The organism is Rhizocola hellebori (genome assembly GCF_016862955.1).
GTDB lineage: Bacteria > Actinomycetota > Actinomycetes > Mycobacteriales > Micromonosporaceae > Rhizocola > Rhizocola hellebori.
In genome coordinates this window covers 1-55033 of sequence record NZ_BONY01000016.1, presented here as the reverse complement: position 1 = coordinate 55033, position 55033 = coordinate 1, and the positions used below count along the sequence as shown (strand labels likewise).

The 55033-nt window shown below is 67.7% G+C and carries 56 protein-coding genes and 1 riboswitch (1 of these 57 cut by a window edge); of the genes, 23 read left to right on the top strand and 33 right to left on the bottom strand.

What is annotated here, in order from left to right; genetic code table 11:
• Together Rhe02_RS15315 and Rhe02_RS15310 are read left to right on the top strand one after the other, a co-directional pair.
• A protein-coding gene (locus Rhe02_RS15315) for a M14 family metallopeptidase (RefSeq protein ID WP_203908888.1) crosses the window boundary here: on the top strand, positions 1 to 2949 show its 3' portion. It extends 147 nt beyond the left edge of the window; the window shows 2949 of its 3096 coding nt (coding positions 148-3096); the start codon falls outside the window, past its left edge; it ends in the stop codon at positions 2947 to 2949.
• A gap of 86 nt (positions 2950 to 3035) precedes the next feature.
• The gene (locus Rhe02_RS15310; RefSeq protein ID WP_203908887.1) at positions 3036 to 4010 is read left to right on the top strand and encodes a helix-turn-helix transcriptional regulator; all 975 of its coding nucleotides are present in this window, start codon (positions 3036 to 3038) and stop codon (positions 4008 to 4010) included.
• Here Rhe02_RS15310 and Rhe02_RS15305 read toward each other — a convergent pair.
• The 15 genes from Rhe02_RS15305 to trpC all read right to left on the bottom strand — a co-directional run bounded on the left by Rhe02_RS15305 (position 3987) and on the right by trpC (position 21657).
• Complete coding sequence (locus Rhe02_RS15305) at positions 3987 to 4400, bottom strand: RrF2 family transcriptional regulator (RefSeq protein ID WP_203908886.1); 414 nt, start codon at positions 4398 to 4400, stop codon at positions 3987 to 3989. The two genes, Rhe02_RS15310 and Rhe02_RS15305, sit on opposite strands and share 24 nt — an antisense overlap.
• 102 nt (positions 4401 to 4502) lie before the next feature.
• Positions 4503 to 5432, bottom strand: coding sequence for a threonine ammonia-lyase (locus Rhe02_RS15300; RefSeq protein WP_203908885.1), 930 nt, complete (start codon positions 5430 to 5432; stop codon positions 4503 to 4505).
• Between the two features lie 5 nt (positions 5433 to 5437).
• On the bottom strand, positions 5438 to 6241 hold the full coding sequence (locus Rhe02_RS15295) for an acyl-CoA thioesterase (protein WP_239123850.1): 804 nt from the start codon (positions 6239 to 6241) through the stop codon (positions 5438 to 5440).
• 109 nt (positions 6242 to 6350) lie between these two features.
• Positions 6351 to 7775, bottom strand: a complete 1425-nt coding sequence (pyk, locus tag Rhe02_RS15290) for a pyruvate kinase (protein ID WP_203908884.1) — start codon at positions 7773 to 7775, stop codon at positions 6351 to 6353.
• A 63-nt stretch (positions 7776 to 7838) separates the two neighbouring features.
• On the bottom strand, positions 7839 to 8621 hold the full coding sequence (locus tag Rhe02_RS15285; protein WP_203908883.1) for a mechanosensitive ion channel family protein: 783 nt from the start codon (positions 8619 to 8621) through the stop codon (positions 7839 to 7841).
• Positions 8622 to 8666: 45 nt separating this feature from the next.
• Complete coding sequence (locus tag Rhe02_RS15280; protein ID WP_203908882.1) at positions 8667 to 10073, bottom strand: glutamate synthase subunit beta; 1407 nt, start codon at positions 10071 to 10073, stop codon at positions 8667 to 8669.
• Positions 10066 to 14583 (bottom strand): glutamate synthase large subunit, encoded by a 4518-nt coding sequence (gene gltB / locus Rhe02_RS15275; protein ID WP_203908881.1) that lies wholly within the window; start codon positions 14581 to 14583, stop codon positions 10066 to 10068. Before gltB ends, Rhe02_RS15280 begins: the two co-directional genes overlap by 8 nt.
• Before the next feature lie 140 nt (positions 14584 to 14723).
• Positions 14724 to 14897, bottom strand: coding sequence for a DUF4236 domain-containing protein (locus Rhe02_RS15270; RefSeq protein ID WP_203908880.1), 174 nt, complete (start codon positions 14895 to 14897; stop codon positions 14724 to 14726).
• Positions 14898 to 14950: 53 nt separating this feature from the next.
• On the bottom strand, positions 14951 to 16138 hold the full coding sequence (locus Rhe02_RS15265) for an FAD-dependent oxidoreductase (RefSeq protein ID WP_203908879.1): 1188 nt from the start codon (positions 16136 to 16138) through the stop codon (positions 14951 to 14953).
• Between the two features lie 5 nt (positions 16139 to 16143).
• On the bottom strand, positions 16144 to 17328 hold the full coding sequence (lgt, locus tag Rhe02_RS15260; RefSeq protein ID WP_203908878.1) for a prolipoprotein diacylglyceryl transferase: 1185 nt from the start codon (positions 17326 to 17328) through the stop codon (positions 16144 to 16146).
• A gap of 42 nt (positions 17329 to 17370) precedes the next feature.
• Positions 17371 to 18144 carry an APH(3') family aminoglycoside O-phosphotransferase gene (locus tag Rhe02_RS15255; protein WP_203908877.1) on the bottom strand — a complete coding sequence of 258 codons (774 nt, stop codon included), beginning with the start codon at positions 18142 to 18144 and terminating at the stop codon, positions 17371 to 17373.
• Positions 18141 to 18848, bottom strand: coding sequence for a tyrosine-protein phosphatase (locus tag Rhe02_RS15250; protein ID WP_203908876.1), 708 nt, complete (start codon positions 18846 to 18848; stop codon positions 18141 to 18143). The genes Rhe02_RS15255 and Rhe02_RS15250 overlap by 4 nt, the downstream gene beginning before the upstream one ends.
• Positions 18848 to 19615, bottom strand: coding sequence for a tryptophan synthase subunit alpha (gene trpA, locus Rhe02_RS15245; RefSeq protein WP_203908875.1), 768 nt, complete (start codon positions 19613 to 19615; stop codon positions 18848 to 18850). Before trpA ends, Rhe02_RS15250 begins: the two co-directional genes overlap by 1 nt.
• Positions 19612 to 20808 carry a tryptophan synthase subunit beta gene (gene trpB / locus Rhe02_RS15240; RefSeq protein WP_203908874.1) on the bottom strand — a complete coding sequence of 399 codons (1197 nt, stop codon included), beginning with the start codon at positions 20806 to 20808 and terminating at the stop codon, positions 19612 to 19614. Before trpB ends, trpA begins: the two co-directional genes overlap by 4 nt.
• A gap of 9 nt (positions 20809 to 20817) precedes the next feature.
• Positions 20818 to 21657 carry an indole-3-glycerol phosphate synthase TrpC gene (gene trpC / locus Rhe02_RS15235; protein ID WP_203908873.1) on the bottom strand — a complete coding sequence of 280 codons (840 nt, stop codon included), beginning with the start codon at positions 21655 to 21657 and terminating at the stop codon, positions 20818 to 20820.
• 192 nt (positions 21658 to 21849) lie between these two features.
• Here trpC and Rhe02_RS15230 point away from each other — a divergent pair, with 192 nt between their 5' ends.
• On the top strand, positions 21850 to 22197 hold the full coding sequence (locus Rhe02_RS15230; RefSeq protein ID WP_203908872.1) for a hypothetical protein: 348 nt from the start codon (positions 21850 to 21852) through the stop codon (positions 22195 to 22197).
• 1 nt (position 22198) lies between these two features.
• Here Rhe02_RS15230 and Rhe02_RS15225 read toward each other — a convergent pair whose 3' ends face one another.
• Genes Rhe02_RS15225 through hisI form a run of 4 tightly spaced genes read right to left on the bottom strand, consistent with a single transcriptional unit; the run spans position 22199 to position 25273 of the window.
• Positions 22199 to 23011 (bottom strand): spermidine synthase, encoded by an 813-nt coding sequence (locus Rhe02_RS15225; RefSeq protein ID WP_203908871.1) that lies wholly within the window; start codon positions 23009 to 23011, stop codon positions 22199 to 22201.
• Positions 23008 to 23391 (bottom strand): Trp biosynthesis-associated membrane protein, encoded by a 384-nt coding sequence (locus Rhe02_RS15220; RefSeq protein ID WP_203908870.1) that lies wholly within the window; start codon positions 23389 to 23391, stop codon positions 23008 to 23010. The genes Rhe02_RS15225 and Rhe02_RS15220 overlap by 4 nt, the downstream gene beginning before the upstream one ends.
• Positions 23388 to 24929 (bottom strand): anthranilate synthase component I, encoded by a 1542-nt coding sequence (locus tag Rhe02_RS15215; protein WP_203908869.1) that lies wholly within the window; start codon positions 24927 to 24929, stop codon positions 23388 to 23390. Before Rhe02_RS15215 ends, Rhe02_RS15220 begins: the two co-directional genes overlap by 4 nt.
• Entirely contained in the window at positions 24926 to 25273 is a 348-nt protein-coding gene (gene hisI, locus Rhe02_RS15210) for a phosphoribosyl-AMP cyclohydrolase (protein WP_203908868.1), read from the bottom strand. Before hisI ends, Rhe02_RS15215 begins: the two co-directional genes overlap by 4 nt.
• 70 nt (positions 25274 to 25343) lie before the next feature.
• Here hisI and Rhe02_RS15205 point away from each other — a divergent pair, with 70 nt between their 5' ends.
• A complete protein-coding gene (locus Rhe02_RS15205; protein ID WP_203908867.1) occupies positions 25344 to 25964 on the top strand; it encodes a hypothetical protein in 621 nt (206 codons plus the stop codon).
• A 496-nt stretch (positions 25965 to 26460) separates the two neighbouring features.
• Here Rhe02_RS15205 and Rhe02_RS15200 read toward each other — a convergent pair whose 3' ends face one another.
• A complete protein-coding gene (locus Rhe02_RS15200) occupies positions 26461 to 27183 on the bottom strand; it encodes an SDR family NAD(P)-dependent oxidoreductase (RefSeq protein WP_203908866.1) in 723 nt (240 codons plus the stop codon).
• A 60-nt stretch (positions 27184 to 27243) separates the two neighbouring features.
• Here Rhe02_RS15200 and Rhe02_RS15195 point away from each other — a divergent pair, with 60 nt between their 5' ends.
• The 3 genes from Rhe02_RS15195 to Rhe02_RS15185 are packed head-to-tail and all read left to right on the top strand — an operon-like array spanning position 27244 to position 29301.
• The gene (locus Rhe02_RS15195; RefSeq protein WP_203908865.1) at positions 27244 to 27963 is read left to right on the top strand and encodes an ABC transporter ATP-binding protein; all 720 of its coding nucleotides are present in this window, start codon (positions 27244 to 27246) and stop codon (positions 27961 to 27963) included.
• The gene (locus Rhe02_RS15190) at positions 27960 to 28691 is read left to right on the top strand and encodes an ABC transporter permease (RefSeq protein WP_203908864.1); all 732 of its coding nucleotides are present in this window, start codon (positions 27960 to 27962) and stop codon (positions 28689 to 28691) included. Before Rhe02_RS15195 ends, Rhe02_RS15190 begins: the two co-directional genes overlap by 4 nt.
• Before the next feature lie 7 nt (positions 28692 to 28698).
• On the top strand, positions 28699 to 29301 hold the full coding sequence (locus tag Rhe02_RS15185; RefSeq protein ID WP_203908863.1) for a TetR/AcrR family transcriptional regulator: 603 nt from the start codon (positions 28699 to 28701) through the stop codon (positions 29299 to 29301).
• Here Rhe02_RS15185 and Rhe02_RS15180 read toward each other — a convergent pair.
• Complete coding sequence (locus Rhe02_RS15180) at positions 29268 to 29702, bottom strand: hypothetical protein (RefSeq protein WP_203908862.1); 435 nt, start codon at positions 29700 to 29702, stop codon at positions 29268 to 29270. The genes Rhe02_RS15185 and Rhe02_RS15180 overlap by 34 nt on opposite strands.
• Positions 29703 to 29763: 61 nt before the next feature.
• Here Rhe02_RS15180 and rpsD point away from each other — a divergent pair, with 61 nt between their 5' ends.
• Positions 29764 to 30372: a 30S ribosomal protein S4 gene (gene rpsD / locus Rhe02_RS15175; RefSeq protein ID WP_203908861.1), complete on the top strand. Its 609-nt coding sequence runs from the start codon at positions 29764 to 29766 to the stop codon at positions 30370 to 30372.
• Here the strand turns inward: rpsD and Rhe02_RS15170 are convergent.
• A complete protein-coding gene (locus Rhe02_RS15170) occupies positions 30369 to 32153 on the bottom strand; it encodes an ABC transporter ATP-binding protein (RefSeq protein WP_203908860.1) in 1785 nt (594 codons plus the stop codon). The genes rpsD and Rhe02_RS15170 overlap by 4 nt on opposite strands.
• The gene (locus Rhe02_RS15165; RefSeq protein ID WP_203908981.1) at positions 32150 to 33928 is read right to left on the bottom strand and encodes an ABC transporter ATP-binding protein; all 1779 of its coding nucleotides are present in this window, start codon (positions 33926 to 33928) and stop codon (positions 32150 to 32152) included. Before Rhe02_RS15165 ends, Rhe02_RS15170 begins: the two co-directional genes overlap by 4 nt.
• Positions 33929 to 34116: 188 nt before the next feature.
• On the opposite strand from Rhe02_RS15165, the gene Rhe02_RS15160 reads away from it, so the two are divergent.
• Together Rhe02_RS15160 and Rhe02_RS15155 are read left to right on the top strand one after the other, a co-directional pair.
• The gene (locus tag Rhe02_RS15160) at positions 34117 to 34749 is read left to right on the top strand and encodes a TIGR03085 family metal-binding protein (protein ID WP_203908859.1); all 633 of its coding nucleotides are present in this window, start codon (positions 34117 to 34119) and stop codon (positions 34747 to 34749) included.
• Positions 34750 to 34848: 99 nt separating this feature from the next.
• Positions 34849 to 36672 carry an AMP-dependent synthetase/ligase gene (locus tag Rhe02_RS15155; protein WP_203908858.1) on the top strand — a complete coding sequence of 608 codons (1824 nt, stop codon included), beginning with the start codon at positions 34849 to 34851 and terminating at the stop codon, positions 36670 to 36672.
• Positions 36673 to 36904: 232 nt separating this feature from the next.
• On the opposite strand, the gene Rhe02_RS15150 is transcribed toward Rhe02_RS15155, so the two are convergent.
• Positions 36905 to 37294 carry a VOC family protein gene (locus tag Rhe02_RS15150; RefSeq protein WP_203908857.1) on the bottom strand — a complete coding sequence of 130 codons (390 nt, stop codon included), beginning with the start codon at positions 37292 to 37294 and terminating at the stop codon, positions 36905 to 36907.
• Between the two features lie 17 nt (positions 37295 to 37311).
• Positions 37312 to 38766 carry a MocR-like transcription factor YczR gene (gene yczR, locus Rhe02_RS15145; RefSeq protein WP_203908856.1) on the bottom strand — a complete coding sequence of 485 codons (1455 nt, stop codon included), beginning with the start codon at positions 38764 to 38766 and terminating at the stop codon, positions 37312 to 37314.
• Positions 38767 to 38863: 97 nt separating this feature from the next.
• Between yczR and yczE the strand changes: the two genes are divergently transcribed.
• Positions 38864 to 39544, top strand: a complete 681-nt coding sequence (gene yczE / locus Rhe02_RS15140) for a membrane protein YczE (RefSeq protein ID WP_239123849.1) — start codon at positions 38864 to 38866, stop codon at positions 39542 to 39544.
• A 19-nt stretch (positions 39545 to 39563) separates the two neighbouring features.
• On the opposite strand, the gene Rhe02_RS15135 is transcribed toward yczE, so the two are convergent.
• On the bottom strand, positions 39564 to 39968 hold the full coding sequence (locus Rhe02_RS15135) for an SAV_6107 family HEPN domain-containing protein (RefSeq protein WP_203908855.1): 405 nt from the start codon (positions 39966 to 39968) through the stop codon (positions 39564 to 39566).
• Positions 39969 to 40295: 327 nt separating this feature from the next.
• A riboswitch (guanidine-III (ykkC-III) riboswitch) is annotated at positions 40296 to 40358 on the top strand.
• A gap of 14 nt (positions 40359 to 40372) precedes the next feature.
• Between Rhe02_RS15135 and Rhe02_RS15130 the strand changes: the two genes are divergently transcribed.
• The 4 genes from Rhe02_RS15130 to Rhe02_RS15115 are packed head-to-tail and all read left to right on the top strand — an operon-like array spanning position 40373 to position 42618.
• Positions 40373 to 40630: a CBU_0592 family membrane protein gene (locus tag Rhe02_RS15130; RefSeq protein WP_203908854.1), complete on the top strand. Its 258-nt coding sequence runs from the start codon at positions 40373 to 40375 to the stop codon at positions 40628 to 40630.
• Between the two features lie 20 nt (positions 40631 to 40650).
• Entirely contained in the window at positions 40651 to 41643 is a 993-nt protein-coding gene (locus Rhe02_RS15125) for an EamA family transporter (RefSeq protein WP_203908853.1), read from the top strand.
• Complete coding sequence (locus Rhe02_RS15120) at positions 41582 to 42070, top strand: YbaK/EbsC family protein (RefSeq protein ID WP_203908852.1); 489 nt, start codon at positions 41582 to 41584, stop codon at positions 42068 to 42070. The genes Rhe02_RS15125 and Rhe02_RS15120 overlap by 62 nt, the downstream gene beginning before the upstream one ends.
• The gene (locus tag Rhe02_RS15115; protein ID WP_203908851.1) at positions 42067 to 42618 is read left to right on the top strand and encodes a GNAT family N-acetyltransferase; all 552 of its coding nucleotides are present in this window, start codon (positions 42067 to 42069) and stop codon (positions 42616 to 42618) included. Before Rhe02_RS15120 ends, Rhe02_RS15115 begins: the two co-directional genes overlap by 4 nt.
• On the opposite strand, the gene Rhe02_RS15110 is transcribed toward Rhe02_RS15115, so the two are convergent.
• Complete coding sequence (locus tag Rhe02_RS15110) at positions 42599 to 43264, bottom strand: hypothetical protein (protein ID WP_203908850.1); 666 nt, start codon at positions 43262 to 43264, stop codon at positions 42599 to 42601. The two genes, Rhe02_RS15115 and Rhe02_RS15110, sit on opposite strands and share 20 nt — an antisense overlap.
• A gap of 16 nt (positions 43265 to 43280) precedes the next feature.
• Complete coding sequence (gene metF / locus Rhe02_RS15105) at positions 43281 to 44174, bottom strand: methylenetetrahydrofolate reductase [NAD(P)H] (protein WP_203908980.1); 894 nt, start codon at positions 44172 to 44174, stop codon at positions 43281 to 43283.
• A 141-nt stretch (positions 44175 to 44315) separates the two neighbouring features.
• Between metF and Rhe02_RS15100 the strand changes: the two genes are divergently transcribed.
• Both Rhe02_RS15100 and Rhe02_RS15095 read left to right on the top strand, forming a co-directional pair.
• Positions 44316 to 44648, top strand: coding sequence for a helix-turn-helix domain-containing protein (locus Rhe02_RS15100; RefSeq protein ID WP_203908849.1), 333 nt, complete (start codon positions 44316 to 44318; stop codon positions 44646 to 44648).
• A gap of 42 nt (positions 44649 to 44690) precedes the next feature.
• Complete coding sequence (locus tag Rhe02_RS15095) at positions 44691 to 45758, top strand: polyprenyl synthetase family protein (RefSeq protein WP_203908848.1); 1068 nt, start codon at positions 44691 to 44693, stop codon at positions 45756 to 45758.
• Here the strand turns inward: Rhe02_RS15095 and Rhe02_RS15090 are convergent.
• A complete protein-coding gene (locus tag Rhe02_RS15090; protein WP_239123836.1) occupies positions 45743 to 46189 on the bottom strand; it encodes a guanyl-specific ribonuclease in 447 nt (148 codons plus the stop codon). The genes Rhe02_RS15095 and Rhe02_RS15090 overlap by 16 nt on opposite strands.
• A 6-nt stretch (positions 46190 to 46195) precedes the next feature.
• Here Rhe02_RS15090 and mptB point away from each other — a divergent pair, with 6 nt between their 5' ends.
• On the top strand, positions 46196 to 47689 hold the full coding sequence (gene mptB, locus Rhe02_RS15085; RefSeq protein WP_203908847.1) for a polyprenol phosphomannose-dependent alpha 1,6 mannosyltransferase MptB: 1494 nt from the start codon (positions 46196 to 46198) through the stop codon (positions 47687 to 47689).
• On the opposite strand, the gene Rhe02_RS15080 is transcribed toward mptB, so the two are convergent.
• Together Rhe02_RS15080 and Rhe02_RS15075 are read right to left on the bottom strand one after the other, a co-directional pair.
• A complete protein-coding gene (locus Rhe02_RS15080) occupies positions 47658 to 47972 on the bottom strand; it encodes an Rv2175c family DNA-binding protein (protein ID WP_203908978.1) in 315 nt (104 codons plus the stop codon). The genes mptB and Rhe02_RS15080 overlap by 32 nt on opposite strands.
• A gap of 257 nt (positions 47973 to 48229) precedes the next feature.
• The gene (locus Rhe02_RS15075; protein WP_203908846.1) at positions 48230 to 48520 is read right to left on the bottom strand and encodes a hypothetical protein; all 291 of its coding nucleotides are present in this window, start codon (positions 48518 to 48520) and stop codon (positions 48230 to 48232) included.
• Positions 48521 to 48640: 120 nt separating this feature from the next.
• On the opposite strand from Rhe02_RS15075, the gene Rhe02_RS15070 reads away from it, so the two are divergent.
• The 4 genes from Rhe02_RS15070 to bfr all read left to right on the top strand — a co-directional run bounded on the left by Rhe02_RS15070 (position 48641) and on the right by bfr (position 52178).
• The gene (locus tag Rhe02_RS15070; RefSeq protein ID WP_203908845.1) at positions 48641 to 50614 is read left to right on the top strand and encodes a Stk1 family PASTA domain-containing Ser/Thr kinase; all 1974 of its coding nucleotides are present in this window, start codon (positions 48641 to 48643) and stop codon (positions 50612 to 50614) included.
• Positions 50599 to 51429, top strand: coding sequence for a deoxyribonuclease IV (locus tag Rhe02_RS15065; RefSeq protein WP_203908844.1), 831 nt, complete (start codon positions 50599 to 50601; stop codon positions 51427 to 51429). The genes Rhe02_RS15070 and Rhe02_RS15065 overlap by 16 nt, the downstream gene beginning before the upstream one ends.
• A gap of 61 nt (positions 51430 to 51490) precedes the next feature.
• Positions 51491 to 51673, top strand: coding sequence for a (2Fe-2S)-binding protein (locus Rhe02_RS15060; protein ID WP_239123848.1), 183 nt, complete (start codon positions 51491 to 51493; stop codon positions 51671 to 51673).
• Between the two features lie 25 nt (positions 51674 to 51698).
• Entirely contained in the window at positions 51699 to 52178 is a 480-nt protein-coding gene (gene bfr, locus Rhe02_RS15055; RefSeq protein WP_203908842.1) for a bacterioferritin, read from the top strand.
• Here bfr and Rhe02_RS15050 read toward each other — a convergent pair.
• Together Rhe02_RS15050 and Rhe02_RS15045 are read right to left on the bottom strand one after the other, a co-directional pair.
• The gene (locus Rhe02_RS15050) at positions 52156 to 53139 is read right to left on the bottom strand and encodes a threonine aldolase family protein (protein WP_203908841.1); all 984 of its coding nucleotides are present in this window, start codon (positions 53137 to 53139) and stop codon (positions 52156 to 52158) included. The genes bfr and Rhe02_RS15050 overlap by 23 nt on opposite strands.
• Positions 53136 to 54524, bottom strand: a complete 1389-nt coding sequence (locus Rhe02_RS15045) for a class II 3-deoxy-7-phosphoheptulonate synthase (RefSeq protein ID WP_203908840.1) — start codon at positions 54522 to 54524, stop codon at positions 53136 to 53138. The genes Rhe02_RS15050 and Rhe02_RS15045 overlap by 4 nt, the downstream gene beginning before the upstream one ends.
• Positions 54525 to 54627: 103 nt before the next feature.
• Here Rhe02_RS15045 and Rhe02_RS15040 point away from each other — a divergent pair, with 103 nt between their 5' ends.
• The gene (locus Rhe02_RS15040) at positions 54628 to 54993 is read left to right on the top strand and encodes a hypothetical protein (RefSeq protein ID WP_203908839.1); all 366 of its coding nucleotides are present in this window, start codon (positions 54628 to 54630) and stop codon (positions 54991 to 54993) included.
• Positions 54994 to 55033 lie beyond the last annotated feature (40 nt).

Below are 55033 nucleotides of genomic sequence, written 5' to 3'. Positions count from 1 at the left end.
GAGCAGATGGCCGCGTTCAGGCGGCTCGGTCTGGACTTCGAGGACGTGCTGAGCAGCCCGGCCAAGGACGGCAAGGTCGAGGTGGAGGCCATCCTCAGCGCGCGTCAGGCGAAGGCGCTGGCGAAGGCCGGCATCACCCTGACGGTCAAGCAGGTGCGGGGCGCTCCGGCGAGCCAGGCGCTCAACCGCCAGGTCGCCGCGGGTCCGACTGTCTTCCGTTCCTATAGCGAGCCGGGCGGGATTCGCGACGAGCTGGTGAAGGCGGCGGCTGATCATCCGAGCATCGCCAAGCTGGTGACGGTGGGGCGTTCGGTTCAGGGTCAGCCGATCTACGCGGTCAAGGTGTCGCATCTGGCGCGCTGGCTGCCCGACGGGCTCAAGCCTGCGGTGCTCTACATGGGAACCCAGCACGCCCGGGAGTGGATCACTCCGGAGATGGTGCGGCGCTTGATGCACGAGGTTCTCAACGGGTACCGGACGGATCCAGAGATCACCCGGCTGCTGCAGACGAGGGAGCTGTGGTTCCTGCCGGTGGCCAACCCGGACGGCTACGACTTCACGTTCACGGCGGACAACCGCTTGTGGCGTAAGAACTTGCGCGACAACGACGGCGACGGTCAGATCGGCAGCGGCGATGGGGTCGACCCGAACCGCAACTACCCGACCTTCTGGGGCTACGACGATGAGGGTTCTTCGCCGGATCCGGCGAACGACACCTATCGGGGCACCGCTCCGGCTTCCGAGCCGGAGACCCGGGCGGTCGACGCGCTGGCGCGGCGGGTCCGGTTCGAGTTCGCGATCAACTATCACTCCGCGGCCGAATTGCTGCTCTATGGTGTCGGGTACCAGGTGAGCACCGACTCGCCCGACGATGTGCTGTTCGAGGCGCTGCTCGGTGACGACGCGCACCCGGCGGTGCCGGGCTATGACCCGGATGTGTCGGCGGAGCTGTACACCACCAACGGTGAGACGACCGAGCACCTGTCGGAGCGCTACGGGATCAAAGCGCTGACCCCGGAGATGTCGACGTGCCAGACGGCTTCGGCCATCGACCCCAATGATCAGTGGCTTCCGGAAGACTGCGCCAGCGGTTTCAACTTCCCCGACGACGAGAAGCTCATCGAGCAGGAGTTCCGCAAGAACCTGCCGTTGGCTCTGGCCACGGCCAAGTCGGCCGGCGACCCGGCCAACCCGGTGTCGGTGGTGGGCAAGTCCACCCCCGACTTCAAGGTGGACGCGTTCGAGGTTTCGCACGGCTCGACGCAGGTGGTCGCGGCGACGGCGCGGCGTTCTCTGATCAATGTGCGCGCGCATTACCGCATCAACGGCGGCCCGGAGCGCACTTCGGCCACGTCGCCGTGGGCGGGCGGGGAACGGTACGGCAAGGACAACAACCGTTACTTCGCCGAGGTGCGGGGCAAGGTGACCGGGGCGCGGCCGGGTGACCGGGTCGAGGTCTGGTTCGAGGGTCTGCGCCCGTTCGCCGGGCGCGCGGCCAGCTCGCACTTCACCTATACGGTGGCTTCTGATATCGGCGGGCAGGTGCTGATCCTGGCGGCCGAGGACGTGACCGGAATCAGCCCGGCGCAAGGGGTACTAAACGCTAAATATGCCGATGAGGTGGCTGCTTCGCTGACGGCGGCCGGCTATTCCAGCGACGTCTATGACTTCGACGCGCAGGGGCGTAAGGCGCCGCACCATCTTGGGGTGCTGTCGCACTACAAGGCGGTGGTGTGGGAGACCGGCGATGACATCATCCTGCGCTCGCCGGGTCAGGTCCCCGGGACAGCGGCCAAAGCGGCGCTCGATATAGAGGTGTCGGTTCGCGATTACCTCAACGAGGGCGGCAAGCTCCTCGTGGGCGGCCAATATGCGCTGTTTGCTCAGTCCGCCAACGGTTACACCTTCAACCCGTTCGCTCCGCCGGAGTGCACGACGCCCAACGCGTATCCGTGTATTCCGCTGCTCGACGATTTCCTGCAGTACTGGCTGGGCGCCTACACCTATGTCAGTGACGGCGGCACCACCCCGGAAGGCGAGATCTATCCGCTGACCGGCAACGCGGGGCCGTTCACCGGTTTCGCGGGTCAGCCCAACGCGGCCGGCTCGGCGGAGAACCAGGGCCACAGCGCGGCTTTCCTGTCCACGTCGAGCTTCCTGCCACCGGCGAAGTTCCCGCAGTTCGGTGGTTCGGCGACGGTGGACTGGCTGCGGCCGGGCGGCGCGCCGTTCGATCCGAACACCGGCGACTGGTATGTCTACAGCGGACGCAATGACGTGTCCTACAAGCGGCTCACCAGGACGGTCGACCTCACGTCGGCGACCACGGCCCAGCTGAAGTTCTTCACCTCCTACGACACCGAGCCGGACTGGGACTACCTGTTCGTCGAGGCGCACGAGGTGGGCACTGACACCTGGACGACGTTGCCGGATGCCAACGGCCACACCGCTTCCGGGACGGGTGACAGTTGTGCCGGCGGGTGGCGCGATCTGCATCCGCAGCTCAACCACTACCAGGGCGCCGACTGCTCCCCCACCGGGACGACGGGTGTCTGGAATGCGGCCAGCGGGCCTTCCGGCGGCTGGCAGGAGTGGGCGGTGGATCTGTCCGGGTTCGCCGGCAAGCAGGTCGAGCTCGCCATCACCTACGCCTCCGACTGGAGCACCCAGGGGCTGGGCGTGTTCATCGACGACACGACGGTGACCGTCAATGGGGCCACCGTGGCGCAGACGTCCTTCGAGGACGGCCTGGGCGGCTGGACGGTGGCCGGTCCACCGGCTGGTTCCGGCGCCAGCCCGTCGTTCACCCGCAGCGAGACCGCCTTCGAGGAGGGCGCGGTCGTGGTTACCGGCGACACGGTCTTCACCGGCTTCGGCCTGGAAGGCCTGGATCCGGCTGCCCGCAACGACTTCGTCGCGCGAGCGATGAGGCATCTGCTGGGTAGCTGAACTTAATCGGCAGCAGGTGGTGTCGAACGCTTCGCGCTCGACACCACCTGCGCACAAGCCAATCACCCGACAGTTATTGTCAGGGGATGCGGGCGGCCCGGCTTTTGTCCATCCTGCTCCTGTTGCAGACCAGGGGCAGGATGACGGCGCAACAGCTGGCCGAGGAGCTTGAGGTCTCGGTGCGCACCATCTATCGCGACGTCGAGTCGTTGCACTCGGCCGGGGTGCCGCTCTATGGAGATGCCGGCTGGTCTGGTGGATATCAGCTGCTGGCTGGATATAGGACCCAGCTGACGGGACTGACCGCCGACGAGGCCGAGTCGATGTTCCTGACCGGACTGCCCGGCCCCGCCGCCGAGCTGGGTCTGGGCGCGGTGGTGACGGCGGCCCAGCTCAAGTTGCTGGCCGCGCTTCCGGCCGAGCTGCGTGACCGCGCGGGGCGGATCAGGGAACGTTTCCACCTTGACGCCCCCGGCTGGTACAGGAATCCCGACGAGGTCCCGCATCTGATGGCGGTGGCCGAAGCGGTGTGGGGGCAGCACCGCATCCGGATCCGGTACAGGCGGTGGGAGGCGCCGCGGGAGGTGATCCGCACCTTGGATCCCTATGGGGTGGTGCTCAAAGGCGGGCGCTGGTACCTGGTCGCCGCTTCGGACCGCACGCCGCGTACCTATCGGGTGTCGGAGATCCTGGAGCTGCATCCGCTCGGGGAGGGCTTCACCCGCCCGGAAGGCTTTGTGCTGCAAGACTATTGGCAGTCCTATCTGGACGAGTTCGAAGCCCGCCGGATTCAGGGCAAGGTGGTCATTCGCCTGTCCCCCAAGGGTTTGCGCAGACTGCACGACCTGATGGGCCAGGCTGTGGCCCGGCAGGCGACCGAGAACGCGGGCCCGCCCGACAGCGATGGCTGGGTCACCACCACGATTCCCATCGAGGGCACCGAGCACGCACGTGGCGAGCTGCTGCGCCTGGGGGCCGAGGCGGTGGTCGAGGAACCCGAGGAGCTGCGGCAGATGATCAAGGACGCGATTCGCGAGCTAGGCGTGCGCTACCAGCTCTGAGGTGACGGCGGCCGGCAGGTCGCCGCTGACCACGTGGGCGACGGTGACCTCGGTGAGGATGCGGCGTTCGGCCTCCTCCAGCGCGGCCCACACCCGTTGCAGGCTGCTCGCCGACTGGGCGCGGGGCGAGCCGAGCGGGCCGTCGATCACCTCGATGATCTCCAGCAGGGAGATCTGCCGGGTCGGCCTGGCCAGCCAGTATCCGCCTTCCGGCCCCCGCTGGGCGTAGACGATTCCGCCTCGGCGCAGCTGCAGCAGGATGCTCTCGCAGAACTTGGGCGGAATGTCCTGGGCACGGGCGATGCGCTCCGCGGTCACCGGGGTTTCCCCGCCCTTGGCGAGCTCGATGACAGCGCGGAGGGCATAGTCGACACGAGCAGACAGGCGCATGCGCTCAGCTTAAGCGCTACCGCAGTGCCGCCGCCGGTGGTCTGGACCGAGCGATCGCCTCATGATCCCGAGGAAAGACATCGGCTTCAGCAGGAGCAAGAATTACAAACAGCTTCGCAACAGCTCGGGGTCCACGTTTCCGCCTGAGATCACGGCCGCCGTCCGGCCTCCGGGCAGGAAGCCGCGCCGGTAGAGGTAGGCGGCCACGGAGATGGCGCCGCTGGGCTCGACGACCAGGCGGGCTTGGGTGGCCAGCACTCCGACCGCCTTGAGGATCTCCTCGTCGGACACGGTGATGATGTCGTCGACGTACTCCCGCATGTGCGCGAAGGTCAACGCGGAAGGCGCTGTGCGCACGCCGTCGGCCACGGTCTGGTAGGTCTTCTCGGTCGGCCATTTGATGAGCCGGTCGCGTTGCAGGCTCTCAGCCGATTCGGCGGCCAGTTCCGGCTCGACGCCGATGATGCGGCAGGCCGGGCGCAAAGCCTTCACGGCGGCCGCGATTCCGGAGATGAGCCCGCCGCCGCCGACCGGAACGATGATTACGTCCGCTTCGGGCTGCTCGGCCAGGTCTTCTAGGATTTCCAGCCCGATCGTGCCCTGACCCGCGATGACCTCGGGGTGGTCGAAGGGCGGGATCAGGGTGGCCCCCCTCTCCGCGGCCAGCTTCTCGGCCACTTCGAGGCGTTGCGGCGGGGGGACCATGACGATCTCGGCGCCGAGCGCGGCGATCGCGTCCACCTTGACCTTCGGGCTGGTGTCGGGCATGACCACGGTGACCGGGATCTTGCGGCGCGCCGCCGCGTAGGCCAGAGCCCGGCCGTGGTTGCCCGAGGAGTGGGTGATCACAGCGCTGGGCTCCAGGGCTGCGATCGCGTTTGCCGCGCCCCGGATTTTGAACGCCCCGATCGGCTGCAGGTTCTCCGGCTTGAGCCAGAAGTCCTCGCCGAACGGGAGCAGCGGGGTACGGATCGCGATCCGCTCTATCCGCACGGCTGCGGCCTGAACATCGCGCAACGTCACCAGATCCATGGCTGTCAACCTCCCACCCTCCGCAGGAGTCCCTCTTGAACCGCGGTGGCGATGTGCCGCCCGTCGCGGGTGAACATTTGGCCCGTGGCCAACCCGCGGCCACCCGCGGCGGTCGGGCTGGTGCAGTCGTAAAGGAACCACTCATCGGCCCGGAACGGGCGATGGAACCAGATCGCGTGATCCAGGCTCGCCCCGATCACCCCGCCCGGTCCCCACACCTCGCCGTGCACCGAGAGCACCGAATCGAGCAGGGTCATGTCGGAGGCGTAGGTGAGCAGGCAGGCGTGCAGGAGCGGGTCGTCGGGCAGCTTGCCGTCGATGCGCATCCAGACCCGGTTGGCCTTGTCGGCTTCCCGGTCGCCTGGGCGCAGCCAGCCCGGGGCGTTGAGGTAGCGCACGTCGAACGGACGCGGCATCTGCTTCCAGATCTCGACCCGTTCCGGGTAGTGCTGGATCAGCTCGCCGAGCGTGGGCACCTCCTCCGGCGCGGCCAGGCCCTCCGGCGCGGGCTCGTGATGGTCGAGCCCTTTCTCTTGCAGATGGAACGAGGCGGACATGAAGAAGATCGTCTTGCCGCCCTGCTTGGCGACCGAGCGGCGCACCGAGAACGAACGCCCGTCGCGGATGTTTTCTACGTGGTACTCGATCGGCTCGCTCGGATCGCCGCCGCGCACGAAATAGCCGTGCAGCGAGTGCACCAGCCGTTTGGGGTCAACCGTGCGCCCGGCGGCGACGAGAGCCTGCGCGGCTACCTGCCCGCCGTAGACGCGCATCGGGCCTAGCGGCGGGTTTTGCCCGGTGAACCGCATTTCGTCGACCTGGGACAGGTTCAGCAGCTCTACCAGGGCATCCACCGACGCTTGGCCCGATATCGGGGCGTCCGCGGCGTGCTCGGTGCGAAATCTCGGCGAGGTCACCTCATGACGGTATCGTCAGCGACCCCAATTGGTGTACGCGCAGGGTATTCGTTGATCCAGCCGTGCCGGGCGGGCTGCCCGCGACCACCACGACGTAGTCGCCGACACTGGCCCGGCCCAGGCTGAGCAGACGCTCGTCGACCTGGCGGAACATGTCGTCGGTGTGGTGGACGAAGGGCATGAAGAAGGTTTCCACACCCCAGGACAGGGCCAGCTGGTCTCGCACCGCTCGTTCCGGGGTGAAGGCCAGCAGGGGCAGCTCGCAGTGCAGCCGGGACAGCCGGCGCACGGTGTCGCCGGTGACGGTGAAGGCGACCAGGGCCTTGGCGCCGACCGCGCGGGCGATCTGCGACGCGGCGACGGTCAGTGCCCCACCCCGGGTACGCGGATCGTGTTGCAGCCGCGGCACGGTGAGCCCACCCGCCTCGGTGGTCTGGATGATCTTCGCCATGGTGCTGACCGTGAGCACCGGGTACTTGCCGACACTGGTCTCACCGGAAAGCATCACCGCGTCCGCGCCGTCGAGCACCGCGTTGGCCACATCCGAGGCCTCAGCGCGGGTGGGGCGCGAATTCTCGATCATCGAGTCGAGCATCTGGGTGGCGACGATCACCGGCTTGGCGTACTCGCGCCCGAGCTGGACAGCACGCTTCTGCCAGAGCGGCACCTGATCCAGCGGCAGCTCGACGCCCAGGTCGCCGCGGGCCACCATCAGCGCGTCGAAGGCGTCGACGATGGCTTCGAGGTTCTCCACCGCCTCCGGCTTCTCGATCTTCGCGATGACCGGGCGGATGACGCCCTCTTCCTGCATGATCTGGTGCACCAGTTTGATGTCGTCGGGCGAGCGCACGAACGACAACGCGATCAGGTCGACCCCGAGCCGCAGCGCGAAACGCAGGTCGTCACTGTCCTTTTCGGACAGCGCCGGGACGCTGATCGCCACGTTCGGCAGCGAGATGCCTTTGTTGTTGGAGACCGGCCCGCCCTCGATGACCAGACAGCGAATGTCAGGTCCGGCAACGCCGGTCACCTCGACGGCCACCTTGCCATCGTCGATGAGCAGTTTGTCCCCGACCTTCACCTCGTCGGGCAGCTTCTTGTAGGTACAGGAGACCCGGTCTTCTGTACCTAGGATGTCCTCGCTCGTGATGACGACGCTGTCACCTGTTCGCCACTCGTGCGGTCCATCGGCGAACTTGCCGAGCCGGATCTTCGGGCCCTGCAGGTCCGCCAGAGTCGCCACCGCCTTACCGGTCGCCTCCGCAGCTTCGCGGACGCGGTGGTAGGCCTGCTCGTGGTCTTCGTGCGAGCCATGGCTGAAGTTCATCCGGGCGACGTCCATCCCGGCGTCGATGAGGCCACGGAGGCGCTCCGGCGACCAGGTGGCTGGGCCCAGTGTGCAGACGATTTTTGCTCGGCGTGTCACGGCGGAAAGCCTAGTCCGTCATGTGACCTGGACCGCAAGAGGGCGACTCGAGTACCACACGTGTTAACGGGGAGTTTCCTCGCTTGCCCGTTCCGCAGCCGTTTTCAAGTCACGGTCGGCTTCCCGACCCGACTTGTAGCCGGGCTGGGTGATGCCGTCGCCCGCGGGCTTCATGGTGTTGTCGCGCATCGTGGTGGTGACCCGCGTCGCCTCCGATTCGGCCTTGTTGAGCATGCGTTCCCAGCGCTCCTGCATCGGCCTGATCATGCCGCCGCCGACGCCGACGATGATGACACCGGCCACCGTGGCCAGCGCGGCGATCAGCACGGGCATGGTGACCGTGGTGGCGATGCCGATCTGGTTGAGCGCGGCGATGGCGCCCAGCACGATGATCAGCACCTGGGCTATCCGGCCCAGGGTCTTGCCGTAGCTGAACTGCGCCAGGGCATTGCGCACGATGTCGAAGACCGCGTTGGCGATCGCGATGGTGACCACCATGATCACTGCGGCCACCAGCAGACGCGGGAGCCAAGCGATGATCGTGTCGATGATGTCGCTGACCGGGTTCGGCCCGAACACGTTGAACGCGATCTGGAACGTGAACAGCAGCGCCGCGTAATAGGCGATCTTGCCTACCAGCTCGCTGGGCTCATAGCTGCCGGTCCATCGACGCAGATGGGTTCTTTCGGCGAACCGGTTGAATCCCACCTTGGCCAGGGCCTTGTTCACCACCCGCCCGATGAACCGGGAGATGATCCACCCGATGAACAGGATTGCCAGGAAGCCGAGCGCCTTGAGCACCCAGTCACCCAGCGAGTTGAGAATATTCTGCCAAGTTTCGTCCATAACTCACATTGTCGGACTTTGTGCAGGTCAGCGGGCCAAAACTGATCAAGCAGCCACCAACGGCCTCGATGAGGGCGTCACCGGGGCGGGCAGCGAACCCGCGCCACCGAGGTAAGCGTGAATCGAGGCGGCCGCGGCCCTGCCCTCGGCGATCGCCCACACGATCAGCGAAGCGCCGCGATGCGCGTCACCGGCCACGAACACGCCCGGGCTGGCGGTCTGCCAGTCCTCGCCGCACGCGACAGTGCCCTGCGCGGTCAGCTCCACCAGCGGGTCGGTGCCGGCGAAGCCGATGGCGAGCAGCACCAGATCGACCGGGATCACCCGCGACGTTCCCGCCACCGGCGTGGCGACACGGTTGGAGACCACGACATCGGTCAGCCTTACCGCTTCAATTTTCTGGGTACCAAGGAACTCCTGCACCGCGACCGCGAAGACGCGCTCGCCGCCCTCCTCGTGAGCGGGATAGCTGCGCAGGATCCACGGCCAGGTGGGCCAGGGATCGTGCTCCTCGGCGCGGGCCGAGGGCGGCAACGGATATCGGTCGAGCTGGGTCACCGAGGCCGCGCCCTGCCGGTGCGCCACACCGAGGCAGTCGGCCCCGGTGTCGCCGCCGCCGATGATGAGCACATGCTTTCCGGCCGCGGTGATCGTGGGCGTCTCACCGAAGGCCACGAAGCGGTTCGACTGGGTCAGGTGTTCCATCGCCAGATGGATGCCGGGCAGCGACCGGCCCGGCGTGGTGACGTCGCGGCCGCGCAACGCGCCGGTGGCCAGCAGGATCGCATCGTGCTGAAGCTGGGACAGGTCGGTGACGTTCACCCCGGTGCGCAGCGTCACCCCTTCCGCCTCCAGCTGGGCCACCCGCCGGTCGATGTGTTCCTTCTCCAGCTTGAAGTCGGGGATGCCGTAGCGCAGCAACCCGCCGATGGCGTCGTCGCGCTCGTAGACGGTCACCGCATGTCCGGCGCGGGCGAGCTGCTGCGCGGCGGCCAGCCCGGCCGGGCCGGAGCCCACGATGCCCACGGTGCGGCCCGATTTCGCCGGAGACGGCTGCGGCTGATAGCCGAACCGGTCGGCGATGGAAACTTCGATCTGCTTGATGGTCACCGATTCCCCACCGGCGATGCTCAGCACACAGGCCGCCTCGCACGGCGCCGGGCACAGCCGCCCGGTGAACTCGGGGAAATTGTTGGTGGCGTGCAACGACTCCAGCGCGAAGTCCCAGTTTCCGGTGCGCACCAGATCGTTCCAGTCGGGGATGCGGTTGCCCAGCGGGCAGCCGTCATGGCAGAACGGCACTCCGCAGTCCATGCATCGGGTCGCCTGTTCCCGCACCAGTGAATCGGACGCCGAAGGGTAGACCTCTTTCCAGTCCTGGATGCGCACCGGCACCGGACGGCGCGCGGGCATCTGCCGTTCATACCTCAAAAAACCGCTCGGGTCAGGCACGGGCCGCCTCCTGTGACGCTAGCGCGGCAGGAGCCATCAGCTCTGCCATCACTGCCTTGTCCACGTCATGGCCGGCGGCTTCGGCGGCCTGAATAACCTCGATCACCCGCTGGTAGTCGCGCGGCACCACCGCGGTGAACCTTGCCGGATCCCAGTCTGCGAGCAGCTTTTCGGCCACAGCCGACTCGGTCTCGGCGAAGTGCTTACGCACCAGCGCTTCCACCGCCGCGCCGTCGGCCGGGCGCAGGTCGACCAGTTCCCGGTTGACCAGAAGCGGGTCCAGGTCGAGCACATAGGCGGTGCCGCCCGACATGCCGGCCGCGAAGTTGCGCCCGGTAGGCCCGAGCACCAGCACCGTGCCGCCGGTCATGTACTCGCAGCCGTGGTCGCCCACCCCCTCGACCACCGCGGTGGCGCCGGAGTTGCGCACGGCGAAGCGCTGCCCGGCCCGGCCGCGCAGGAATGCCTCGCCGCCGGTCGCGCCATAGAGCAAGGTGTTTCCGGCGATGATGTTGTCCTCGGCGGCGAATTCGCTTTGCAGGTCGGGGCGCACGATCAGGCGCCCGCCGGAAAGGCCCTTGCCCAGATAGTCGTTGGCGTCACCGAACAGGCGCAGCGTGATGCCCTGCGGCAGGAACGCCCCGAACGACTGCCCGGCCGTGCCGGTCAGCGTGATGTCAATGGTGTCCTGCGGCAGGGTGCCGAAGCGGCGCACCAGCTCGCCGCCGAGCATTGCGCCCACGCTGCGATGCACGTTGCGCACCGGCAGCCAGGCGCGGGCCGGATCACCGGTCAGCAGGCCGAGCAGCTGCTGGTCGAATGCCTCGGCCAGGCGGTGGTCCTGATCGCGCAGCCTGCGCCGGCCGCCCTCGTAGGGCGACTCGGGCATCGCGAGCACCGGGGTCAGATCCAGCCCGTGCGCCTTCCAATGCTCGTTGGCCGGTGCCACGTCGAGCAGGTCGGCCCGGCCGACCGCCTCGTCAAGGGTCCGCAAACCCAGCTGCGCCAAGCCCTGGCGCACCTGCTCGGCCAGGAACAGGAAGAAGTTCTCGACGAACTCCGGCTTGCCAGTGAAACGCTCACGCAGCACCGGATTCTGGGTGGCTACACCCACCGGGCAGGTGTCCAGATGACAGACCCGCATCATCACGCAGCCGGCGACGATGAGCGGGGCGGTGGCGAAGCCGAACTCCTCCGCGCCGAGCAGAGCGGCGATGAGCACGTCGCGGCCCGTCTTGAGCTGGCCGTCCACCTGAACGGTGACCCGATCCCGCAAACCGTTGAGCAGCAACGTTTGCTGCGTCTCGGCCAGGCCCAGCTCCCACGGGGTTCCGGCGTGCTTGAGGGAATTGAGCGGGCTGGCCCCGGTACCCCCATCATGGCCGGAGATAAGGATGACATCGGCTTTGAGCTTGGCGACACCGGCCGCCACCGTGCCGACGCCCACCTCTGAAACGAGTTTGACGTGGACTCGCGCTGACGGGTTGACACACTTGACGTCGAAGACGAGCTGCGCCAGATCCTCGATGGAATAGATGTCGTGATGCGGCGGGGGCGAGATCAGGCCCACCCCCGGCGTGGCGTAGCGGGTCTTGGCGATCCACGGCCACACCTTGTTTCCGGGCAGCTGCCCGCCCTCGCCAGGCTTGGCCCCTTGCGCCATCTTGATCTGAATGTCGTCCGCGTGGACCAGATATTCGGTGGTGACACCGAACCGGCCGCTGGCCACCTGCTTGACGGCGGAACGGCGCAGCGGGTCGTGCAGGCGGTCGCTGTCCTCGCCGCCCTCGCCGGTGTTCGATTTGCCGCCCAGCCGGTTCATCGCGATGGCCAGGGTTTCGTGCGCCTCGGCCGAGATCGAGCCGTAGGACATCGCGCCGGTGGCGAAGCGCTTGACGATTTCGCTGGCCGGCTCCACCTCGTCAACCGGAATTGCCTTGGTGGGCTTGAAGGCGAGCAGCCCGCGCAGGGAACCGGCCTTGGCCGCCAGCGCGTCGACCTGAGTGGTGTAGCGCTCGAACACTTCGAACTGGCCTGAGCGCGTCGCGTGCTGAAGCAGGAACACGGTTTCCGGGTTGAACAGGTGCACCTCGCCCTCGCGGCGCCACTGCCATTCCCCGCCCACCTCGAGGCGGCGGTGGGTCTGCTCGGCCGGGTTGAGCGGGTAGGCCACCGCATGACGGGCGGCCACCTCGGCGTTGATCTCGTTCAGCGAGATGCCCTCGATGCGTGACGACGTACCGGTGAAATAGCGCGCGACCAGTTTCGACGACAGCCCGACCGCCTCGAAAACCTGTGCGCCGCAATAGGAGGAGACCGTGGAGATGCCCATCTTCGACATCACCTTCTGGATTCCCTTACCCAGGCCCTTGACCACGTGGTGGGTGGCCTTCTGCGGCGTGATCCCGGTCAGGGCGCCGGTGGCGATGAGGTCCTCGACGCTTTCCAGGGCCAGATAGGGGTTCACCGCAGCGGCTCCGTAGCCGATCAGCACCGCCGCGTGGTGAACCTCACGGCAGTCGCCCGACTCGACAATCAGCGCGACCTGGGTGCGGGTCTGCTCCCTTACCAGATGCTGATGCACCGCAGCGGTCAGCAGCAGCGACGGGATCGGCGCCAGATCGACGGTGCTGTCGCGGTCGGAAAGCACCAGGATGCGCACCCCGTCCTCGATGGCCTCCGAGACGTGGCGGCAGATCTCGACCAGCCGGCCCTTGAGCCCCTTGGCCCCGTCGCGCAACGGATACAGCCCGGAGACCCGGACAGCTTTGAAGCCGGGCATGTCGCCGTCATCGTTGATGGACAACACCTTGGCCAGATCATCGTTGTCGATGATGGGATAGGGCAACACGATCTGGCGGCAGCTGGCCGCGCTCGGATCGAGCAGGTTGCCCTCGGGACCGATGGTTATTGCCAGGCTGGTCACCATTTCTTCGCGGATGGCGTCCAGCGGCGGGTTGGTGACCTGCGCGAAAATCTGGTGGAAGTAGTCGTAGAGCAGGCGCGGCTTGGTCGACAGCGGGGAGATGGGCGTGTCCGTGCCCATGGAGCCCAACGGCTCCGTCCCGGTGCGCGCCATCGGGGCGAGCAACAGCTTGAGCTCTTCCTCGGTGTAGCCGAAGGTTTGCTGCCGCCGCTGCACCGAGTCGTGGGTATAGACCAGATGCGCCCGCTCGGGCAGACCCTCCAGATGCATGAGGCCGCCGTGCAGCCAGTCCTGGTACGGGGCGGCCGAGGCCAGCTCCCGCTTGATTTCGTCGTCCTCGATGACCCGCTGCGCAGCGGTGTCGACGAGGAACATCTTGCCCGGCTCCAGCCGGCCCTTGGCCACCACCGTGGCCGGATCGAGGTCGAGCGTGCCCGCCTCGCTGCCCAGCACCACCAGCCCGTCGCGGGTGCGCCACCATCGGCCCGGGCGCAAGCCGTTGCGGTCGAGCATCGCGCCGACGAGCGTGCCGTCGCTGAAGGCCACGCTCGCAGGCCCGTCCCACGGCTCCATGAGACTGGCGTGGAACTGGTAGAACGCCCGCTTCGCGGGGTCCATCATGGGGTCGTTCTCCCACGCCTCGGGAATCATCATCAGCATCGCATGTGGCAGGCTGCGCCCGCTCAGATGCAACAGCTCGAGCACCTCGTCGAAGTTGGCCGAGTCGGACGCGCCCGGGGTGCAGATCGGGAACAGGCGGCGCAGGTGACCCGGAATCAGCGGGCTGGCCAACAGGGCCTCCCGAGCGCGCATCCAGTTCACGTTGCCGCGCACCGTATTGATCTCCCCGTTGTGGGCGATGAACCTATACGGGTGGGCCAGCGGCCAGCTGGGGAACGTGTTGGTGGAGAAACGGGAATGCACCAGCGCGATCGCGCTGACCATCCGCTCGTCACTCAGGTCGGGGAAGAAGGTGACGAGCTGGTCCGGGGTGAGCATGCCCTTGTAGATGAGCGTTCGGCCGGACAGCGACGGAAAATAGGCGGCCACACCGCGCTCGCTGGTCTCGCGCTCGGCCTGTTTACGCACGGCGAACGCCACCCGTTCCAGCTCCAGGCCCGACAACGGCTCGCCGGAGTCGAGACGGTTGGCGCTCAGAAACACCTGCCGGATGCGCGGGCGGGCCTGCTCGGCGGTTTCGCCCAGCCCTTCGGGGTCGACCGGAACGTCGCGCCAGCCCTCGATCTGGGCCCCCTCAACCAGCGCATACTTTTCCAACACAGTGATCGCACGGGCCTCATCGGCCCCATTGGTGGGCAGGAACACCAGGCCTGTCGCGTAAGCGCCGGGCGGGGGCAACTCGAAGTCGACCACCTCGCGCAGGAACTCGTCCGGGATCTGCAGCATGATTCCCGCGCCGTCACCGGTGTTGGGCTCTGCGCCCCTCGCCCCGCGGTGGTCGAGCCGGCACAGCGCGGACAGGCCTTTGGCAACCACATCGTGGGAGCGACGGCCCGCGACGTCGGCGACGAAGGCGACGCCGCAGGAGTCGTGCTCAAATGCCGGGTCGTAAAGGGAGCGCACCGGGCCTCCTCAGTCGTCACGTGGGGGTTCGGGACGACGTCGGCCCTGGGGCCGCCTGGAGTGGGCGGTTTGTTGAGTCTACGTTAAAGACCCGGTGCCGCCAGCGGAAAGAGATTGATCACATTTCCACTATATGGGATTTAGCGCTTGTCCTGCTTCCAGGAGAACGGTCCCGGCAGATCGACCCGGTGCGCGCGGGCCCTCGAATTCCACGACCATCGGCCGATTTTCAAGCTCCAGGACGAGAACCCGCCCTGGGTGAAATTCAGGCGCAACGGTCCCAGCTTCCACGTACGGCGAAATATGATTCCCACGCCCGCCATGATGCCCCAATCGGTCAACCTCCAAACCGGATGGTGCCGGGCAATCACATCGGTGGGCTCCACTCGGCGACCGCCCCGGCCGCCTTGTCCAGCACCCGAGGGGCCAGAGCGCCGAAGGCGCGTTCGCGGGCACGCGTGAGCAAAGCGCCTCGCGGAGCCAGGATCGCGCCGACCCGCTGGGTTTGGCGTACCACCTGGGCGATGCGCGGGCGGCGATGCGCCGAGTAGGCCGCGATCGCCGCGTCGAGGGTCGCCCCGCCGCTGCCCACCATGGCGCGCAACGTCGCCGCGTCCTCCAGGGCCAGACCCGCGCCCTGCGTCAGATGATGCGGCATGGCGTGCGCGGCGTCACCGATCAGCACGAAACCGCCTACACCGCAAGGGAAAGCGAGCTCGTGGGGAATCGGGCGCAGCTGCCTTCCGTCCTGTTGGGACAGATCGTCGGGCTCGGTGGCGGCGAGCAGATCCCCAATGGGGGCATGCCATCCAGCGAACCAGCGGCGAAGCAGCGTCAGCTGGGTCGCCGGCGCTTCCGGCCGGGCGGCACCGGCAACCGTTGCCGTCCAATAGATTCCGCCCCGGCTCGACGCACCCGAGCTGCCCCGGTTGCCCAATGAGGCGGCTTGGAACCTGTACCCACCGCCAATGGTTTCGCCAATGAGCATCGAGTCGTCAGCAAGCTTCGGGGCCCTGTACCAAGGAATGACCGCCCGCCACGCGGCATAGCCGGAGCTGACCGCGATCGACTGCGGCGCGAGCCGGGAACGGATGAAGCTGTCAGCGCCGTCGGCCGCCACAATCAGGTCGGCGTCCCAGGAGTTGCCCCGGCTGTCGCCGACCGCCGGGCGCTCACCGGGCCGGTTGTGCACGGTCTTGATGTGAATGCCGGTCTGGATGTCGATGCGCTGACCCAGCCCGGCGATGAGCGTGTCGTGAAGGTCTTCGGCGTGCACCACCATGGCGCAGGCCGTGGCGCTCGCCCGGGAAAGCCATTGACCGTCCGGCCGGCGGATGCCGCCGGCCGGAACCTCAGTCGAAATCTCGCCCAGCCCGCCGCCCAGGCCCAATGAGCGCAAGGCGGCCAGGGCGTTGGGCCACAGCAGCAGAGCTGCCGGGTCAGCGCGGAGGCGGTCGGCCCTTTCCAGGAGGGTGACCTGCCAACCGGCGCGCGCAAGCGCCCCGGCGGCGGCCAGGCCGCCAACGCCGGCTCCCACCACCACCGCGCTGTACATCGACGTCAATCCTTGCTTGCCGTGCTCGGGTCCTTCTCTTCGGACACCGTGGTGTCCTTGGCATCAGCATCGGCATCGTCGGCCCGTGCCGCGTCGGCTTCCGCCTTGGCCACATCAGCCTCGGATCCGTTGGCCGAAGGTGCCGGTGCCGCGGCGACATCGTCGGCAACCGCGGCTGGTGGGCTCTGAGCCCCTTGGCCGTCCGCGTCAGCGACTGCGTCGGCGGAAGCCTCCGGACGGGCGCCCTCGGCCTGGAACGCGAGGAACTCCTCCTCGGTCACGACCTGGAAGCCCTTGCCCTCGGTCAGCGGGATGAGGAACTCCTGCGGGCCCTTCTTCAGCAGGAAGTAGGCCAGCGCGCCGGCGAAGACGATGATCGAGACCCAGACGTTGATCCGCTGGCCAAGGATCACCTCGGCCGGGTCGGTGCGCATCGCTTCGATCCACACCCGCCCAGTCGTGTAAGCCATGACGTAGACGGCGAAGGCGCGGCCCTTGCCGAACTTGAACCGCTTGTCCAGCCAGTAGACCAGCCCGGCCACGCCAAGGTTCCACAGCAGCTCGTAGAGGAAGGTGGGGTGGTAGAGACCTTCCCGCAGCAGCGGCTCCCCGTCAGGGCCGACGAGCGCCTGGCCGACGGGCGGCTCGCCCGGGCCTCCGGTGGACATCTGGTGCACCTGCAGACCCCACGGGGCCGAGGTCTGGCCGCCGTAGAGCTCGTTGTTGAACCAGTTGCCCAGCCGCCCGACCGCCTGCGCCAGGGGAAGACCCACGGCGATGCAGTCGGCGACGAAGGTGAACTTGATGCCCAGCTGGCGGCAGCCGAGCCAGGCGCCAACCGCGCCTCCGGCTACGGCGCCCCAAATGCCGAGGCCACCCTCCCAGATCTTGAAGGCCTTGCCGAAGCCCTCCATGCCATGCCCGAAATAGTCATCGGGTGAGCTGATCACGTGATAGATCCGGGCGCCGATGATGCCGAACGGCACGGCCCACATGGCGATGTCGAGGACGGCCCACGGCGGGGCGCCGCGGCTTCGCATCCGACGGTCGGTCACGATGCAGGCGACCACGATGCCCGCGATGATGCATAGCGCATATGCCCGCAACGGGATGGTCACAAAACCAAGATCCAGATGCCATACCGCCGTTGAGGGGCTGGGAATGCTCGCGAGTGTCACGGGTGCGAACACTACCGTCCCACAGCGAAAACACCAGTCCTGGACACTGATGGATCATGATAGGTCGTAGAGAAGCCGGTACCAGGCGAGCCGCTCTTCATCGATGGACGCCCCGTACCCGCTGAGGAACAGCGCACCGAATCCAGTGCCAAGATTCCACTCGCAGCTCCACGACCCGACCGCGAGATCCCACCACGGATCCGCGATCGCCACCCGACCAAGATCAAGATAGCCCGACACCCGCCCCTCGGCGAGGAACACATTCGGCAGGCAATAGTCGCCATGGCACACCACCTCGCGCCCGAGCGGCGGCGCGGTGGCCAGCAGCCGCTGCACGGCCGCCTCCGCGGTCAGCCCGGCGTGCTCGGGATGAAAGTCGCGGGCCGGGTCGACCAGACCGGCCGCGACGCGGGCCCGCGCCTGGGCCAAGGCCGTGGGCGCGGTGAAATCGAACGGGCATTCGCTTACCGGGACAGCCTCGTGAAACGCGCGCAGCCCTTCGGCCAGCGCGATGACCAGGCGGCGCGGATCCTCGGTGGCCCACGCGTGAGCGGTGGCGTCGACCCCGGGCAGGGGCAGGGTCATCAGCCAGTCGCTGTCGCCGTCGCTGCCGTACTCGACCACTTCCGGCACGGGCAGCCAAGCCGCCGCCCAGCGCAGGCGCTGAGCCTCATCGGGGATGCTGCGTCCGGCCGGGCCGACCTTGACATACCGCCGCTGCCCCGCACGCTCGAACAGGTAGGTTGGCGCATCGGAGTCGAATGACCACACGACGTGGTGACGCCAATCGGCGAACCTGTCGGTGAGGTCGAACGGCAGCTTCCTCATAGCGCAGCCGGTGCCATCCGCGCCCGCAGGGCCTCGATGACCGCCGTGTCGAGCCCGGCTTTCATCAGATAATCCTGCACTGATCCATGCAGTTCACGCAGCTGACCCAGGTAGCCGAGGATCGCCTCCGGCGGTGTGTAACGGATGTTCGGGGGCAGTTGCACGGTTTCGCCGGTGGTCTCGTGGTGCCACTGCAGCCACCGCAGCGTGAACTTTTCCGTCTCCGCGTAGTCGGCGGCGATCTCGGCGTCGCCCACCCCGACCAGGCTGAGCAGCAGGGCCACCACCACTCCGGTGCGGTCACGCCCACCGGCGCAGTGCAGCACGGCCGGGCCGGTGGCCTCCTGCGCGAGGATGCGCAGCACCTTCACCACATCGGCGGCATGCATGCCCAGGTAGACGCCGGCCAGGTAGGCCGACACCGCGTCCTCGGTTTCGCACTCCCCGACCGGCCACACCTCTTCGTGCAAGGTCACGTTGTGCCAGACCTGGCAGGCCCACTGCGGCGCCCGGCCCTGGCCTTCAATCTCCTCGGGGCGGCGCAGGTCGATGACGGTGTGCACACCAAGCGACTCATAGCGCGGCCTGTCCTGCTCCACCAGGCTGCACAGCGCGTCGCTGCGATAAAGCACACCAGGCCGCCCGGTGAGCATCGCGACGTCGCGGAAGTTGAACAGCCCGGCGAAGTCGACCCAGCGATCCATCAGAGGAGCAGACCCGACCGAAGCTCCTCAGTCAAGCGCTTAACCCCATCCACCCCGTGCTCGCCCAGCGCGCTGACCAAAGCGCTGCCGACGATGACGCCGTCGGCGTACGAGCCCACCTCGGCCGCCTGAGCGCCATTGCGTACGCCGAGGCCGACCCCGATCGGCAGATCCGTCTTGGCGCGCGCCCGTGCGACCAGAACGGGTGCGGCCGACGAGGTATGCTCGCGCGCACCGGTGACGCCCATAACCGCTGTGGCGTAAAGGAATCCGCGGGTGCTGGCGGCGGTCATCGCGATCCGGTCGTCGGTCGAGGAGGGCGACACCAGGAAGGTCCGGTCCAGCTTGTGCTCGTCGGAGGCGGCCAGCCACTCATCGGCCTCGTCGGGGATCAGGTCGGGCGTGATCAGCCCGGCCCCTCCTGCGGCGGCGAGGTCACGGGCGAAAGCGTTGACACCGTAGCGTTCCACCGGGTTCCAGTAGGTCATCACCATGATCGGCACGCCGTGCCCGGCGGTGGCCGACACGGTCGCGAAGACGTCGCGGATCCTGACCCCACCGGCCAGCGCCTGCTCCGTGGCGCGCTGGATGACCGGACCATCGATCACCGGATCGGAGTAGGGCAGGCCCAGCTCGACCAGATCCACCCCGGCCTCGATCATGGCGAGGATCGCCTGCTGTGCCATTGCCACCGTCGGGTACCCGGCGGGCAGATACCCCACCAACGCGGGCCGCCCCTTGCCAAACGCGTCAGATACGCCACTCATGAGAACAGTCCAAAGTAGTCGATGGCGGTGTGCATGTCCTTGTCACCGCGGCCGGAAAGGTTCACCACGACCACCGGCTCCCGGCCCAGCTGCGCACGCAGGGCGGGGATCGAGCGCAGCGCACCCGCTAGCGCGTGGGCGCTTTCGATGGCCGGGATGATGCCCTCGGTCTTGCACAGCAACGCGAAGGCCTCCATCGCCTCGGCGTCGGTCACCGGCTCATAGGTGCCACGCCCGGTCTGGTGAAGGTAGGCGTGTTCGGGGCCGACGGCCGGATAGTCCAGGCCCGCCGAGATGGAGTGGGACTCGACGGTCTGGCCGTCCTCGTCCTGCAGCAGATAGGTGCGCGCGCCGTGCAGCACGCCGTAGGCGCCGCCGGTGATGCTGGCCGCGTGCCGCCCGGTCTCCACGCCATCGCCGCCGGCCTCATAGCCCAGCAGCCGCACCGATTCGTCGTCGATGAACGCGTGGAACATGCCGATCGCGTTGGAGCCGCCGCCGACACAAGCCGCCACCGCATCGGGTAGCTCGCCGAAGCGCTCGAGCATCTGCGCCCGCGTCTCCACGCCTATGCCGCGCACGAAATCGCGCACCATCGCCGGGAAGGGATGCGGCCCAGCCGCGGTGCCCAGCAGGTAATGGGTGTTGTCCACATTGGTCACCCAGTCGCGCAGCGCCTCGTTGATGGCGTCCTTGAGCGTCTGCGACCCGGTCGTGACCGGCACCACGGTCGCGCCGAGCATGTGCATGCGCGCCACGTTCAGCGCCTGCCGCTCGGTGTCGACCTTGCCCATGTACACGACGCACTCGAGGTCGAGGTAGGCGCAGGCGGTGGCACTGGCCACGCCGTGCTGACCGGCCCCGGTTTCGGCGATGACCCGCGGCTTGCCCATGCGCTTGGTCAGCAGCGCCTGGCCGAGCACGTTGCGCACCTTGTGCGCCCCGGTGTGGTTGAGGTCTTCCCGCTTGAGCAGGATCCGTGCCCCCGCGTGCGCGGAGAGCCTCTTGGCTTCATAGAGCATTGATGGGGTACCGGCATAGTCGCGCAGCATGCCTTCGAACTCACCCATGAATTCGGGGTCGGTCATGGCCTTGCGATAGTGGGCATCCAGCTCGTCGAGCGCGGAGATGAGGGCTTCGGGGACAAATCGCCCACCGAAAGGTCCAAAGTGGCCAGTGTCGTCGGGCAGCACTGCAGCCTCCTAGCGAGCTGGGCGCGGGGTGGCGGGATGGTTTCCGGCGTTGACGAGCTCGGCCACGGCGTCACGCGGGCTCTTCTGCGTGACAAGGCCCTCGCCGACGAGGACGGCATCGGCCCCGGCGCTGGCATAGCGGATCAGGTCCAGGGGCCCGCGCACCCCGGACTCGGCGATCTTAACAACGTGGTTGGGCATGCCCGGCGCGATGCGCTCGAAGACCGATCGGTCCACCTCAAGCGTGCGCAGATCGCGGGCGTTGACGCCGATGACCTTCGCCCCGGCCTCCAGCGCGCGGTCGGCTTCCTCTTCGGTGTGCACCTCGACCAGCGCGGTCATGCCCAGCGACTCGACCCGGTCGAGCAGACCGGTGAGCACCTTCTGCTCGAGGGCCGCCACGATGAGCAGGCACAGATCCGCGCCCCACGCGCGGGCCTCGTGCACCTGGTACGCGGACACGATGAAGTCCTTGCGCAGCACGGGGATGTCGATGCGGGCCCGGACAGCGGCTAGGTCCTCCAGAGAGCCGCCGAACCATCGCCCCTCGGTGAGCACGCTCACACAGCGCGCGCCGCCGGCCGCGTACTCGCTCGCCAGCTCCGCCGGATCGGGGATCTCGGCCAGCGTGCCCTTCGACGGCGAGGAGCGTTTGACCTCCGCTATCACGCCGACACCGGGCTGGCGCAATGCCGCGTAGGCGTCGTGCGGTGGGGCCGCGACAGCGGCCAGCTTCTTGAGCTCATCGATGGATACGCGTTGCTGACGCGCCTCCACGTCCTCACGGACGCCCGCGATGATCTCGTCCAGCACGTTACCGCCGGTGCTTTGGTCGTCTCCGGGTGCCATGGCCCGATGCTAGGTCGCTTGAGATTGCGCAAGGTCTGCGGGGTATGGCGTGCCTCACCTGTCGGGGTGGTGCATAATGCGCACCCCCTTATGCCGTGCCGTTATTGAAAATTCTGGATACCCAGGCGTACCGCGTGCCCGAAAAATATGCTTTCGATGCGATCAGAGGGAATCATCCGGAAGGAACAAATGATGGAATATCGGGACGGAACCCTCATACGAGAGGACGGCACGGGTCTCATGTTCGTCGTCATCGACGGCAGGCTCAGCATGATCGAGAACAGTGAAATCTTCGATGCGAGCAACGCCACGACCATAGACACGGCAAAGCTGCAACAGCTTCGCCGCGAGGGCGGGCCGGCCATCAGCGGCGACGCCTACCTCGCCATCGTCGACGGCAAGGGCTACCTCGTGAACAACGGGGAGAAGCGCTACTTCACCAGCGAGGCCGCCATCCGCAAATACGGCTTCAACCGCGGCAAGTTCCAGGACCGAAAGGCCACCGACCTGCCCACCAGCGCGGGCGCCGACCTCGGCTAGCTCAGCGCTCGCTGGCAGAGCCCGTCTTGCGGCTGTTGACGAAGCGATCGAGCTTGTCGCCGACCTCGATGCGGGTCGCGAAGGGGTCCGCGGCCAGGCGGCGCACCAGCGGCCGGAAACCGACCCCGACGCCCGCGACCAGCAGGAGATTGCCTAGCCGGCGACCTCTGAGCACGCTGGCGTCCGAAATCACCGCCACGTCGGCGAAGGCGTCACGAAGGCGGGCCGTCTGTGCCCGCGCGAAGGTCAGCGGCGGCCCATCCATGATGTTGGCCACATAACACCCGCCGGGTCGCAGCACCCTGGCCGCAGCCTGCGCGAACTCGGGCGTGGCGACCTGCTCGGGCACTTTCGAGCCTTGGAACACGTCCGCCACGATGACGTCGTAGCCGTCGGTCGGGGCCGCCTCCAGCTCGCGTGCCGCGTCCCCGATCACGATCTCGATCTCGCTCGAATCCGGCAGCGGCAGCCGAAGCCGCACAAAATCGAGCAGCTCCGAGTCGATCTCGACCACCCGTTGCACGCTGCCCGGACGCGTCACGGCCAGGCAGCGCGGCAGGGTCATCGCGCCCGCCCCGAGGTGAAGCACCTCAAGCGGGCCGGCGGGGGCCAGAACCTCGATGATGTCGACTATCCGCCGCACATAGTCGAACGCGATCATCTGCGGATCGTTGAGGTCCACGTGTGACTGGGCGACGCCGTTGATGAGCAGCGTCCACGCTTCGGGCACATCGGGGTCGGGTACCAGCTCGGCCACGCCGGTCTGCACCATCGCCCGGACCTTGGCCGGGCCTTCCTCGTGCCCGACCCTCACCGGGCCGTCGGATCTTCACCTCGGTCGAGCGCCGCCCACAGGTCGGTCTTCTCCACCTTCGCCGCCCGCTCATAGCGCGTGCCCATCTCCGGCCAGGTGGCGCTGGTGGCCAGCGCGATGAAGCCACCCGCCACCACGGTGATGCCGGCCACGATGCACAGCACCGTGCCGCTCAGAATCAGCCACAGCCCGGAGAGCACCACGACGATCGAGACGATGCGCCGCAACAGGCCGCGGGTGGCGATCAGCGCACCCACGCCGGCCAGCGTCAGCAACGAAACGGCTCGGGTGCCGTCGCGCAGCTGGTCGCTGGGGTTGAACCAGATGAGCCCGGCGCCGATCACGCACAGGGTCAACGAAATCACTCGGGATCGAATCATCTTGCCGCCTGTAAAGTCTCCGCGGTGGCGATCGCCGCCAGCACTGCCATGGCCTTGTTGCGGGACTCCAGCTCCTCCAGCCACGGGTCCGAGTCGGCGACGATGCCGCCGCCGGCCTGAACGAAGGCCTTCCCGTCGCGCAGCAACGCGGTGCGAATGGCGATGGCCATGTCGAGGTCACCGCCGAAGCCGAAATATCCCACGGTGCCACCGTAAAGCCCGCGCCTGGTCGGCTCGAGCTGTTCGATGATTTCCATCGCCCTGACTTTTGGCGCGCCAGAAAGGGTTCCGGCCGGGAAGGTGGCGGCGATCGCGTCGACGGCGGTGCAGTCGTCGCGAAGCTCGCCCACCACCGTGGAGACGATGTGCATCACGTGGCTGTACCGCTCGACGGTGAAGAACTCCGGAACCTGCACCGTGCCCGGCCGGCATACCCGTCCGAGGTCGTTGCGGCCCAAGTCCACCAGCATCACGTGCTCTGCGCGCTCTTTCGGATCGGCGAGCAGCTCCGCCCCGAGCGCGGCGTCCTCGGCCGGGGTCTCCCCGCGCGGCTTCGTCCCCGCGATCGGATGCAGCAGGGCCTGCCGCTTGCCGTCCTCACGGTTGACGATTTTCAGGTGCGCCTCCGGCGAGGAGCCCACGATGTCGAAGTCGTCGAAGCGAAGCAGATACATATAGGGACTCGGGTTGGTGGCACGCAGAACCCGGTAGATGTCAAAGGGATCGGCGTTGGTATAGGTCTCAAACCGTTGCGACACCACGATCTGGAAACACTCGCCGGCCCGGATCTCCTCTTTAGCGGCGTCGACCGCCTTGCCGTGTTCCCCTTCCGGGGTACGTGAGTTCAGCTCGGCGACGCGTTTGTTGTCCACGGTGGAGACCATCGGCGGGGTCGGCCGTGAAAGCGAGGTCGTCATCGCGTCGAGACGGCCGACCGCGTGGTGGTAGGCGGCCGCGACCTGAGTGCCGGTCGCCTTGCGCGGCAGGATCGCGTTGGCCACGATGATGGCCTGGCCGAGATAGTGGTCGAGCACCACCAGATCGGTGGCGAGGAACAGCCCCAGGTCGGGCACGTTGAGGTCGTTGTGCGCCAGATCGGGCAGGCGCTCGAAGCTGCGGATGAGGTCGTAGGCGAGGAAGCCCACCAGCCCACCGGTCAGCGGCGGCAGCCCCAGATCGGGGTCGGTCTCGCCGGCCAGCGCGGTGAGGGTGGCCCGCAGCACCTCGACCGGGTCTCCGGTGACCGGAACGCCGTCGGGGGGCGTGCCCAGCCAGCGTGCCTTGCCGTCCTTCTCGGTCAGGGTGGCGGCGCTGCGTACCCCGATGAAGGAATACCGCGACCACGCCGTGCCCGCCGCCGAGGCGCCCTGCTCCGCAGACTCGAGCAGGAAGGTCCCCGGACCTCCGGCGAGCTTGCGGTAGACGCCGACCGGGGTCTCCGCGTCGGCGAGCAGCCTGCGCACCACGGGCACCACCCGGCTGCGGGCCGCCTGGGCCTTGAACGTCTGCAGGTCGGGGCTGACAACGCCGGTGGTCATAGCGGCTCTCCTAGCGGGAGTTCGTCGGTGAAGCAGGTGCGGGTGCCGGTGTGGCAGGCCGGGCCGATCTGGTCCACGCTGACCAGAAGCGCGTCACCGTCGCAGTCGAGCGCGACGGACTTGACGTATTGATGGTGCCCCGAGGTTTCCCCTTTGACCCAGAGCTCACCACGGCTGCGTGACCAGTAGGTTGCCCGCCCCGTGGCGAGCGTACGCGCTAGCGCGTCGTCGTTCATCCAGGCCAGCATGAGCACTTCGCCGGTGTCGTGCTGGCGGACCACGGCGGCGACCAGGCCGTCGCGATCACGTTTGAGCCGAGCGGCGATATCGGGGGCAAGGACCATCCCGTGATTCTGCCTCGTCAGGTACCGTGACGGGCGTCACTCCCCCATCTTCCGCGAAAGCTGAGGAGACATGACACATCCACAGTTCGTCCCGCCCCACGACGGCACGTCGATCATCTCGGCGCACGTCATGTCCACTTCGGACGATGCGGCGGCCACCGAGAATGATCAGGCACAGGCGATCATCGAGGAGGCGCAGGCCGTACTCGAGGAGGCCCACGCCGACATTGCGGAAGCCAAATCGGACCTGCTCCAGGCCGACGCGGGCCTGGACGAAGCCCAAGCGGAGCTCGACGAGGCCGAAGAGGAGCTAGCCGTGGTCGCGGAGGCCGCCGAGGACGGCTACGACGATGACGACGACTACGAGGACTTCCTCGACGATGACGAAATCGAGCAGCTGCGCCCCGGGGACATCGACGAGTCCGTCATCGCGGTCTGGGATCCCGACGTGGCCGAGCGTTACCGTGACGCCTTCCGCGACATCCAGGCCCACTTCGTCGACGAGCCCGAAGCCGCGCTCGGCGAGGCGCAGGACCTTGTGGCCGAAGCGGTTCAGGCCCTGGCCGACGCGCTGCTAGCCGAGCAGGTCTCACTGGACCCGCACGAGCAGGACGCCAACCCCGACACCGAGGCCATGCGCATCGCCATGCGCGGCTACCGCGACTTCCTGGAACGCGTCCTAGCCCTGTAATCCCCGTCCTCACGCCGCCGCCGCGCTGCCCTCTCAGCCCGGCGGCGGCTTGCCCACCCCTCGCACCGCCCGACCGCCCTCACACCGCCGCGCCTCTCCCCCTCCGCCCGGCGGCGGCTTGCCCGCCCCCTCACGAGGCTGCCGCGCCTCTGCCTTTCGCACCGCCGGCTGGCCACGATTTCGGGGAAGACGCGCGATCCACTCCCGCTGTAGCAACGTTTTCCTCGAAATCGCGACGATCGTGCGCGGCGGCGAAGGTGGAGCGGCATGCGGCGGAGGGGCCTTTTCCTTGCGTCGGCCCGTCGGGGTCGGGCGCCGTTCCTCCCGGCGGCAACGCGACCGCCGTGCGTGGTTGCGCCCGGCGGCTGCGCCGCCGACCAGCGGAAGGTGTGCTCTCCGCGCACCTTTGCTCTGCACCCATACACGCACATTGACCATGAAGTTGCGCCTATGGGTGCAGAGCAAAGGGCGCCAGCAGCAACCCACCTCGCAGGCCCTAGCGGCCGAGGACGCTGCCGCCGTTGACGTTGATGATCTGCCCGGTCACGTAGCCGCCGGATGGTCCGACCAGCCAGCGCACGGTTTGCGCGATTTCGTCGGGCTTGCCGGCCCGGCCGACCAGGGTCGCTCCGACGCGGGAGGCGTAGCCCTGTTCGGTCATGCGCCCGGCGAAGAACTCCGTGTCCTCCACGAAGCCGGGCGAGATCACGTTGGCGGTCACGCCCTCCGGCCCGAGCTGCACAGCCAGATCGAGCGCCCAGCCGTGTAAGGCGGCCTTGGCCGCGGAATACGGCCCTCCGCCGCCGCGCTGAGCCGCGATCGAGGAGAACAGAATGACGCGGCCGCCGGGGCGGGCCAGGCGCGGCAGGAGCGCCTCGGTCAGCACGACCGCGGTGAGAACGTTGGTGTCAAAGGTGTCCCGCCATTGCTGGGCGATGGTCGGCAGCTCGTCGTCGGCCCGGCCAAGGTAGCCGCCCGCGTTGTTGACGATCGCGGCGACCTCACGCTCGCCCACCGCGGCGAGCACCGAAGCGGCGGCGGACGGGTCGCGAAGGTCGGCCGCCACGGTGGCCGCCCCTTCCAATGTGGATGCCGTTTCGGCGAGAGGCTCGGGGCGGCGGCCCACCAAAAGGAGATCGAATCCTTCTGCGGAAAGGGTTCTGGCGATGGCGGCACCGATGCCTGTTCCACCGCCGCTGATCACAGCTAGAGGCTTCATCGCGGGTGATCCTACATATCGTGCTTGCCCTCCGCCAGTAATTCAACTAGCGTTGAATTTATGGAGAACACCGCGATCGAGGTCAAGGACCTCGTCGTTAAAAGGGGCAAGCGAACGGTCCTCGACCGCTTCAACTGCTCCGTGCCGGCGGGCACCGTCACCGGGTTGCTCGGCCCTTCCGGCAGTGGCAAGACCACCCTCATGCGGGCCATCGTTGGCGTGCAGATAGTCGCCTCCGGCACGGTCACGGTGCTGGGCAAGGCGGCTGGTGACGCCGCGTTGCGCCGCGAGCTGGGCTACCTCACCCAGGCCCCCAGCGTTTATGCCGACCTGACCGTTCGCGAGAACGCCAGATATTTCGCCTCCCTCTATGGCCTCGACTCCAGCACCGCCGATTCCGCGGTCAGCGATGTCGGCCTGGCTGACGCCGCCACCCAGCTGGTCGGCGACCTGTCCGGCGGGCAGCGGGCGCGCGCCTCGCTCGCCTGCGCGATCGTCAGCCAGCCCAAGATCCTCATCCTCGATGAGCCCACGGTCGGTCAGGACCCCGTGCTGCGCGACGAGCTGTGGGCCCGTTTCCGCAAGTTCGCCGAAGACGGGGCCACCCTGCTGGTGTCCAGTCACGTGATGGACGAGGCGAACAGATGCGACCGTCTGCTCCTGATCCGCGAGGGCAAGCTCATCGCCGATGACACCCCGGCCGCGGTCAAAGCGGCGGCCGGCACCGAGGATCTGGACCAGGCGTTCCTTAACCTCATCCGGGCGGGAGAGAAGAAATGAGAACCCTTACCGCCACCACCGGCCGGATTCTGCGTCAACTGCGCCACGACAAGCGAACGGTCGGGTTGCTGGTCGTGGTGCCCAGCCTGCTGCTGACCCTGCTCTTCTACATGTTCAAGGACAGCGGCCCGCTCTTCGACCGGCTCGCGCTGACGATGCTCGGGATCTTCCCCTTCCTCGTCATGTTCCTCATCACCAGCATCGCCATGCTCCGCGAGCGCACGACCGGCACGCTGGAGCGCCTGCTCACCACCCCGCTGCGCAAGACCGACCTGCTGTTCGGCTACGGCATCGCCTTCGGGCTGGCGGCCACGGTGCAGGCCTCGGTCGTCAGCGCGGTCGCCTATCTCTTCCTTGACCTGGACACGAAGGGCAGCCCGGGCTTCGTCATTCTCATCGCGGCCGCCAACGCCGTGCTGGGGGTGGCGCTGGGCCTGCTCGCCAGCGCCTTCGCCAAGACGGAGTTCCAGGCGGTGCAGTTCATGCCGGTGGTCGTGCTGCCGCAGATCCTCCTATGTGGACTGTTCGTGGCCCGCGAGTCGATGGCGGGCTGGCTGCAGGCCATCAGCGACGTGTTGCCACTGACCTATTCGGTGGAGGCGCTGAGCGAGGTCGGCAAGTTCGCCGACCCGACCAGTACCATGTGGCGAGACCTGGCCATCGTTGGAGGAGCGGTGATTGTGGCGCTGATTGCCGCAGCGAGCACGCTTCGCCGCCGCACCCCATGAGAGTTCGATGATCAAACGAAGTGGCCGGCGGCGCGGTAGCCCGGATACCCGCGATTCCATTCTGGAGGCCGCCCGCCGGCTCTTTGCCGACAAAGGGTTCGATGCCACGACCGTGCGGGCGATCGCGGCCGACGCCGGGGTCGACCCGGCGATGATCCATCACTTTTTCGGTACCAAGGAAGAACTCTTCAGAGCGACCATACAGTTCCCGATCGATCCCACCACTGAGATCCCCGACATTGTGGCCGGTGGGCGCGACGAGGTCGGCCATCGCCTGGTGGCGGCCTTCGTGAGGATCTGGGATTCGCCGTCCGGCGCCGTTGGGGCGTCCATCATCCGCTCGGCGATGAGCAACGACTGGACGCTGCGCCTGATGCGCGAGTTCCTGACCACGCAGATCATGCGCCGGATCGTCGCCGCGATCGACCTCGATCCGGCGGAGGCGCCGCTGCGCGTGTCACTGATAGCCAGCCAGCTCGCCGGGTTGGCCATCATGCGCTACATCATCAAGCTGGAACCGTTGGCCTCCTTGCCCTCCGAGCAGGTGGTGGCTCTGATCGGGCCGAATGTCCAGCGCTACGTGACCGGCTCGCTGACCGCCGAAACATAGTCGTCGATATCGACATCGGTCAGCGCGCAACCGTGCTCGAGGCGCACTTCGGCCACGTCCACGCGATGCAGGCAGAACCCACGGCCCACGTCGAGCAGGTCGCTGAGCGGGTTGGCGAGTGCGAACTCCAGCGCGGCCGCACGGGCGCTCAGGCCGTCGAGGGCCTGTGTCCATCCGGAAATCCAGACCCGCCCGGCCTCCCCGGCCACGGTGAGGACCACCGCCACGTCCGAGGGCGCGAGCGCGAGGTCGAGCGAGCCGCCGGTGCGGCACAGCAGCAGCGGGCGGCCTTCCCGATCGAGCGCGTGGCGCACTCGGAACAGCCCTTGGCTCCACGCCACCCGAGCCGTCCCCGGGATCCGGCTCGCGGCCAGCGTTCTGGCGATCTTCGCGTGGTCCATCCTCAACTACCTCCGCTAGTATGGTTAGGCTACCCTAACTCAAACCTGAAAAGGAGGCTAGATGAACCAATCGCGCCCGAAGGCCAAGCTGTCCCGAGCGCTGGGCATCCCGCTCACACCCAAGTGCGTGAAGTACTTCGAGCGACGCCCGTTCCCGCCCGGAGTGCACGGTCGCTCACGCAAGAAGCCCTCGGACTATTCGGTGCGGCTATTGGAAAAGCAGCGGCTGCGCCACCAGTACAACATCAGCGAAACCCAGCTGCGGCGCGTCTTCGCCCGCGCGCTGAAGGCCCAGGGCAAGACCGGTGAGCGGCTCGTGGTGGAGCTGGAATGCCGGCTGGACGCGCTTGTGCTGCGGGCCGGTTTCGCCCGCACCATTTATCAGGCCCGGCAGCTGGTCGGACACGGCCATATCCAGGTCGACGGCCGCAAGGTCGACATCCCGTCCTATCGAGTCACGCCCTACTCGGTGATCGAGGTAAGGGAACGCAGCCGCAGCCTTACCCCTTTCGTCGTGGCGGCCGCGGGCGCCCACGCGAATTCCGTGAGCGCCCCCTACCTGTCCACCTCGCTGGCCGAGCTGAAAACCACGCTGGTCCGCGAGCCGGAGCGGCGCGAGATCCCGGTGCGCTGCGACGAGCAGCTCGTCGTCGAGTTCTACTCCCGCTAGCGGGTCTGTTCCAGCCAGCTGGCGAAGAGGCGGCCGTAAATCGAGTCTGGGTCCCCGACGAGTTCGTCGTGGGGCCCTCGCTGTACCACCACACCCTTGTCCATCACGATCACCTCGTCGGCCGCCTGCGCGGTGGACAGCCGGTGCGCGATGGCCACGGTTGTCCGGCCCCGGGTCACCGCATCGAGTGTCCTTTGCAGACGGACCTCGGTCGCCGGGTCCACCGAGCTGGTCGCCTCGTCGAGCACCAGCAGGTCGGGGTCGGCCACATAGGCCCGCACCAGCGCCACGAGCTGGCGCTCCCCCACGCTCAGCGCCTCGCCGCGCTCACCGACGTTGGTCTCGAACCCGTGGCTGAGCCCCTGTACCCAATCCAGCAACCCGAGCTCGGTGAAGGCCAGCTCCAGCTCCTCGTCGGTCATCCCCGGCCGGGCGAAGCGCACATTCTCGGCCACCGTGTCGTCGAAGAGGAAACCGTCCTGCGGCACCAGGACCACCCGGCTGCGCAACGACGAGAAGCGAACCTTCTGCAGTGGCGCGCCGGACAGGAGCACCTCCCCCTGCGCCGGATCCATGAGCCGGGTGAGCAGTTTGGCGAAGGTGGTCTTCCCGCTGCCGGTCTCGCCGACCACGGCCACCCGGGTCTTGGCCGGGATCTCCAGGTGCACGTCGTCCAGGACGGTCGGCCCGGTCGGATAGTGGAAGCTGACATGCTCGAAACGCAGGTCAAGCGGGCCTTCGGGAAGGTCGATGCCCTCTTCGGCCGGGTCGGCAACGTCGGGCTGCATGTCGAGCACGTCGAGCACCCGGCGCCAGCCCGCGATGGCGTTCTGCGCTTCGTTGAGCACCTCGGTCGCGATCTGTACCGGCTGGATGAACAGGGTCACCAGGAACAGGAACGCCACGAGCTGACCCATGGTCAGCTCGCCCCCGATGCCAAGCCGCGTCCCCACGATGACCACCGCGGCCAGCGCCAGCGCGGCGGCGATCTCTCCGGTGGAGAAGCTCATGACGCTTTTGAACAGCGCCTTGCGCTGTGCCTGGCGGAACTCGTCGATGCTTTTGTCCAGGCGGGCCGATGTCCTGGCCGCCACGCCGTAGGAACGGATGATCGGCGCACCGACGACCGCTTCCGAGACGACGGCGAGCATGTTGCCGATCTTGTGGCGGGTCTCCGCGTAGGCGCGGGCGAGCTGCTTCTGGAACGTCTTGATGACGATCACGGCCGGCAGGAAGGCGACCAGCACGACCAGGGTCAGCTTCCACGAATAGATCGACATCACGATGGTGGTGACCACGAGCTGGCCGCCGCTGATGAGCAGGATGACCCCGCCCCACTGGATGAAGTGGGTGATGGTGTCGACATCGCTGGTCACCCGGGACACCAGCGCCCCGCGCCGTTCCGACTGCTGGTGCAGCATCGACAGATCGTGGATGTGGCGGAACGTGCGCACCCGGATGTTGGCCAACGCGGTCTCGCTCACCTGATAGAGCCGCCTGATCATCAGGTACCCACAGGTGGTGGTGATGGTCAGCAGCGCGACCGTCACCAGGGCCACGGTCAGCACCACCTCGGTCTTCGGACCGCCCTGAACGCGCAGACCACGGTCGATGCCGAGCTGGATGGCGACCGGCACGATGGCCCGGCCGACCATCGAGACGATGGCGAAGGCGAGGGTCCCGGCGAGGCCGACCTTCAGCTCAGGGGAAAGGGAAAGGCCGCGCCGGAACGTGCGCCACGTCGGTTCGGGAGTGGTATCGGCCAGAGCATCTGTCGTCACGCCGGCACCCCTGATGTCACGTCGTCCTCGTCGTAGACGTGCTCGCGTTCCCTTTCGGCGTCGGCTTTTTCGTAGGCGGTCACTAGGTTGCGGTATCCCTCCACTGTGGACAGCAGTTGCTCGTGGGTGCCGTGCGCCAGCACCCGGCCATGCTCCATATAGATGACTTCGTCGGCCAGAGCAATCGTTGCCCGTCGATATGCTACGACCAGCACCGAAGTGCTCGCCGCTGAAGTGCGCAAAGACGACAGGATGCGCGCCTCGATCCGCGGATCCACCGCGCTCGTCGCGTCGTCGAGGATCAGCAGACGCGGGCTGCCGGCCAAGGCACGGGCCAGCGTGAGCCGCTGGCGCTGGCCGCCCGACAGCGAGGTGCCACGCTCACCGAGCAGCGTGTCGACTCCCTCGGGCAAGCGCATCACGAAGGTGTCGGCCTGAGCGGTCGACAGCGCGCTGCGGAAGTGGCGGTCCATCACGTGCTCCCGGTCGAGCACCACGTTGGCTTCCACCGAGTCTTCGAAGACGAAGGCCAGCTGTGGTACCAGCGCGACCGCGCGAGCCAGGGCAGGCGAGGAAAGGTCCTGCACCGGCGTGCCGTCCACCGATACCTGACCGCTGTCCGGATCCACCAGCCGGGACGCGAGCATCGCCACCGTCGACTTGCCCGAACCGGTCGGCCCCACCAGGGCCACCGTGCGCCCGGCCGGAACGGTGAAACTCACCTCGTGCAACACCGGCTGATCCGGCTCGTAGGAGAAGTTCACCGATTCGAATTTCAGCGACGCCGCTTCGGAACCGGGCAAGTCCTTTGCCCCGTAATGCATTTCGCCGGTCGCGTCGAGCACCTTCTCCACCCGCTCCCAGCCGGCGACGGAGCGGGGCAAATCGCCCAGCACCCAGCCGATGGCCCGGACGGGGAATGCCAGCACCGTGAAGAGGAAGGTCACAAAGATCAGCTCTTCCAGGCTCACCTCGCCGGCCTTCATCCGGTAGGAGCCCACCACCATCGCCACCAGCGTGCCGACGAAAGGCAGCGACTCGACCAGCGGATCGAACAGCCCGCGCAGCCGGCCCACCCGGATCAGCGCGTCACGCAGCTCCGCGGCCCGCGACGCGAACCGCTCGGTCTCCCGCTCCTCACCACCCATGGTCTTGACGACCAGCGCCCCGTCGAAACTCTCGTGCGCGATCGCGCTCACTTCGGCGCGCTTCTGCTGGGCGAGGGAGACGCGGGGGGCCATCCGGCGGGAGAAGAACACGTTGACGGCGAACAGCATCGGGAACACCACGAGCCCGACCAGCGCCAGCGCCCAGTCTGTGAGCAGCAGCGCGACCAGCGCACCGGCCAGCATGAACACGGTCCCCACGGCAAAAGGCAAGGGGGCCAAGGGAAACCATGCCGATTCCACGTCGGCGTTGGCGTTGGAGAGAAGCGTTCCGGTGGCGTGCCTCTGGTGCCAGGACAGCGGCAGCTCGAGATAGCGCCGCGTGACCATCCGGCGGTAGCGGGCCTGCTGCGCGAACATCATGTATCCGGAGCCGAGCCGGCGCCCGAAGATGCCGATGACCCGGCCCATGCCCATCGCGATGAGCACCCCGGCGACGAGCACCATGGTGCTCGTGGCGAAAGCGCCGGTGTCGTACGCCTTTGTCACGACGCCGCCGACCACCCAGCCGATGACCTTGGCCTGCCCGATCACCAGCGCGCCGAACAGGCAGCTGCCCAGCACGGCCACAGTGAAGATCCGGGGCTCATCACGGATCGCTCGCAGCATCACCCGCGCCCCGCGAGCGATCACGTCACGCCCCGTGATCTCGGGTTTATCGTCTTCAGCCACTCGCGACCGCCATCCCCAGTAAGTTCTTAGCTTGGCTTCCTATCCTTACCGACGGCGGCCGGTTTGAGCGACCCGGATTCCAGTGTGGGTGTGATCACACACGCCCGGGCACCTAGGATCGCCCCATGACGCGGTACGCCTTTGCCGAACGGCTCACCCTGGTCAGCCTTATGGAGGAGGTGGGCCCAGACGCACCAACCCTTTGCGGCACCTGGACCACCCGGGACCTGGCCGCACACCTGCTGCTGAGAGAACGCCGCGTGGACGCCGGCGCCGGGATCGTCATCAAACGATTCGCCGACCGCACAGCGCGCGTCCAGGCGGAGATCGCGGGCAAGCCCTACGGTCAGTTGCTGCGCGATCTGCGTAATCCGCCATGGTGGAGTCTCCTCGCCAATCCCATGCTGGACGAGGCGGTCAACCTCGCCGAGATGTTCATTCACCACGAGGACGTGCGGCGCGCCCGCCCCGGATGGGAGCCCCGCGACCTGCCCTCCACCCATCAGCGTGCCCTGTTCACCCAGGTCCGGCGCAGAAGCAGACTCGTGTTGCGCAAGTTCAAAGCGGTCATCCATGTCGAGGCGCCGGGCTTCGGCGCGGTCCGCGGCGGGGCCGGCGGCGAGCAGACCGTGCGAATAACTGGCACACCCGGCGAGCTTCTGCTGTTCCTCTTCGGGCGTCAGGCGCAGTCACAGGCGGTGCTCGATGGCCCCGCCGAATTGGTGGAACGCCTGCACCGGGCACGTCTGGGCATCTGAACGGACCCTTGCCCCGGGGGTACTCTTCGGTAACACTGCATTAACGTGTTCCGCGTCACGTTCAGATGATGCTGCCTACGAGAAATGGGCGATCCGCAGATGACCCTTGAAGTGCCGTACCGCTCCATCCCGGAGATGTTCCTGAAGCGCGTCGCAGCGACGCCTGATTCGCACGCCTTCGGCGGCCCCGATGCGAATGACGCCCCGGTCTGGTACACGTGGGCGCAGATCGGAGCACGCGCCAAAGCCATCGCGGCCGGCCTCACCACCCTGGGCGTTGGCAAAGAGGACAGGGTCGCCATCCTGGCGAACACCCGGCTCGACTGGGTGGTGGCAGACCTCGGCGTCATGTGCGCCGGTGGGGCCACCACGACCGTCTATCCGACGACCGAGCCGGAGGACGCCTGCTTCATCGTGGCCGACTCGGGTTCGAAGGTGCTGATCGCCGAGAACCCGGCCCAGGCCGGGAAGATGGACGCCGCCTCGTGCCCGGGGCTCACCCACATCGTGATCATCGATGGCGAGGTGAACCAGAACGCGGTCATTCCGCAGATGACTCTCGCCGAGCTGGAGAAGGCCGGCGCCGAGGCGCTCGCCGCGCAGCCGGGCCTGATCGAGAGCATCGTGGAGACCATCGGCCAGGACGACCTGGCCACCCTCATCTACACCTCGGGCACCACCGGACGCCCCAAGGGCGTCGAGCTGCTGCACGGCGGATGGTGCTGGCAGGGCGTGGCCCAGGGCGCGATCGGGGTGCTCATCCCCAGCGACCTTCAGTTCCTGTGGCTGCCGCTGTCGCACTCCTTCGGCAAGACGCTGATCTGCGGCATCATCCACGTCGGAGTACCGACCTATGTGGACGGTCGGGTCGACAAGATCATCGACAACCTGGGCATCATCAAGCCCACCCTGATGTGTGCCGCACCGCGCATCTTCGAGAAGGTCTACAACCGCGTGGTCACCCAGGCCCAGTCGGCCGGCGGGGCGAAGGCGAAGATCTTCGCTTGGGCTGTGCGCGTGGGCAAGCAGCGCGTCGCGCTCGAGCAGGCCGGCAAGTCCATCCCGGGCGGCCTCAAGTTCAAGAACGGCTTGGCGCACAAGCTCGTTTTCAGCAAGCTGCACGCGCGGCTGGGCGGCAACATCCGGTACATGGTCTCCGGCTCCGCCGCGTTGAGCGTGCCGATCGCGGAGTTCTTCGCCGCCGCCGGGCTGCCCATCAGCGAGGGCTACGGCCTCACCGAGACCAGCGCCGGCAACTTCGTCAACCGCCCCGACTCGCTGCGGATCGGCACCGTGGGCCAGGCCCTCGGCGACCTCGAAGCCAAAATCGACGAGGACGGCGAGATCCTGTTGCGCGGCAAGCCCGTCATGCGCGGCTACCACAACCTGGCCGACGAGACCGCCGCCGTGTTCACCGACGACCGCTGGTTCCGTACCGGCGACATCGGCGAGCTTGACGCCAAGGGCTTCCTGCGGATCACCGACCGCAAGAAGGATCTCGTCAAGACCTCCGGCGGCAAGTACATCGCCCCCAGCCACATCGAGGGCCTGTTCAAGTCCATCAACCCCTACACCTCACAGGCCCTCGTCATCGGCCACTCGCGCAACTACTGCACGATGCTCGTGACGCTCGACGCCGAAGGCATCGCCGGCTGGGCCGCAGGCACCCCGCTGGCAGGCAAGCCCTACGCCGAAATCGTCGCCTCTCCCGAGGCCCAGGAGCTGGTCGCCGGTTACATCAAGGAACTCAACAGCAAGCTCAACCGCTGGGAGACCATCAAGAAGTTCACCATCCTGCCCCGCGACCTGACCATCGAAGACGGCGAGATCACGCCGTCGATGAAGCTCAAGCGCCGCAGCGTGGAACAGAACTTCGCCGGCGACATCGAGAAGATGTACGAAGGCTCGCTCGCCGAGATCTAAACCCCGCTTTCCTTGGGAGGCCGTGCTTTTGGCGCGGCCTCCCACTATTTTCCCTTACGCCCGCCCGTCGTGGTCCCTGCCCGAATGCTCCCGCGCGCACCGGTCAGGCCTTAACGGCCTTCCCTTCCCCGCCCGTGCTCCCCCAACCCGCACAAACTCAGCGCTACAGCGACCGGCTGACCGAGGTCGCTCAGATCGAGGCGGCGCTGCGCGAGCTTTACGGCCAGTGACCTCACGGCTCGAGGTGGTGGAACGGCTCCGGCTCGGGCGGGATCTGCCTGCGCATCACGCAGAACTCGATGCCGGACGGATCGGCCAGCACCACCCACTTCTGGTCGCCCTGCCCGATGTCCACACGCGAGGCTCCCAGCGCGATCAGGCGCTCAACCTCGGCCGCCTGGTCGGAATCGGTTGGGCACAGGTCGAAATGCAGTGGCGTCTTGGCCTTCTTCACGTCATCGGTGGCCAGCAGCAGGATCGTCGGCGCTGACGGGTCACCGGCGATGGCGACGCCGGTGTGGTCGCGCTCGAAGACCCTGTACCCCAATGCTGCGCACCAGAATGCCGCAGACGCTTCCGGGTCACGGCAGTCGATGCATATCTCGCCGATGCGGGAAACCATATGCCAGATAGTAGTGCTCAGGCGATGAGTTCGGGCTCGCTCCATTGTGGACGGGAGCCGGTGCGATCGAGGTCGTAGCGGGCGGCGGCGATGCGGCGCACGCCGTCGATGAGTTCGGGGATCGGCTGGGTGAAAGGCAAGCGCAGGAAGCGTTCCAGTGTCCCGTCGACACCGAACCGGGGGCCGGGGGCCACCCGGACACCCATCGACTCGACGGCGCGGGCCAGGGCGCTGGAGACCGGGCCATCCAGCTCGGCCCAGAGGGTCACGCCGCCGGAAGGCCGGGTTATCCGCCAAGCCGGCAGATGTTCGGCAGCCGCGGCGAGCAGCGCGTCGCGGGCGTTGGCGAGCTGCTTGCGCCGATCGGCAATCACCTTGTCGGCCATGGCAAGCAGATGGACACCGACCAGCTGATCGAGCACCGGACCGGCGGTGTCGACACCGACGCGGGCCGCGGCCAGGCGCTGCACCGTGGGGGCGGACGCCCTTACCCAGCCGATGCGCAGGCCACCCCAAAACGGCTTGCTCATACCGCCGATGGTGAGCACCCGGCCGTGCCGGTCGAAGCTGGCCACCGCGGGCGGCATCGGCTGGCCGTCGAGCGGGAGGTCCACAAAGGACTCGTCGATGACCAGATCCGTCCCGGCGCGCTGGGCCGTGGCGACAAGCTGTTCGCGCAGCGGGGCTGGCATCAGATGCCCGGTCGGGTTCTGGAACTCGGGGATCAGGTAGGCCAGCCGAGGACGGGTCTGCCGCAGCGAGCCGAGCAAAAGGTCTGCGTCCCAACCGGTTTCGTCCAGGCCGTGGGTGGAGACGCGGGCCCGCCTTCCGGCCAGAGCGGCCAGGGCGTTGGGATAGGTCGGCGACTCGACGAGGACGGGGGCCCCTACCGGTACCAGGAGACGCAAAACCAAGTCCAGAGCGTGCAGGACACCGTTAGTGATCATGATCTGTTCGGGGCTCGTGGGCAGGCCACGGGCGGTGTACTGGTCGGCGACCGCGGCTCTCAGCTCACCGATGCCGGTGGGGTGGTAGCCGGCGCCGCCGAGATAGCGCGGCAGATCGGCCAGCGCGGCCGTGGCGGCGCTCATCATCTCCTGCGGCGCGCCGAGCGCGGCACAGCTCAGATCGATCAGATCGAGGTCATCCTCGGCCATCCACAGCCCGGATCCGGCCACCCGATGGCCGTTGGGCAGAGTGGTCCAGCTTCCAGCACCACGCCGGCTCGTCAGGTGACCCGACTCGCGAAGCTCGCGGTAGGCGGCTGAAACGGTGGTGCGCGACACGGACAGCGCATCGGCGAGATCTCGCTCGGCGGGCAGGCGCACCCCCAGCGGGAGCCGGCCGTCGGCGAGCAGCCCGCGGATGGCGGAGGCAAGCGCGACGTAGTCAGGCAGCCGGCGCCGAGCGGGAAGGGCATGCCAGCGCCCGAGCAGCCGAGCCAGCTGCGTGCCACGAACCGTCACGGTCATGCCGCCGCCTCCACAGGTCCACCTCGTGCGAATTGGCTCTTTCAGAGCTCCCCAATTGGCCTCCAGACTGGCAGACGTGACCGCAAGAAACAAGCCAATGCCGATGCCAATCACCGAGCGCCTGCCGTTGAGGCTGACCCAACTCCTGGCTGGGCTGGTCGCTTACGGCGTCAGCATCACGTTGATGTTGAAGGCCAGTCTGGGCAACCAGCCGTGGGATGTTCTGCACCAGGGAATCGCCCTGCACACCGGCCTCAGCGTCGGAACCGTACTGATTCTGGCCGGAGCCACCGTGCTGCTCTGCTGGATCCCGCTGCGCCAGCGCCCAGGCATCGGCACCGTGGCCAACATCGTGGTCCTGGGGCTGGTCGTGGACCTGGTCAACACAGTCTTGCCACACCCGTCACACCTGGCGATGCGCTGGCTTTTCATGACCGCCGGCATCCTGCTCTGCGGCATCGCAAGTGGCCTTTACATCGGAGCCAATTTGGGGCCCGGCCCGCGCGACGGTCTCATGACCGGACTAGCCGCGCGCAGCTGGTCGCTGCGCGGCTGGCGCACGGTTCTGGAGATCACGGTGGTGGCGATCGGCGCGCTGCTCGGCGGAAAGGTGGGCATCGGCACCGTCGCCTATGCGCTGGCCATCGGGCCGCTGGCTCAGTTCTTCCTCCCGATGCTGACCATTCGTCCACATCAGACAGTGAAACCGCGGCTGGAAGAGCCGGCGCTCAAAGTGGAGCCGCAGGCCGCCCCACTGCCGGCTTCCTGCGGCTCGTAATGGTTGGTGCTCAAAGCTTTTAGAGATCCAGAGTCCGCTGCACGATGTCAACGAACCGGGCCGCGCGAAGGATCAGGCTGTCGGCTTCTGCCGCCGTGACCACGGCGATGCCGGACTCGGCGGCGGATCGCTTCGCCGCGCCGGCGGAGAAGTAGGCCGCCCACTCCCCGAACTCGGGAGCCACCATCGTCAGGAGCACCCAGACGCTGGTAATGCGGCGGCGGTTGTTGATCGGGGCGGGCCGGGCGCGCACCGCAAGGACCGCCGCGGCCGCCCGAAGGGCCGCAAGGTGAGCGGTGGCGTAACTCTGTGCGTGGGCTTGGGTGCCGCGAGCCTCGTTTATCCCGCGCCGGGCCAGAACTATCAGCTCCAACGGGGTTCTGTGCGGCAACGCGTTGGTAGGGATCAGAACCGCAGCGCTCATCAGACACGCTCCTCAACGTCGATGGGCTGGCCGCATTGGCGGCCGGCCGGGTTCGTCACCCGCTGCCCGGGGGTCGGTGGGCAGCGAGTGACGTTCCCGTCAGGTGACCGCCAGAAAGCCGCGAAACTTCTGCGGTCGGAATGCGGTGTCGCGAGCACCGCACCGAGGGTGTTGCGCCGCGAATCGCTCTCCCCCCGGAGACCTGTGAAATTGTGGGCTCTCCGTAAGGAGCGCGATCACCCGAAGATCGAACACCTGTCCGAAGAACTGCCTAGAACATTAGTTCGAAAGTCTGCCTCGGTCAAGGCTTCGGGTACCATCGAAACCCGACAGGTCACCTGACCAGCTCCCGGACGAGGCGCGCCGTACCCGGCTTGACGACGGCGCTCTGAACGGGAGCGACCATGACTCACCTCATCCAGATCGCTGGATCCCTGCTGATCCTGTCCGGCTTCCTGCTCGTCCAGCTGGGGCGGCTCAACCCCAAGTCGGCGAGGTATCTCACCGTCAACGCGATCGGCTCGGCCGTCCTCGCGGTCGACGCGGCCATCGGGGCACAGTGGGGCTTCCTGCTGCTGGAGGGGGTTTGGGCGATCGTCTCGGTCGCGGGCCTGATCCACCTGGCGTTGCCAGGTAAGGAGCGAGTGCGGGCTGACTCATAACCGGGCTGTAGCCTGGGCCCGTGCCGTTCCGTCCTCGCCCGGCCCTGGGCGTGTCCATGGTCGCTGTTGCGGCCCTGCTGTTCGCCATCAACGGCAGCGTTTCCAAGGTGATCCTGCAGGCGGGCATCCAAGCCCGCGACCTGACCACCTTCCGCGCTGCCGGAAGCTGTCTCGCGCTGCTCATCGCCGGGGTGATCCTGCGACCCGGCCCGACCAGGTTCCGCGTCACCGTGCGCGAGCTGCCGCTTCTGCTCGCCTTCGGCGTGATCGGTTACTTCGTCGTCCCGATGCTCTATTTCGTGGGCCTCAGCCGGCTGCCGGTCGGAATAGCCCTGCTGCTGCAATACACCGCGCCCCTTTTCGTCGCGCTGTGGGCGCGTTTCGGGCGGCGCCAGCAGGTTCGCCCGCGCTTGTGGATCGGGTTCGGGTTGAGCCTCGCCGGCCTGGCCATCGTCGCCGACGTCGGCGGTGCCCTGAAACTCGACGCGCTGGGCGTGGCCGCCGCTCTGCTCTGCGCGCTGCTTTTCGCCCTCTACTTCCTGCTCGGCGAGCGGCAGGTGGCCAACCGCGACGCCATCTCCGTTACCGCATGGGGTTTCGGCGTGGCCGCCCTGGCGGGTCTGCTCACCCGCGGGGCCGGTGGCCGGCTGCCGGACTGGAGCTCCCTGGCCGGGACGACCGCGGGTGGCACGCCAATCTGGCTGCTGTGCATCTACCTGATCATCGGCGGCAGCGTCTGTTCCTATGCGCTGATCGCAGCCTCGTTGCGCCATCTCCCGCCCACCAGCGTGGGCATGATCGCCATGCTTGAGCCGGTGCTCGGATCCGCTGTGGCCTGGATCGCACTGGGCGAGAGCCTCACCGCCACCCAGCTGGTGGGCGGCGTCGTGCTGCTGGCAGGCGTCGGATTAGCCGAGACGGCGCGTGTCGGCGTCCGGCACAATGAGTCGCATGCTCCCATCGAAGACACCGTCCTTGCACCCCAACGTCATAGCAGTCCAGCAAAGACTTGAGGCGACGGGCTCCAGCAGCCAGATCCTGCTTCTTGACGAAGGCGTGCACACGGCCGCAGCGGCAGCGCAGGCGCTCGGCGTCGAGGTAGGCCAGATCGCCAACTCGCTGATCTTCGATGTCTCCGGGGAGCCGTTGCTCGTGCTGACCTCGGGCGCCCATCGAGTGGACACCGCGAAGGTGGCCGCCGATCTGGGCGTGGAAAAGCTCAAGCGAGCCACCCCCGAGTTTGTCCGTGAGCACACCGGCCAGCCGATCGGAGGCGTTGCGCCGCTTGGACATCCGCGTCCTGTGCGCACGTTGCTGGACCGGACGCTGGGCCAGTACGACGTGATCTGGGCCGCTGGTGGTGTGCCACAAGCGGTCTTCCCCATCACCTATCGCGAGCTGCTGCGCATCACGGACGCCGACGAGGTCGATGTCGCATGAGACTGGTCTCGTGGACCGCACAAGACCTGGCCAGACGAATGGACGAGGTGCTCGCGGTCTTCGGCGAGGCGATGTCCTATGACAAGCAGGCACTCGAGGTGCGGCGTGGCTACATCAACACCCATCTGAAACGCTCCGGCTTCTACGCCGTGGCGACCATGACCGATGCCGGTGAGCTGGCCGGATTCGGCTACGGCTACCGCGGCGGTCCCGGGCAGTGGTGGCATGACCACGTGCGGGGTGCGCTCGCCGAGGAAGGCCGGCGGCGCTGGCTCTCGTCGTGTTTCGAAATCGTCGAAATGCACGTGCGGCCGTCCGCCCAGGGGCACGGGCGGGGCGAGGCGCAGCTGCGCAGCCTGGTCTCGATGACCGCGGAACGCACCGCTTTGCTCTCCACACCCGAGGTGGCCGATGAGGGCGCGTCCCGGGCGTGGCGCCTCTACCGGCGGACGGGTTTCGTCGATGTGGTGCGCCAGCTGATGTTTCCGGGCGACCCGCGGCCGTTTGCCGTGCTGGGCCGCGACCTGCCTATGCCAGCACCTTCCTGATGATGCCGAAGAGCTGACCCAGCCCGACCAGGGCCAGCGTCAGCCAGCTCAGCACCACCAGAGTCACCGCCGCGGCCGCGAGATCCTGCCCCCATTGGGCCGCCGCGGCCGCGAGCACGAGAGCTACCAGCACGGACCAGACCCGGGTGGGGCGATCGCCGACAGTCGTGGTTGCCGTGGGCCGCAACGCCGCGGCGCCCACCCTCGCCTTGACGTATTCGTGTGCCCAGACGATGGCGGCTACCGAAAAGATCAGCCAGTCCTTGGTACCCAGCAAAGCCAAGGCCATCAGCCAGCAGAACTCTGAGAACCGCTCGACCAGCGACTGATAGAAGCCACTGAGTCTGGTTATCCCGCCGGTGACGACGCTCAGGCCGGACCCGATGGTGTCCGCGATCAGGCCCGCCACCAGCATCGCGGCCGCGGTCAACGGCCACGCGCCACCCCGCAGCGCGATCACCGGCACCGCCGCCGCGAAGACCGCCGATAGCACCATCATCGATGCGGGCCTTACTCCGAACCGGGCGAGCAGGCCGCTGACCCGGTAGGCGGCGGCGAGCAGCCGACGCCGGGGCGCCGCGGCATAGCGAAGGTCGTAGCCGCCGTACGCGCCGGCCCAGCCCGCGACGAACTCATTCCAGGTCATCGCGGACGACCCGCTGCTAGACGCTCGCACCTACTCTCAACTGCTGCCAGACCTCGCGGGTAGCGGTCGATCTGTTGAGCGTGATGAAGTGCAGGCCGGGCGCACCCTCGGCGAGCAGCCGGGCACCGAATTCGGTGGCCACCTCGACGCCGATCGCGCGCACCGCCACCGGGTCGTCGGCCACCGCGCGCAGGCGCTCGGCGAGCTTGGCCGGAAAGACCGCCCCGGAGAGCTGGGCCATCCGCTCGATCTGGCTCACGTTCGTCACCGGCATCACCCCCGGGATGATCGGCACCTGGCAGCCCTGGGCGCTGGCCGCGTCGCGCAGGCGGGCCCAGTCTTCCCAGTTGAAGAAGAACTGCGTGATGGCGAAGTCGGCTCCGGCGCGGCATTTCTGCACGAAGTAGCGGACCTCTGACTCGAAGTCGGGCGAACGAGGGTGCTTTTCGGGAAACGCCGCCACCGCCACGCAGTAGTCACCGCTCGCTTTGACGAGCGACACCAGCTCGTCGGCATGGCTGACGCCCTGCGGGTGGCGGATCCATTCGCCCTGCGGGTCTCCCGGAGGGTCGCCCCGCACCAGCAGCATGTTGCGGATTCCCGCGTCGGAGTAACGCCCGATGACGTGGCGCAGCTCGGCGATCGAGTGGTTCACCGCGGTGAGGTGGGCCATCGGCAATAGCGTGGTATCGGCCGCGATGCGTTCGGTCACCGACACCGTCGTGTCGCGGGTGCTGCCGCCGGCGCCGTAGGTGATCGACACGAAGTCCGGGCGGAGCGGTTCAAGCTCACGAATCGCTTGCCACAGCTGCCGCTCCCCCTCGGCCGTCTTGGGCGGGAAAAACTCGAAGGAGAACGTCGGATCGCCGGCTTTCAGCAGGTCGCTGATCCGAGGTCTGGGTCCGGGCATAGTCGAGGGGGCGCGAGCTGTCACTCCTTGACTTTATAGGCCGGAGGCGGGCAACCGCGCGGATCGTCATACCGGTGGGATAGAAACTACTCGGCGTCCTGGGGTCAGCGCCGATGATCGACCGACGAGCAAAGGATTGTCATGTCATCATCGACCTTCGGCCCTCGCCTTGCCCAGCTTCGCCGCAGACGCGGCCTGAGCCAGCAACAGCTCGCCCACCTGCTATGCACTGCCACTGGCACGTCCAGCTTGACCCGCAACGAGATCAGCCGCTGGGAGCGTGGGCAGCGCCAGCCCGCTCAGGCCTGGATCGGCTGGCTGGCGCTCGTCCTTCGGGTGCCCTCCGAACAGCTGTCGCCCGGGCGGCCCAGCGTGGTGCGCCAGGGTGATCCGGCCGCGCGCCGATGGGCCTTTCTGCGTGACAAGCTCACCGTCGCCCGCCCAGGCGTCTTGTGGATATCTGCGATCGACTAGCTTTGAGGAGGACAGGCACGGCCGAAGGCAGGAGGCCAAGGGATGAATCCGGTCGACCACGCCGACCTTCGGGCTCGCGTCCGTCAGGCGTTGGCCGAGTTTTTGGCAGGCCAACGAGACCACATGAAATCCATTGACGAAGATCTCTTGCCGTTGGCCGATGCCGTAGAGGCTTTCGTGCTGGGTGGCGGCAAACGGCTGCGTCCCGCCTTTGCCTACTGGGGGGCCAGGTCGACCGGCGCGCCCGACAGCCAGGAGCTCATCAACGCGGTGGCCACGCTGGAGCTCGTCCAGGCGGGCGCCCTCATCCACGACGACCTCATGGACGCCTCCGACACGCGCCGGGGCGAGCCGTCGGTGCATCGCCGCTTCGAGGCCATGCACGCCGCCACGCTCTGGCATGGCCGCGCTGAGCAGTTCGGCGCGGCCTCGGCCGTCCTGTTGGGCGATCTTTGCCTGGTCTGGTCGGACGAAATGCTGCACCGCAGTGGGTTCGACCCGGGCACGGTGCTGCTGGCGCGGGCCACCTTCGACCAGATGCGCACAGAAGTCATGCTCGGCCAATATCTCGACGTCCTGTCCCAGGTGACCGGCGATACCTCGCCGCAGCGCGCGAGCCTGGTCGCCCGGTACAAGTCGGCGAAGTACTCGGTTGAGCATCCCCTGCTGTTCGGCGCGGTGCTGGCCGGCGCCGACACGAGCCTGCTGCAGATCTTCTCCGCCTTCGGCCTGCCGCTGGGCGAGGCCTTCCAGCTGCGCGACGACGTGCTCGGCGTGTTCGGCGACCCGGCCACGACCGGCAAGCCCGCCGGCGACGACCTGCGCGAGGGCAAACGCACCTATCTGATGGCGGTCGCCTTCGCGGGCGCGGCCGACGACACCGATCGCGAGCTGCTGGCCAAATCGCTTGGTGATCCCGGTCTCGACGACAGCACGGTGGCCGACCTCCGCGAGGTGATCCTGCGGTCGGGCGCCCTGGAACGCACGGAGGAACGCATCGAAGAATTGACCGCCGCCGCCCTCACCGCGCTCGCCGCCGCCGACATCACCGAGCAGGCGCGGCTCGCGCTGAGCGAGCTCGCCGATTCAGCAGTTCACCGCAGCACCTGACGGAAAGACTCATAGTGGTCGGCGGTGTAGTAAACATCGCCCTTGCTGCCCACCACCAACCGCCGCGCACCCCGATCGCGTGATCCGGGGGTCGGCACCGTGTACTCCTTGTAGTAGCCGCGCTCCCGCTGCGGCAGGAGCCGCTCCTGGTTGGCGAAGGTGGACCCGTCCTTGTCGTAGGGAAACGGCCCGCCCTTGTCGATCAGGACCAGGGTGGCGGCCACCTCTTTCGGCAAGTCACCCGCCATGACCGTGGGCAGGCCGGAGACGGGAGTTGCCGCACCGGCAGGTGGCCCGACACCGTCCTGTGTGGACTTTCGGGCGCAGAAGCCCGCCACGGCCAGCACAGCGACCACGAGCAGGGCCAGCCCGGCCATCAGCCGGTAGCGACGCGTCACCACGGCAACGTTACCGATCGCGGCCACTAACATCAGGGAATGTTTTGGCGGTGGTGTGGCTTGGCCGGTGCCGTGCTGCTGGCTGCCGCCGCGGCGCTGGCCGGCGCCCACCCCGGCGGAGATCCCGGCGCAGGTTTTCGCACCGGCGGCTTCGCTGCCGTGCCCGCCTCATTCAGCGTGGGCCTGGTGTGCTGGCTGGCCGGCGGCGTCGTCCTCACCGTGGCGTGGTGGAAACTTCCCACGCCCAATCTGCGAACGGTCTTGCTGACCGGCGCGCTGTGGGCGCTGCCCATCCTGTTCGCGCCTCCGCTGGGCAGCCGGGACGTCTACGCCTACGCCTGTCAGGGCTGGCTCTGGAACCACGGCCAAGACCCCTACGCGGTCGGGGTTCAAGCGGGCGGATGCCCGTGGTTCGAGGCGGTGCCTCAGCTGTGGTGGCAAACCCCGACGCCCTATGGCCCGTTGGCGATCGCCCTGTCCGGTCTGGCCGCGGCCGCCGGAAATCTGGTCACCGGGATCATCGTGCTTCGGCTGCTGGCCGTGGCCAGCGTGCTCGTTCTCGCTTGGCAGGCCCCGAAACTGGCCGTCCACTGTGGACTCTCGCCAGCTTCGGCCGCGTGGCTGGGCGTGGTCACCCCGCTGATTCTCGTCCACGGCCTGTCCGCTGCCCACAACGACCTGCTGGTCGCCGCGCTCGTCGTCACCGCGCTGACCATCGCAGCCACCAACCGCTCCGCCGCCCTTGCCGCCGGTCGCCGCCACGAGGAGGCCGCAGTTTCGGGGAAATCGCGGTTTTGGGGCGCCGCGAAGCCGCGAATTCCCCGAAGTCGCGACGGTCATGGCGCAGCGCAAGGAGCACGGGCGGGGTTGTGGGGTCGGGCGGTGGTGGTGGGAGTGGTGCTGGCGGGGGCGGTCGCGGTGAAGGTCACGGCGATCGCGGTGGTGCCGTTTGTGTTCATCTTGCTTGGGCGGCGATGGTGGGCTGCGGCGGCTGGCGTGGTCGGCGGGTTTGCCGGGCTGAGTTTGGCCACCGGGCTCGATTTGGGTTGGGTGCAAGCGTTGCGGGGCACCGGGGAGTTGGCTCAGTGGAGCTCGGTGCCCACCGCGGTGGGGATGACCATCGGATATCTGTTGCGCCCCTTCGGGTTTGCCCCGGAAGGACCGATCGCCGTGGCACGGGTGGTGGGCGTGGCAGCGCTTGCGGTGCTTGGGATATCGCTGCTTTTTTGGGCGTGGCGGCATCGCACCGGTACCCAGAAAATCGTCGTCGCCAGCGGGCTGGCCCTTGCTGCGACAGCGATCCTTGGCCCGGTTTTCTATCCGTGGTACGCCATAACCCCGCTAGCGGTGCTGGCGGCCAGCGCGACGGACAAGCGGCGCTGGCTCGCCGCGGCGACGGTGATCTGCACCTTCCTCACCCTTCCCAACGGGCTGGGGGTTCCTGTGCTGACCAAAGCTGTGGGTGCGTTCGCCGTCACCGCGGCGCTGATAGTGCTCGTGGCTAGAAGGCGAGCGCCTGCGCGCGCCGCTTGACCTCACGCGCCAAGTCGCCGCCGAGTGCCGCCGCGGGGGTCCCCGGAAGGGTGTCGTCCTCGGTGAAGAGCCACCGCAACGCCTCTTCGTCGTTGTACCCGGCGTCGTGCAGCAATGTCAGAACGCCAGGCAGGTGCTTCAGCACGGTGTCGTTGGCGATCAGCTCGCCGGGCACCCGAAGCACCCCGTCGCGGCGGACGGAAAGCAAAGAGCCGTCTTTGATCAGTTGGTGAACCTTGACGATCGACAAGTTCAGCCGTTCGGCGACGTCCGGCAAGGTCATCCAATGGGCAGTTTCGGTCACATTTACACCTTGCCACGTCAGGAGGAGCAGCCCTAGATGAACCCCTGGGAACTTGTCCGCCGCGAGATCACCGGAGCGATCCGTTCGGTGCGCTACGACCTGGCGAACCGGCGGGTCCGGCGGACGATCAATGAGCGGACCGAGGAACTGCCCGTGATTGGAGCGAGCCGGAGCCAGAAGCGCAGGGTGATTCTGGCCACTACGGCCGGTCTGGCGGTGGCCGGCGGCATCAGCGGCTATGTCGTGGTGACGGGGGGGCTGGACTCGTTGCTCACCCGCGGCGATGCCCCGGCCGCATTGCCGACGAGCGGGGCGAAGCCGACTGCCACAGCCTCGCCGACACGGACCCCGGCACCGCTTCCGTCGGCCGCCGAGAGCCGTGCCAAGGTGCCGGTCGCGCTCAACAGCCCGGTCCCGCCCAGGTCCAGCCGGCCTTCGCCCACCGCGTCGATCACCCCACCGGTACCGACTCCGGCCCCCACGTGCAGCTGTGCCACGCCCTCGCCGAGCGGCACGCCCAATGTCACCAGAAGCCCTAGTCCATCGCCTTCGTCGACTTGGCCGACAGGCGCTCCGGCCTCGGCCGCGACGTCGTAACGCGGTCGGGTGTACGACGTTTGCGTCCCGCTGACTTAGACTCGCCTGCAATGAGTACTCAGGTGGCGGACCCGCTTATAGGGTCCCTTGTCGATGGCCGCTACCGTGTCCGAGGCCGTGTGGCCCGGGGCGGCATGGCGACCGTCTACACAGCCATGGACGAGCGCCTCGAGCGCACGGTCGCCCTGAAGATAATCCATCCAGCCCAGGTGAGCGACGGATCCTTTCTCGACAAGTTCACCGACGAGGCCAAGACCGTGGCCCGGCTGACCCATCCCAACGTGGTCGCGGTTTATGACCAGGGCACCCATTCCGGCCTGCCCTACCTGGTGATGGAGTACGTGCGCGGCCGCACCCTGCGCGACATCCTCGCCGACCGGCGCAGGCTGACCCCCGCCGAGGCGCTGGCCGTGATGGAGCAGGTGCTGTCGGCGCTGGGCGCGGCCCACCACGCCGGCCTGGTCCACCGGGACGTGAAACCCGAAAACGTGCTCGTGGCCGAGAGCCCAAGCGGCGCAAGCCTGGTCGACGCCGTGGTCAAGGTGGCCGATTTCGGCCTGGCCCGCGCGGTCGAGGCGTCAGCCGAAGACCCCGAGGCCGGCCAGCTGATGGCCACCGTGGCCTATGTCGCACCGGAGCTGGTGGCCGACGGCTTCGCCGATCCGCGAAGCGACGTCTACAGCGCGGGCGTGATGCTTTTCGAGATGCTCACCGGGCGGGTTCCCTATGACGCCGAGCGTCCCGTCGACGTGGCGTGGCAGCACGTCGATCGCGATGTGCCGCCGCCGTCGCGCTACGCCGCGGCGCTGCCCCCGGCCATCGACGAGCTGGTGGTCAGCGCCACCCGACGCGATCCCGGGTCACGCCCGACCGACGCCGGAGCGCTGCTCAACGCCGTCCAGGCGGCGCGGGAGGGTTTGGCGGGCGGAAACGCGGCGACCCAGCGGCTGCGCCCGATCACCCAGGACACCGTCATCGTGAGCCAGGTCACCGAGCGGCCGTCGTGGGCGCGCCTGCCCGCCGGGGCCGCGGCCCGGCCACGCCAGCAGCAACGGGCCAGGCGACCACGCCGCCCGCGGACGCTCGCGGGTCAGCTGTCAGCGGTCCACCAGCGGATCATCTCCAATCAGCGCGGGCGCACGGCGCTGGCCGCCGCGCTGGCCGGGATTCTGGTGCTGCTCCTGGTCGGTGGCTGGTGGCTAGCCTTCGGGCGTTTCGAGGCCGCACCCGACCTGCAGAAGATGACCCTCGCCGCCGCGCAGGCCAAGGCCCAGGAGGCCGGGCTCAAGGTGGAGCTGGGCCAGGGCGAGTTCCGCGAGGACGTGGCGAAGGACATAGTGCTCGGCCAGGTGCCCGGTCCGGGCGGCCGGGTCGCCAAGGGCGGCACGATCAAGCTGATCCTTTCGCTTGGGGCCGAGCGGTATCCGGTACCGAACGTGGTGGGTAAAACCCTGGAGCTGGCGACCGCCGACCTGTCGGTGGAGCCGATGAAATTCCAGGTGACGCAGGGCGCGCCGGTGTTCAGCGATGCCGCGCCCGCCGGCACGGTGGTGGCAACCGTCCCTGCGGTCGGCGAGGGGGTGAAGCCGGGTGGTGTGGTGCAGGTGATCCTCAGCAAGGGCCGGGCCCCGATCACCATTCCCTCGGTGGTGGGCTTGCAGGTCAATGAGGCCACCTCGATGTTGCAAGGCCTGGGCCTGAAGGTGCTCACCGTTGCGGGCGACGATGCGACCAAACCCAAGGGTGAGGTGCTGGAGCAGAACCCGCCCGGTGGCGGCAGCGCGGAACGCGGCAACGAGGTCACCCTGAAGGTGAACCAGAATGCCTCGGTGGCGGCGATGCCGAGTGTGATCGGCCAGAACTGTCAGGGGGTGGCCGGGCAGTTCCGTGGCGCCGGTTACCAGGTGCGCCTCGACGGCGATCCCGTCTCGGTGGCCATCGGCAACGTCGAGAAGCAGAACCCGCAGCCAGGCAAGCCGCTGACAGCGGGCCAGGAGATTGTGCTTACGTGCAAGTTCGGATAGGCGCGCACGTTCCGGCCAAGACCGCACTGTCCTATGTGGACGAGGTTGGCGCGGACGCGCTTCAGCTCTACGTGGGAAATTCCCGGGGCTGGGCCCGTCCGCCGGGCGACCCGAAGCTGGACGAGGCCTTCGCCGCCGGGTGTGTGGAAAGGGACATTCCTGCCTACATTCACGCCTCGCTGCTGGTGAACCTGGGCTCCCCCACCGCTGCCACGGTGGAGCAGTCGGTTCAGGTGCTCGCGCATGCGCTGCTGAGGGCGCGCCAGATCGGCGCGCGGGCGGTGGTCTTCCACGCCGGCTCGGCCGTCGACCCCACCTACACCGCGGTCGCGATGAAACAGGTAAGCGAGTCGCTGTTGCCCCTGCTCGAGTTGATCGCAGACGACGGGCCCGCGCTGCTGGTCGAGCCGAGCGCGGGTGGTGGGCGCTCGCTCGCGTCGAAGATCGAAGACCTGGGTCCATATCTCGACATGGTCGATAGGCACCCCGGCCTGGGCGTCTGTTTCGACACCTGCCACGCCTGGGCGGCGGGTCACGATCTCGCCACCCCGGGCGGGATGAAGGCCACGCTCGACGAACTGGTCGAGGTCTGCGGCCCGGGCAGGCTGAAGTTGGTGCACGCCAACGATTCCAAGGACACCTGCGGCTCGGCCAGGGATAGACACGAGTCCATCGGGGCGGGCGCCATCGGGGCCGACGCCTTCGCCGAGATGCTCGGACATCCAGCGCTCGAGGGCGTACCAGTGATTATTGAGACACCTGGGGAGCGTCATTCCGACGACATTTCCCTGCTCAGGGGCTTGCGCACCACCTAGGTTTAGGGCACCCTTACTGAGGTAAGGCAACCCTCCCTCACAAAGGTGTCGTCTCTTGTACGTGTGCATCTGCTCCCGCGTCCGCGAGTGCGAGGTCCGCGCCGCGATTCAGCTCGGCGCCCGCTGCGAGGACAGCGTGGGCGAGGCCTGCGGCGCCGGAACCGGCTGCGGAAGCTGCCTGGATCGGATCAGCGACATGATCGAAGAGGTACACGCCGACACGCTCGTGGGTGTTAGCGCCTAATGCGACATTCCGCTTAGATTGCGGTATGCAGGGCGACTCTCGCGTTATCCAATATCTCAATGAGCAGCTAACCGCCGAACTTACGGCGATCAACCAGTACTTCTTGCACTACAAAATGCAGGAGAACTGGGGCTACACGAAGCTGGCCAAATACACCCGGCACGAGTCCATCGATGAGATGAAGCACGCCGAGGTGCTGACGGACCGGATTCTCTTCCTCGAGGGCTTGCCCAACTACCAGAAACTCCTCCCGCTGCGCATAGGCGAGAGCGTCAAGGAGCAGTTCGAGTGCGACATGGAGATCGAGAAAGAGGCGGTGGTGCGCCTTCGCGAGGGCATCAAGTACATGCGCTCGGTCGACGACGTCACCTCGGCCAACATCTTTGAGGAGATCCTCAAGGACGAGGAACACCACCTCGACTACCTGGAAACCCAGCTCGGGCTGATCGAAAAGCTCGGTGAGCCGCTCTATCTCCAGAACGTCACTGAGCACCCAGAATCGTGAGCAGCACGTCGGCGGCGCGGTCCACACCCGCGTCGTCGACGTCGAGGTGGGTGATGAGCCGGACCTCGCGAGGCCCGCTCGCCCCCACCAGCACGCCTTTATCACGCGCCTGCGCCACCAGCGCGGGCGCGTCTACATTGTCCAAATAGATTATGTTGGTACCACCCCACCGGCTCCACGGTTCCAAGGCCTTGGCCAGCCGGGAGGCCCGCACGTGGTCCTCGGCCAGCCGGTCGATGTGGTGATCCAGCGCGTACAACCCGGCCGCCGCAAGCACTCCCACCTGCCGCATGCCGCCGCCCATCCGCTTGCGCAGCAAGCGCGCCCGCTGCATCCGCTCGGCGCTGCCGATGACCAGTGAGCCCACCGGAGCGCCCAGGCCCTTCGACAGACATACCGACATGGTGTCGAAAATCGCGCCGTAGGTCGAAAACGGAATGCCGGTGGCCACATGCGCATGCCAGATGCGGGCGCCGTCGCAATGCAGGGCAACCCCGCGCGCATCGGCCAGCGCCCGCAGTCGCTCCAATGTGGACATCGGGATGACGGTGCCACCACCCGCGTTGTGGGTCTGTTCCACCGCGATCGCCCGGGTGGGCACCACATATCCACCGCCCGCACGGATCATCGCGGGGATCGCGGCGAAGTCGCTGAAGGTGCGGGTGGAGATGCCGCCGATGACCGCGGCGGCACCCACCTCGTGGCCCGGAATGTGGGCGTTGACCTCGCACAGCAGCTCATCGCCCGGCGGGACGAGAAGCTGGATGGCGATCTGGTTGGCCATCGACCCGGTCGGCGTGAACAGCGCGTCCTCATGGCCGAACATGCGCGCCACGCGCTCCTGCAGCGCGAGCACACTCGGATCGTCACCGAACACGTCATCGCCGACCTCGGCCGCCGCCATGGCCGCCCGCATCTGCGGGCCCGGCCGGGTGACCGTGTCGCTGCGAAGATCGATCATCCGCGCAGCATCTCCGCCACGAGGAAGGCAAGCTCAAGCGACTGCTGGGTGTTCAGACGCGGGTCACACGCGGTCTCGTACCGTCCCGGCAGGTCGGAATCCACGATCGCCTGCGCGCCGCCGAGGCACTCGGTGACGTCCTCGCCGGTCAGCTCGATGTGGATGCCGCCGGGGTGGGTGCCGGCCATCTTGTGGACCTCGAAATAGCCGAGCACCTCGTCGACGATCCGGTCGAAGTGGCGCGTCTTGTAGCCGTTGGACGACTCGTGGGTGTTGCCGTGCATGGGATCGCACTGCCACACCACCTTGGCGCCGCTGTCGCGTACCTGCTCGACCAGAGCCGGCAGCTTGTCGCGTACGAGCTGGTTGCCCATCCGGCTGATCAGGGTCAGCTTGCCCGGCACGTTGCCCGGGTTGAGCATCTCGCACAGCTGCTTGACGTAGGCGGGCGTTGTCCCGGCGCCGAGCTTCACGCCGATCGGATTGGCGATGCGGGAGATGAAGTCGATGTGGGCGCCGTCGAGCTCCCGGGTGCGCTCGCCGATCCAGAGGAAGTGCCCGGACAGGCCGTAGGCGCGGCCGTCGGAGACCCGGGTCAGGGCGCGGTCGTATTCAAGCGCGAGCGCCTCGTGTGAGCAGTAGAGCGTGACCGTGCGAAGCGCTTCCTCGTCGGTCATGCCGCACGCCTTGATGAACGCGAGCGCCCGGTCGATCTCGCGGGCGATGGCCTCATAGCGCTCGCCGAACGCCGACGTGCGCACGAAGTCCCTGTTCCAGTCGTGCACCGCGTGCAGATCGCCGAGCCCGCCACCGAGGTAGGCGCGCAGCATGTTCATGGCCGCCGCCGCATTGGCGTAGGCGCGGATCATCCTTTGTGGATCCGCGACGCGCGCTTCGGCGGTCGGCTCCAACGAGTTGATCATGTCGCCGCGGTAGGCCGGCAGGCCGAGCGCGTCGAGAGCCGCCGAACGCGGCTTGGTGTACTGGCCCGCCACCCGCGACACCTTCACCACTGGCAGCGAGGCCCCATAGGTGAGCACGACCGCCATCTGCAGCAGAGTGCGGGCGTTGGCCAGCAGGTGGGTCTCGGTGTTGTCGTCGAAGGTCTCGGCACAGTCGCCGCCCTGCAACAGGAACGCCTTGCCCTCGCACACCTGGGCGAGCCGCTGCTGCAACTGGTCGACCTCGTAGGGCGCCACGATCGACGGGACGCTCTCCAGCACCGCGCAGACCCGCTCCACCTCGGAATAGTCGGGCCACGGCGGCATCTGGGCGCGGGGAAGGTCGCGCCAGTTGTCCAGGCCAAAGGACTCAGCTTCCGACTTGTCCAGGGCAGGACGGCTAGCGGACATTCGCGGTGCCGTCGTCGTGTGCCATTCGCGCATGGTCACTAGGGTACGGTCGTGTTCGCGATCACCTGGCAGCGCATTCCGTACCCTGAGACCCGTGCGCCAAATACCAGACATTTCGGACTATAGGCTTCACCGCGTGGTACACGACATTGACCTCGATGGTGTCGTGGTCCCTGGCTTGACCGGCCGGTTCTATGAACGCGAAGAGGGCAGCCGGATGGCGACCGCCGGTTGCTACAGCCTGGCCGATGAGGAAATCTTCATCGCCTGGGGGTACCGCGACGAAGCCCACTGCGCCTGGACCGCCTACCGGCAAAGGGATGGCTGGAGCACCCCGCACCGCGGCTGCCCCCGGATCCGCGTCGAAAACGGAACGATCGCCCGACCCGGGGCGGAGGAGTCGAGCCGGGTCGGGCGCACCGGGGCCGCGGCCGAACAGCACGCGCAGCCCTACCACGGGGATGAGAAAAGAACAGATCTCGCCTTGCCACGCCAGCCCTGAGGCTTCACACATCCCACAATCGCAGCGCCGCGCCGGTGTC

What these genes read in the sequence shown, in the direction of transcription:
- Rhe02_RS15310 (WP_203908887.1), top strand. Translation starts at nt 3,036, where the DNA reads ATGCGGGCGGCCCGGCTTTTGTCCATCCTGCTCCTGTTGCAGACCAGG.
- Rhe02_RS15305 (WP_203908886.1), bottom strand. Translation starts at nt 4,400, where the DNA reads ATGCGCCTGTCTGCTCGTGTCGACTATGCCCTCCGCGCTGTCATCGAG.
- Rhe02_RS15300 (WP_203908885.1), bottom strand. Translation starts at nt 5,432, where the DNA reads ATGGATCTGGTGACGTTGCGCGATGTTCAGGCCGCAGCCGTGCGGATA.
- Rhe02_RS15295 (WP_239123850.1), bottom strand. Translation starts at nt 6,241, where the DNA reads ATGCGGTTCACCGGGCAAAACCCGCCGCTAGGCCCGATGCGCGTCTAC.
- Rhe02_RS15285 (WP_203908883.1), bottom strand. Translation starts at nt 8,621, where the DNA reads ATGGACGAAACTTGGCAGAATATTCTCAACTCGCTGGGTGACTGGGTG.
- Rhe02_RS15265 (WP_203908879.1), bottom strand. Translation starts at nt 16,138, where the DNA reads ATGTACAGCGCGGTGGTGGTGGGAGCCGGCGTTGGCGGCCTGGCCGCC.
- Rhe02_RS15255 (WP_203908877.1), bottom strand. Translation starts at nt 18,144, where the DNA reads ATGAGGAAGCTGCCGTTCGACCTCACCGACAGGTTCGCCGATTGGCGT.
- Rhe02_RS15250 (WP_203908876.1), bottom strand. Translation starts at nt 18,848, where the DNA reads ATGGATCGCTGGGTCGACTTCGCCGGGCTGTTCAACTTCCGCGACGTC.
- trpA (WP_203908875.1), bottom strand. Translation starts at nt 19,615, where the DNA reads ATGAGTGGCGTATCTGACGCGTTTGGCAAGGGGCGGCCCGCGTTGGTG.
- trpC (WP_203908873.1), bottom strand. Translation starts at nt 21,657, where the DNA reads ATGGCACCCGGAGACGACCAAAGCACCGGCGGTAACGTGCTGGACGAG.
- Rhe02_RS15230 (WP_203908872.1), top strand. Translation starts at nt 21,850, where the DNA reads ATGGAATATCGGGACGGAACCCTCATACGAGAGGACGGCACGGGTCTC.
- Rhe02_RS15220 (WP_203908870.1), bottom strand. Translation starts at nt 23,391, where the DNA reads ATGATTCGATCCCGAGTGATTTCGTTGACCCTGTGCGTGATCGGCGCC.
- Rhe02_RS15215 (WP_203908869.1), bottom strand. Translation starts at nt 24,929, where the DNA reads ATGACCACCGGCGTTGTCAGCCCCGACCTGCAGACGTTCAAGGCCCAG.
- hisI (WP_203908868.1), bottom strand. Translation starts at nt 25,273, where the DNA reads ATGGTCCTTGCCCCCGATATCGCCGCTCGGCTCAAACGTGATCGCGAC.
- Rhe02_RS15205 (WP_203908867.1), top strand. Translation starts at nt 25,344, where the DNA reads ATGACACATCCACAGTTCGTCCCGCCCCACGACGGCACGTCGATCATC.
- Rhe02_RS15200 (WP_203908866.1), bottom strand. Translation starts at nt 27,183, where the DNA reads ATGAAGCCTCTAGCTGTGATCAGCGGCGGTGGAACAGGCATCGGTGCC.
- Rhe02_RS15195 (WP_203908865.1), top strand. Translation starts at nt 27,244, where the DNA reads ATGGAGAACACCGCGATCGAGGTCAAGGACCTCGTCGTTAAAAGGGGC.
- Rhe02_RS15190 (WP_203908864.1), top strand. Translation starts at nt 27,960, where the DNA reads ATGAGAACCCTTACCGCCACCACCGGCCGGATTCTGCGTCAACTGCGC.
- Rhe02_RS15185 (WP_203908863.1), top strand. Translation starts at nt 28,699, where the DNA reads ATGATCAAACGAAGTGGCCGGCGGCGCGGTAGCCCGGATACCCGCGAT.
- Rhe02_RS15180 (WP_203908862.1), bottom strand. Translation starts at nt 29,702, where the DNA reads ATGGACCACGCGAAGATCGCCAGAACGCTGGCCGCGAGCCGGATCCCG.
- rpsD (WP_203908861.1), top strand. Translation starts at nt 29,764, where the DNA reads ATGAACCAATCGCGCCCGAAGGCCAAGCTGTCCCGAGCGCTGGGCATC.
- Rhe02_RS15165 (WP_203908981.1), bottom strand. Translation starts at nt 33,928, where the DNA reads ATGCTGCGAGCGATCCGTGATGAGCCCCGGATCTTCACTGTGGCCGTG.
- Rhe02_RS15160 (WP_203908859.1), top strand. Translation starts at nt 34,117, where the DNA reads ATGACGCGGTACGCCTTTGCCGAACGGCTCACCCTGGTCAGCCTTATG.
- Rhe02_RS15155 (WP_203908858.1), top strand. Translation starts at nt 34,849, where the DNA reads ATGACCCTTGAAGTGCCGTACCGCTCCATCCCGGAGATGTTCCTGAAG.
- Rhe02_RS15150 (WP_203908857.1), bottom strand. Translation starts at nt 37,294, where the DNA reads ATGGTTTCCCGCATCGGCGAGATATGCATCGACTGCCGTGACCCGGAA.
- yczR (WP_203908856.1), bottom strand. Translation starts at nt 38,766, where the DNA reads ATGACCGTGACGGTTCGTGGCACGCAGCTGGCTCGGCTGCTCGGGCGC.
- yczE (WP_239123849.1), top strand. Translation starts at nt 38,864, where the DNA reads ATGCCGATGCCAATCACCGAGCGCCTGCCGTTGAGGCTGACCCAACTC.
- Rhe02_RS15135 (WP_203908855.1), bottom strand. Translation starts at nt 39,968, where the DNA reads ATGAGCGCTGCGGTTCTGATCCCTACCAACGCGTTGCCGCACAGAACC.
- Rhe02_RS15130 (WP_203908854.1), top strand. Translation starts at nt 40,373, where the DNA reads ATGACTCACCTCATCCAGATCGCTGGATCCCTGCTGATCCTGTCCGGC.
- Rhe02_RS15120 (WP_203908852.1), top strand. Translation starts at nt 41,582, where the DNA reads ATGCTCCCATCGAAGACACCGTCCTTGCACCCCAACGTCATAGCAGTC.
- Rhe02_RS15115 (WP_203908851.1), top strand. Translation starts at nt 42,067, where the DNA reads ATGAGACTGGTCTCGTGGACCGCACAAGACCTGGCCAGACGAATGGAC.
- Rhe02_RS15110 (WP_203908850.1), bottom strand. Translation starts at nt 43,264, where the DNA reads ATGACCTGGAATGAGTTCGTCGCGGGCTGGGCCGGCGCGTACGGCGGC.
- metF (WP_203908980.1), bottom strand. Translation starts at nt 44,174, where the DNA reads ATGCCCGGACCCAGACCTCGGATCAGCGACCTGCTGAAAGCCGGCGAT.
- Rhe02_RS15100 (WP_203908849.1), top strand. Translation starts at nt 44,316, where the DNA reads ATGTCATCATCGACCTTCGGCCCTCGCCTTGCCCAGCTTCGCCGCAGA.
- Rhe02_RS15095 (WP_203908848.1), top strand. Translation starts at nt 44,691, where the DNA reads ATGAATCCGGTCGACCACGCCGACCTTCGGGCTCGCGTCCGTCAGGCG.
- Rhe02_RS15090 (WP_239123836.1), bottom strand. Translation starts at nt 46,189, where the DNA reads ATGTTAGTGGCCGCGATCGGTAACGTTGCCGTGGTGACGCGTCGCTAC.
- mptB (WP_203908847.1), top strand. Translation starts at nt 46,196, where the DNA reads ATGTTTTGGCGGTGGTGTGGCTTGGCCGGTGCCGTGCTGCTGGCTGCC.
- Rhe02_RS15080 (WP_203908978.1), bottom strand. Translation starts at nt 47,972, where the DNA reads ATGACCTTGCCGGACGTCGCCGAACGGCTGAACTTGTCGATCGTCAAG.
- Rhe02_RS15070 (WP_203908845.1), top strand. Translation starts at nt 48,641, where the DNA reads ATGAGTACTCAGGTGGCGGACCCGCTTATAGGGTCCCTTGTCGATGGC.
- bfr (WP_203908842.1), top strand. Translation starts at nt 51,699, where the DNA reads ATGCAGGGCGACTCTCGCGTTATCCAATATCTCAATGAGCAGCTAACC.
- Rhe02_RS15050 (WP_203908841.1), bottom strand. Translation starts at nt 53,139, where the DNA reads ATGATCGATCTTCGCAGCGACACGGTCACCCGGCCGGGCCCGCAGATG.
- Rhe02_RS15045 (WP_203908840.1), bottom strand. Translation starts at nt 54,524, where the DNA reads ATGCGCGAATGGCACACGACGACGGCACCGCGAATGTCCGCTAGCCGT.